The sequence below is a fragment of the Tenacibaculum amylolyticum genome (genome assembly GCF_964511145.1).
GTDB classification, from domain to species: Bacteria; Bacteroidota; Bacteroidia; order Flavobacteriales; family Flavobacteriaceae; genus Polaribacter; species Polaribacter amylolyticum.
Genome location: NZ_CAZEFZ010000005.1, coordinates 1 through 48933 on the forward strand (window position 1 = coordinate 1; position 48933 = coordinate 48933).

The window sequence follows — 48933 nt, forward strand, 5'->3', positions numbered from 1 at the left end:
ACAGTGTAAGTAACGAAATTCGATAAAAAGTTAGCGTTTATAGTTCGGGGGGGCTGTGAACTAAAATAGGAGCCAAACTAAAAGTAGGCTCCTTTTTTGTTTATATATATTTATCTCTTTTAACGTTTCTTTAAACGTAACTTATTTACATTTAAAAAACTACAAATAAGATCATTACAAATATAATAACAGCAAATATTAGTATTATTTTAACATTAATCTATATTACTATTAAAATCATCTTTTGCAAATGACCATTCATCGATAAAATATAAAATGAAAGAGAAAGTAAAGTACTTTTACAGTGTAAGTAAGCAAGTAAAGAAGTAAAACAAAAATATAGTCGGTTTATAGTTCGGGGGGATTATGAACAGAAAAAAAAGGAGCCACACAACTAAACAAGTGTAGACTCCTTTTTTTATTTCCTTAAATTTATATAACTACTATAAATCGAATTTAATTCCTTGTGCTAATGGTAACTCAGTAGTATAGTTAATCGTGTTTGTTTGACGACGCATATATACTTTCCAAGCATCTGATCCAGACTCACGTCCTCCACCAGTTTCTTTTTCACCACCAAAAGCTCCACCAATTTCTGCTCCTGAAGTTCCAATGTTTACATTTGCAATACCACAATCTGATCCTGCATGCGATAAGAATCTCTCTGCTTCACGTAAATTGTTCGTCATAATTGCAGAAGATAACCCTTGTGCTACTCCATTTTGTAAAGCAATTGCATTTTCTACATCTCCAGTATATTTTAATAAATATAATACCGGTGCAAATGTTTCATGTTGTACAATATCGTAGTAGTTTCCTGCTTCAGCAATAGCTGGCTTTACATAACATCCACTTTCATATCCTTCTCCTTCTAATACTCCACCTTCAACAATAATCTTTCCACCTTCAGCTACTACTTTTTCTAATGCTTCTTTATACATTCCTACTGCATCCGTATCAATTAATGGACCAACGTGGTTGTTTTCATCTAATGGATTTCCGATACGTAATTGCTTATAAGCATCTACTACAGCATTCTTTACTTTATCATAAATAGAATCGTGAACAATTAATCTTCTAGTAGAAGTACAACGTTGTCCAGCAGTTCCTACAGCACCAAATACAGCACCAATAACTGTCATTTTAATATCTGCATCTGGAGTAACGATAATTGCATTGTTTCCTCCTAATTCTAATAACGATTTTCCTAATCTACCAGCTACTTCTTTTGCTACAATTTTACCCATTCTTGTAGATCCTGTAGCAGAAACTAAAGGAACTCTAGTATCTTTTGAGATGTACTCTCCTACTTCGTAGTTTCCGTTTACTAAACAAGAAATACCTTCTGGTAAATTATTTTCTTTTAATACTTCAGCAATAATGTTCTGACAAGCAACTCCACATAATGGTGTTTTTTCAGATGGTTTCCAAACACATACATCACCACAAATCCAAGCTAAAGCTGTGTTCCAAGACCAAACAGCTACTGGGAAGTTAAATGCAGAAATAATTCCAACTACTCCTAATGGATGGTATTGCTCATACATTCTATGTCCTGGTCTTTCTGAATGCATTGTTAATCCGTGTAACTGACGTGATAAACCAACAGCAAAATCACAGATATCAATCATTTCTTGTACTTCACCTAAACCTTCTTGGTAGCTTTTTCCCATTTCATAAGAAACTAACTTACCTAAAGCTTCTTTCTTTTCACGAAGTTTTTCTCCAAATTGACGAACGATTTCTCCTCTTTGTGGAGCTGGTAATACTCTCCATGATTTAAAAGCTTCAGTAGCTTCTTTCATCACACTTTCGTAATCGTTTTTCGTTGAAGCTTTTACTTTTCCTATTAATTTTCCATCTACAGGAGAGTAACTTTCGATAATTTCTCCGTTTGAAAACCATTTAGAACCAGTAGAAGTTCCTTCGTTTATTTCGTTTAACCCTAAGGTTTGTAACGCTTCTTGAATACCAAAATCTGCCATTTTGTATTTACGTTTTAGTTGTTTAAATTGAAAAGTCAAATTTACAAATAAATCTAAATTAATAAATTAAACAAAACATTTGTTTTTTGTTTAAAATTAAACTTTATCATGAAAAAAATATTCTCCACGTTTTTTTTAACACTTTTACTTATAAGTTGTAGTCAAAAAAAAGAGTCTAACACTCCTGAAACACAAAAAGTAAATGATTTTGCTATTGTTATTCATGGTGGAGCTGGTACTATTTTAAAGAAAAATATGACTCCTGAAAAAGAAGCAGCGTATAAAGAAAAATTAAAAGAAGCTATTACAATAGGATATACTATTCTTAAAAATGGAGGAAAAAGTATTGATGCTGTAGAACAAACTATTCATGTACTAGAAAATTCTCCTTTATTTAATGCTGGAAAAGGAGCTGTATTTACGCATGATGAAACTAATGAATTAGATGCTTCTATAATGACAGGGAGTGATTTAAATGCTGGCGCTGTTGCTGGAGTGAAAGGAGTAAAAAACCCCATTTCTCTTGCCAGAAAAGTAATGGAAAAATCTCCTCACGTAATGTTATCTGGTAAAGGAGCTGTTGTATTTGCAAAAGAACAAGGTTTAGAATTGGCAGACTCAAGCTATTTTTATACTGATAGTAGATTCAAATCGTTACAACGTGTAAAAGAAAAAATGAAAGCTCAATTAGATCATGATGGTAAAACTGCTTTTTACGATCCTGAAATAAAAGATAGTAAGTTTGGAACTGTTGGTTGTGTTGCATTAGATACTTATGGAAATATTACTGCTGGAACTTCTACTGGTGGAATGACTAATAAACGCTGGAACAGAATTGGAGATTCTCCAATTGTTGGTTCTGGAACATATGCAAATAATGAAACCTGTGGTGTTTCTTCTACGGGTTGGGGTGAATATTTTATTAGAGTCCAGGTAGCACACGATATTTCAGCTTTAATGGATTATAAAGAAATGAGTTTACAAGATGCTGCTAAAGAAGTAATTCAAAATAAACTTACTAAGTTAGGTGGTACTGGTGGTATTATTGCGCTTGATAAAAACGGTAATATGGTTTTTGAATTTAATACAGCAGGTATGTACCGCGCTTCTATGAATCAACAAGGAGATTTAGAGGTAAAAATATATAAGGAATAGTATAAATTAAACGTTTAGTTTTTCGCTTAAAAATCAAAAATTAATCCACTATATACTCCAATTGTATATGGCTGTGCATTGGTGGTTCCTTCTAGAAAGGTATTTAATTGTGCTTTAAACATTGGGTTTACATGAAACTTCATATTATCTGAAATATTCATTCTAAATTCTAATCCTAAGTTTGCACTAAAATTTAAAGTGTTTAAGTTATTCGCTGCTCCTATATTTCTATTAAAATTAGATGAATTAGCAGAGATTGTGTTTCTATTTAAAACAAGTGTACTAAAACCTGATACGATATTCGTTTCAAATTTATCTGATGAAAAAAGATGATAAGTAGCTTCTAAAGGAAATTCTATATAACTGTATTCTTGTTGTAAATTACCTTCTTCTATATTACTATTTGATCCTGTAGAAAGATCATTTACAGATTCTATAGTATTTGCAAAAAATAGATTATCTCCTCCTGAAAACTCTATATTTGTTAAGTTGTTTGCAAAAGGTATCCCAGAAACAATAGCTACATTCTGAGTTTCTAAATTGACTTTTTGTATTTGCGCTCCTGAACGTATAGACCATTTTTCATTGATTTTATATGCTATGTTAACTCCATAAGATAACGTTTCTCTACTAGATACTTTATTCTGATTTAGAGTAGCGTCTATGGCCGAAGCTTTGGTAAAAGAATTTGAAGCTACCAATCCAAAAACAGGAGCAATGCTCCATCTAGATTTCTGTTCTTTCACTTCTGTTTCTTCTTTTGTTACTTTTTCTACTTCAGCCATAAAACGCTGTTTTTCTAATCCTTTTTCTTTTGCTTTAAATTCTGTTATGGTATCTTTTGAGGACTTCTTAGAAGACTTTTCCATAGCAATTTTTGTATCAGATGTATAACCCTTCACAGTATCATCCGATTGCTGCAAACTATCATTCTTACTGGCAATTTTATATTCAACCATTAAAAATTCCTTTTCTTTTTTCTTTGTTTGTATAGTTTGCTTTGCTGTTGTTATTGTTGTTTCTTTAGTTGTGTTTTCTTCTAGTTTTTCTATTGGTTTTATTGTTTCTTCAGTTACTATATTTTCATATTTATTTAGTGGGTTTTCTTTAGTTTTTTGTATTTCATTACTATCTAAGTTTTCATTTGGAGTTTGTATAAATAAAAACAGGCCAAGAATTACTACAGAAGCTATTCCACTAGCAAACCACCATATTGGAATAACTCTCCTTTTTTTCTTTTTAGAGAGTTTTTCTTCTATGTTACTCCAAATTCTAGGATCTGGTTGTACTTCGAAATCCTTTAATTTTTCCTGAAACAGTCTATTTATATTTTTATCTTCCATCATTATGCCTTTTCTAATTTCTTTTTACGATCTTCCAATGCTTTCTTTAATAATTGCTTAGCTCTCGATAGATTAGATTTTGAAGTTCCAATGGAGATTTTAAGCATCTCAGAAATTTCTTTATGAGAAAAATTATCTAGTACATATAAATTAAAAACCAGTCTATATCTATCAGGTAGTTTTTGAATTAATTCAAGTAACTCATTAACTTCAATAGTGCTCTCATCAAAATGTATTTCTTCATTATACATTGGTTCTTCTTGAACCAAATACAAAGAAGGCTGTGTTCTATATTTTTGTAATGCTGTGTTAATTACAATTCTTTTTAACCATCCTTCAAAAGAACCTTTAAAATTGTACTGATGTATTTTATCAAAAGCTATTAAAAAACTATCTTGTAATACATCTTCTGCATCTTCTTGATTTCTAGAATATTTTAAACTCAATGCAAAGAGTTTACCAGCAAAAAGCTGATAAACTGCAGATTGTGCTTGTAAGTTGTTCTTCTTACATTTTTGTATGAGTTGTTCTAGTTTTATTCCTTTTGTATTTTAATATTTAAAAACCGGTTTTCCATTTTCACAAACTACTTCTGTTGGTTGTGCAGGTAGTTCACATGTAGAAATTATATCCCATTTTATATTATATTCTTCTTCTTTTTGAGTATAGATTGCAACTTTTTCTAGAAATTCATTAACATTTATTGTTTTTGGATACGCAATAAAACCTTGATATCCTCCACAGGCTTTTGATCCATATGTAGTAAAAGACCAATTGTTTGCATCTTCACATGTTTTACTAGTAGCTATTGTGTAAATTTCTTCAAATAATTCCATTAATTCTTGGTAGTCTTTTTCTTGATCTGTTTGTTCGTAAGTAACTACAAGTTCTTCATTTGTAAGTGAAATTATTCTCCATAGTAAGGAATTTGGATCGTTTTCCTTTTGAAGCTTAATTAATGTTTTTGCAACTACATAAGTTCCTTCTAAATTAAAAAAAGAAAGTGGTGGTGTTCCGCAAAAACCTGATGTTCTTTCAATAAATCTTTTATCTTCAAAAAAAGAAATTCCATACGTGTTTTCCTCTAGTTGTGTAGCTCTTTGAAATATTAATTTTTCATTTTCGTATTTAGTCATCACCCAATTTCCTAGTAAAAGATTACTAGAATCAATGGCTATTCTCTCATCATTCTCTTTTGTACATGAGTTTAATACTATAAATAAAAAGGTTACTAGTACTATTTTTATAAATTTCATAATCTTAATTTTTAATAGTTGTACTCAATTTCTTGATTCCATTTTTCTATCTCTAGATCTAATTGATTTAAACCTACTACTTGTAATTCTGAAATATCAAATTGTATTTCTTTTCTTACAATAGCCAAACAAATTTCTTCGTTTTGTAATTCTAATTTTAATAACCTTTTAGGAGGGTTTGTTTCTAAAACACATTCAGAATCTACTAGTTTAGCAATCCAAGAACTTCCGCTACATCCTCCAGAAGAAACTTCTATTGTTAGTATATTTCCTGTTAATGAAACTGAGACTATTTCATAATTACTCGTTTCTACTGAATCATAATAACTTTTACTAATAACAAGACCATTTTCATTTGGCCATAACAATTGTTTTTTATTCGCAACATCAAAAAAATCTGGACAAGTATTTTGCCCTCCTAATCCTCCTATTTCACATATTTTATTTCCTGCACAGTTATATATCACTGCCATGCTATCGTTACAACCAACACAATCGTTTATTAAAAAAACGCGTTGTCCTTTGTACTCATACTCATAAATTTCTTGCCTAACCGAATTTGTAACTTGAGCAAATGTTGTTTTAATTTCCTTTAACCACATTAGCTCTTCCAGTGGATTATCTACCAAACAAATTTCTTTTATTCCATCATTATCATTATTACATCCAGTAATAATTAGCGTAATGAATACCATTTTTAGTAATCGTTTCATCTTATTTCTTTATTAACAAGATGTTCTATTTGTGAAATGGTTGCGTTGAAAAATGTTTTTTTATAAAAATTACAATTTTAAAAAGCGTTCTTTAGTCATTTTCCATAGTTTAACTTCTTGTTCGAAATTAATTGCTCCTGGTATAGTTGTATATTTTTTTACAAATTCAAAACCAACTTTTTGAAGTGTTTTATTAGGTGCTGGATTTAAAGCATAAGGCTGACAATACAATGTTTCTAATTGAAGTTTTTCAAAATAAAAGGGCAATGATTTTTTAACTAATAAAGTTCCAGAGCCTTTTTTCCTATTTTCTGTTTCCCATACATGTAAATGCATAAAAGCTTCTTTTTTAAAAACAATATTAGTTGCATTGGTATGTCCTATACTTCTCCCATTCTCTTCCCAAATTAGCACATAAGACTGTTTTTTTTCAATTTGGGCTACTATCTGATTCATTAAAGTATTATAGAACGTTTCTCTTTTAGGTAACTTTTGAATATCTGCTCCCATTTTCTTTAAATGGTTTTCATTTGCAGTATACCAATAATCTAAAAGGTTATTAACATCTTCTTCTTGAATTTCCCTTACTTTTAAATTCATTATACAATAGTTTTTGGTTTTATCTTTTTATCACAACTAAATATGCAACAGAATTCTTAAAAAGAAATAGTTATACCTATTTTTTTAGCATTAATCTTTCAAAAACTACAATAAAATAAAAAAATTAGTCAGGAATAATTAATTTTGTGCGATCAGAACAATCTAATGTAGAAAGATATAATGAATCCTAACGAAGTTTTTAATAGCTTTTGTTTGAGAGTCCCCTTATTCTCAATTACCAAGTATAAAGAATTTATAAAAAAAGGCACCCTATCCGATGCTGATTTTATAAAAATCATAGAAATTCCATTTTTTAAAGAAGCTATATTTTTAGCTTCCCCTATTTTATTAGAACAAATTGAAAAATGGGAAAACGGTTTATTAAAAGATCCTGTAAAAAAAGAAAAACTAAAAGTAACCATTCTAAAATATTATACTAGAATGTCTTCTAGATGTACTCCTTTTGGTTTATTTGCTTCTTGTTCTTTGGGTAGTTTTAATTCCTACACAGATATACAGTTAGAAACTATAAACAATTATAAAAGAGTAACACAATTTGATAACACTTTTTTAAGCAAATTATCTTTGCGAATTCTCCTAGAAGAGGAGGTAAAAAACAGTGCTATTTTTTTCCCTAATACTACGCTGTATGAAATTGACAACCATTACAGGTATATTGAATATTCAATAAAAAAAAATAATAGAGAATATTCTCTTGAAGGTGTACATAGCTCTCCTGTAATTGATAAAATTATTACAACTGCCAAACAAGGTAGAACAATAACACAATTAGCTCAGGAAATTGTAGATAACGAAGTAAACTTTGAAGAAGCTAAAGAGTTTATTCTTATACTTATTGAAAATCAAATATTAGTATCTGAATATGAAATTTCTAGTACTGGAGAAAATTATTTTTTAAAATTACTACGTAATACAACTGAAAAAAATCCGAGTTTCTCATTAAATAATCAATTACAAGCTGTAAAATCTGAGCTTGACTCATTAGATCATTCTTTTGAGAATACTATTGATAATTATAAAAAAGTCATTTCTAAAACAGAACAATTAGTTCCTGATTTAGATCTTAATTATTTGTTTCAAACAGATACTTTTTCAGCTACTCAAACTAATAATCTAGATTATAAACTTAAATATTCTTTATTAAGAGCTATAAAGTTTTTCACCAGAATTTCTTTTTACACACCTAATCATCGTTTAGAAGGTTTTAAAAGGGAATTTTTAAAACGTTACGAAACCCAACAATTACCTTTAAGCTTAGTATTAGATTCAGAAACAGGTATTGGCTATGGTAGCAAACAGGATAATCACACTCCTTATTTAGATCATATTTTAGTAAAACGAAAAGCAACGCATATTGGTAATGTAGAATGGACTGCTTTTGATGATGTTATGCAACAAAAATTATACGAAGCTACCAAAGAAAATAGTTTTTGCATAGAGTTAAAAGAAGAAGATGTAAATCATTTACCTGAAAATTGGAATCATTTAGCTACTACATTTTACTCATTAATAGAAATCTATAAAAAAGAAAATAGTCATACCATTTTTATGAAAGGTGCTGGCGGTTCTAGTGGTATAAATTTACTTTCTAGGTTTGCACATGGAGATCCTGAAATTTATGATCATATAAAAAATATTGTTACTACTGAAGAACAAATTCATTCCGATAAAATTATTGCTGAAATAGTTCATTTACCTGAGTCTAGAACAGGAAACATATTAAAAAGACCTAATGTTAGATCTTATGAAATTCCGTATTTAGCATCAGCAGGTGTAAAAAAAGAGTTTGAAATACCTATAGAAGATATTCTTATTTCTATAAAAAACAACCGTATTGTTTTACGCTCAAAAAAACATCAAAAAGAGATTATTCCTAAACTAAGTAATGCACATAATTACACTCAAAATTCATTAGCTATTTATCAATTTCTATGTGAGTTACAACTACAAAACAAACGATCTAATATTGGTTTTAGTTGGAATAGTATCTTTTTAAAATTACCATTTCTTCCTAGAGTAGTATTTAAAAACATAATTTTTTCGAAAGCAAAATGGAATATTAAAGTACATGATTTCACCAAAATTATGGAAAGTAATAACATCGTAGAAGCTATAAAAAACTGGCAACAGAAGCTTGCTTTACCAGATTATGTTGAGCTTGTTGATGGCGATAATAGATTGTTAATCTATTTACAAAATAAAACAGCACTTACAATGTTATACCAAACGGTGAAAAAGAGAACTCATTTTCTCTTAGAAGAGTTCTTATTTTCAGATGACGAAATCGTACAAAGGAACGAGGAGTCGTTTTGTAATCAATTTGTTATTTCTTACCATAAAAAGATGTATGACACACAAAACTAAAAGATATTTCCTTCCAGGAGAAGAATGGTTATACTACAAAATATATTGTGGTGTTAATACTGCTGATATAGTATTAACAGATTATGTACAACCTTTTGTTGCTTATCTTATAGAAAAAAAAATAATTACTAAGTGGTTTTTTATACGTTATAGTGAGCATGGAAATCACTTACGTATTCGTTTTTTACTAAAAAATGTTAATCAAATACATGTAGTAATGCAGCTATTTCAGCAAAAAATTGAGCCTTTAGCTGCTACTCATCAAATTTGGGATGTACAAATAAACACCTATGTTAGAGAAATTGAACGTTATGGTGCAACCACAATAGAAGAAGCAGAGTCTTTCTTTTACAAAGATAGTGATTGGGTGTTACGTTTAATTTCTGAATTTGATTCAGATACAAACCGTTTCGAAAAAACTATTTTATACGCACAAAATCTCATAGCTTCATTTAAACTATCTGTAGAAGAAGAAATAAACTTCTTACATAGAATGAGTTTATATTTTAAAAATGAATTCGATACAACAAAAAGATCTAATAAGCGTATTAACATAAAATATAATGAAATTAAATCTTCTTTATTAGTTAACAATTCAACTATAATTGATACTTCTAGTAAAGAAATTATCCAGAAACTAATTACAAAAAAATCAACTATTCCTAATGAAAATTTATTAGCCAGCCTAATTCATATGAACAGTAACAGAGTTTTTAAAACTAGCCAACGTTTATATGAAATGTTAATTTATAATTTCCTTTACAAAGCCTCTATTACAACTCTCAAAAGAAATGAACAATAAATTACTACTACTTTTTTGTACTCTTTTTATAAGTATCTCTCATGCTCAAAGTGAATCAGACATACTGTATATTACAATGCTTCAGAAAGTTGGTACAAAAGCAAATTTAAAAGAAAGAAGAATTTATTTAGATTCTATAATACAAAAAGCAAAAAATGAAAAACAATATAAATACCTTTTTGCTTCGTACCATATGCATGCTTTATTGCAAGAAAACGAAAACACTTTAAAATATTGTGATAGTATTATTAACTTATCTAAACTTTATAAGTACGAAGATGAGTTTTATCCCAAAGATGCTTATCAAATTAAAGGAGATTTCTTTTTTACTAGAAAAGATTACAATAGAGCTTTAGATAGTTATTTAGCAGTGCACGATTATGCTGAAAAATACAACGATACTAAACTATTGTTTGATTCTAATTTAAATATTGGTTTTTTAAAGAGAAAAACTGGTGATTATAAAAGTGCTTTAAAGCTTTACAAGCAAAACTTGCTCTTATTAAAAGAAAAAGAAAAACTAGATTCTGTTGCTTATTTAAATTGTATACGATCTATTGCTAATATTTATAACGATATGGCATTGCCAGATTCTTCTATGATTTATAATAAGTTAGGAATCAACACTGCAGCTGCATTCAAAAAAACGAAGTTTAGAAATCATTTTTCACTAAACTGTGGTGTTTCTTTATACCTACAAAATAAGTATTCTGAAGCTATAGATAGTATTGAAAAATATATTCCTTATTTTAAAAAAAATGATCCTAATAAAGGTAACCTTTCATTTGCTTACTATTACTGTGGTGAAGCTTATAACAAGCTAAATAATACACCTAAAGCCATTGCTTACTTTAAAAAGGTAGATACTATTTTTAGAGAAAAAGGGAATTTATTTCCGTTAATAAGAGAAACTTACGAACATCTTATTCAATATTATAAAAAACGTAAAGATTTAAACAGTCATCTTACTTATGTAAATCAACTCATAAGACTAGATAGTATACTACATAATGAAGAAATTTATTTGAATAAAGGACTTATTACAAAATACGATATACCAAAATTAAAGTCTGAAAAAGAAGATATTATAAAGCAAATGAATGCTTCAGAAACAAAATCCTTCTCTATTATCATTATAATTTCTGTATCCCTTTTAGTAATTATTATACTTCTTTGTTATCAAATAAAATTAAAAAAGGAGTATAAAAATAAATTCTTAGAAATTATTAATAAGCCTAAAAAACTTATTACTGAAAAGAAAATAGAAAATAGTGACGACAAAATAGTAGAAACCACTTCTATAAATATACCTCAAAAAATTATAGATGATGTTTTAGAAGCATTAGATAGTTTTGAAAAAAAACATCAATATATAAACAAAGATATTACACTAAGTTCTTTAGCTAAAAAAGTAGGATCTAACACAAATTACTTATCTAAAATCATTAATCACTTTAAAGAAAAAAGTTTTTCAAATTATTTAAATGATCTAAGAATTGAATATGCTATAGAAAAGTTAAAACAAGATACTATTTTTAGAAAGTATACCATTAAAGCAATTGCAGAAGAGGTTGGATTTAAAAACTCAGAATCATTTTCAAAAGCCTTTTATAAACTAAAAGGAATTAAACCTTCTTACTTTTTAAAAGAATTAATAAAGATTTCTGAATAACATAGTCGATATTTATGAATATCGACTACGTTATTTATAAATATCGACTGTATCACACTGAAAAACAACTAAAAAAAGAAAAGATTTTATTTGCTTTGTGGAAAACTACAATCAAATACTATCATGAAAAAAACAAAACTAACACTCGAAAAATTTAGAATTTCTAAACTATCAGCATATAATATTAAAGGAGGAAACCCACCTTATAGACATAATAATACTGGCCTAGGTGGTGGAGGTGGTAGTACAGAAACAGACGACGATCCAGAATCAAACGAAAAGTGTCTTTTTAATTCTATCATTAAAGTACCTAAAACAACAAACGAACAAGATGCAATCGTCTAAAAAAAGAATTATTGCAAAAAACTAATAAAGAAACTCATTAAAAGGGTTTCTTTATTTTCTTTTATTTTAGAGCAATGAAAAAATCTATACTCCTACTATTATCTATTCTTTGTATTTTTAGTTGTAAAACAACCAAAAACTATACATCAATTACACTTTCTTCTAAAGCTAGTTTGGTTACAAAAAAAACTCAGCTAAAATCCAAGAAAAATTGGCATTTAAAAGATATAGAAACAGATACATTACCTGGTATTAGTTTAAATAGAAGTTATGCTACAATACTTAAAAATAAAAGGGGAAAAGATATAATTATTGCTGTCATAGATACTGAAGTAGATATTCATCATAAAGACCTACAAAATACGATTTGGGTAAACGAATCAGAAATTCCTAATAATGGAATAGACGATGATAAAAATGGATATATAGATGATGTTTATGGATGGAACTTTCTAGGAAATAAAAAAGGAGAAAATAATCGATTTATTAATTTCGAATATACCCGAATTCTTAAACAAACTTCTAAAGATTTTAAAAATTTAACTCCAAAAGATGCTGTTTTAAAAAATGAAAAAAAACTGCAGTTACACAATAGAGCCAAAGAAGCTTATGATAAAAGAATGCAAATAGACTCGGCTGGAAAAGCTAACTATGATAAATTATATACTTTATATTTTGAAGCTAAAAATAAAATCTATCCTTATTTAAAAGAGCGTGTTTTCAATCAAAAATCTGTAGATAGTCTAAAAAAACTAAAACCTGAAGGTATTAATGATTTTCATTTCTTTATTTGGTCAGACTGTCTTAAAAACAATATTAATGATGCTCTAGTAACTAAATATCGAGACAATGCTAATGAAAGAATCAATAAGATGCTAAATTTAGCTTATAATGATAGATCTATACAAGGAGATAATGAAAATGATATATCAGATACAGATTATGGGAACAACAATGTTTCTGGAAACATAGATTTCTTAGAGCATGGAACAAAAATGGCCGGAATAATAGCGAATATTACTAAAAATACTACTATCAAAATCATGCCTATAGCTATTTCAGCTTATGGAGATGAGAATGATAAAGATATTGCTTTAGCCATTCGATATGCTGTAGATAATAATGCTAAAGTGATTAATATGAGCTTTGGTAAAGAATTTTCAACACATAAAAAATGGGTTGATGATGCTATAAAATATGCTGAAAAAAACAACGTACTAATTGTTTCTTCCGCAGGTAATTTTGGAAATAACTTAAATATTGAATCACACTATTACCCAAATGATAGAGGAGAAAAAGATTCCAATATTTCAGATAATTTTTTACTAATTGGTGCTTCTACATATACATTAAATAAAAAGTTAAAAGCAAAAAACTCTAATTATGGAAATATAGACGTAGATCTTTTTGCTCCTGGTACGAACATTTTTACTACAAATACACAAAATAGAAATACCTTTTCAGGAGGCACCTCTTCTGCCGCAGCTATTACTTCTGGAGTTGCTGCCCTTTTATATGCTTACTATCCTAGTTTAAATGCTTCTCAAATAAAAAGTATTTTAATGAATTCTGGTATAGCATATACAATTCCTGTAAGTACTCCTGAAAAAGATGATAAAAGTAAACTTACACCATTTAATCAATTATCTAAATCTGGAAAAATTTTGAATGCTTATAATGCATTTATTATGGCTGAAAAAATAACTAAATAAAAATTTACTTATACTTAAAAACATTTTTCAATTGGTTTATTCAACTGATTTTAAAACTACTATTTCAGTGTTCCACATGAAACTATAAAAACCATTTGTAAATAGCTCCTGCTTTTTATAGAATGATTGTATGAAATACCCTTACTTTTGTAGCCAAGAATGCAAAATACTGTTTTCAACATACAATCTGAGGAAGCATTTACAAAAGTAGCTTTAGAAATTTTTAAACATCAGTTTGAAAACAATCCTACATATCGTTCCTTTTGTGATTTATTATATGTGCATCCTAGCGATATTTCTAAAATTGAAGAAATCCCTTTTTTACCTATTCAGTTTTTTAAATCTAAGAATGTACTCTCTTCAAAAGCAGAAGTAGTAGAAACATTTACAAGTTCTGGTACTACAGGAAGTACAACTAGTAAACATTTAATTACAGATATTTCTTGGTATGAACAGAGTTATCGTAAAGGATTTGAGCATTTTTATGGAGATATAGCATCTTATACTGTTTTAGCTTTATTACCTAATTATTTAGAGAGAAAAGGATCTTCTCTAGTATATATGGCCAATGACTTTATAAAACGCTCTAAAAGTCCTCATAGTGGTTTTTATTTGCATAATATTGACGACTTAGCTAATAAACTTATTGAACTTGATAAAAAAGAAGAAAAAATTCTTTTAATTGGAGTTTCTTTTGCTTTGTTAGATCTTATTGAAAAATATCAATTTAAACTCAACAATACTATTGTAATGGAAACTGGAGGAATGAAAGGAAGAAGAAAAGAATTAATTCGAACAGAACTTCACCAATTGTTAGCTAATGGTTTTGGTGTTGAAAAAATTCATTCTGAATATGGAATGACAGAATTACTAAGTCAAGGATATTCTAAAGGCAATGGAATTTTTAATTCTCCTCCATGGATGAAAATACTTACTAGAGATACAGAAGACCCCTTGTCTATTCAAAAAACTGGTAAAACAGGAGGAATTAATGTTATTGATTTAGCAAACTACAACTCTTGTTCTTTTATTGCTACTCAAGATTTAGGAAAAACCTATACAGACCAAAGTTTTGAGATTATTGGTCGTTTTGATAATTCAGATATCAGAGGTTGTAATTTAATGGTTTTGTAAGTTCTTTATAAGATTATCGTACTTATTATAAAACACACAAAACAATGAGGCGTTTACTTATTCTATTAGTATCTATATGTACTATTTCAGCTTTTTCACAAACACACGATTATAATATTAAAAAAGGAGCCGTTGCTAATGGTTATGATGTAGTTGCTTATTTTTCTAATAAAGCAGTAAAAGGAAAAAAGAAATTTGAAGCAAAACACGATGGAGTTACCTTCCGTTTTTCAGATGAAAAAAATTTAGAAACATTCAAAAAGAATCCTGATAAATATGTTCCTCAATATGGTGGATATTGCGCTTATGCTATTGGAGCAAAGGGAGAAAAAGTAGGAATTAATCCTAAAACTTTTGAAATTAGAAATGGCAAATTATTTCTTTTCTATAACTCTTGGGGAACGAATACTTTAGATTTATGGATTAAGGAAGGACCTGAAAAATTAGAGAAAAAAGCTAATGAAAATTGGCGTAAAATAAATAGCTAACTTAGCTACTATCAATCCCCTTTAAAACTCTAAACCTATCTTTACAGATAGGTTTTTTTATGGTGTAGCCTCATGTGCTTCCATATCTTTAGTTAAGTCTAATTTTCTTAATGTTGGATTTTTTATTGCTGTAATTAATACGGTAATAAGTGTCATTGATCCTCCAAATACAACAGCTGTAACGGTTCCCATTAATTTTGCTGTAATTCCACTTTCTAAAGCTCCTAATTCATTAGAAGATCCTACAAACATCGAATTAACAGAAGCAACTCTACCTCTCATATGATCTGGTGTTTTAAGTTGTAAAATAGTTTGTCTTATTACCATAGAAACACCATCTGTAACTCCACTAAAGAACAATGCAACTAAAGAAATCCAAAAGATTTTAGACAAACCAAAAACAATAATACATACTCCGAAGCCAAAAATTGCCGATAATAACTTTATTCCAGCATTTTTACTAATAGGAATATACGCAGTTATTAACATAGTTAAAAAAGCGCCAATAGCTGGTGCAGCTCTCAAGACTCCAAATCCTTTTGACCCAACTTCTAATATATCTTGTGCAAAAACAGGCAATAAAGCAATTGCTCCTCCAAACAATACAGAAATCATATCTAATGTAATAGCTCCTAAAATTTCCTTTGTTTTAAAAACATAATCAACACCTTCTCTTAAACTTTTTATAATTGGTTCACCTTTTTTAGGATTCATAATAGGTTTTCTTTTAATTAAGAATACCATTAAAAATGAAAGCATTACTAAGCCAAAAACAATACATAATGAAAGATTTACTCCCATTAAATAAATTGTATATCCTGCAAAAGCCGGACCTAAAACACTTGCTATTTGCCAAGTTGTACTACTCCATGTAGCTGCATTTGGGTATAATTTTTTAGGTACAATTAAGGCTATTAAAGAAAAGATAGTTGGCCCAAAAAAGGAACGTAAAAAACCACCAAAGAATACCAAACTATAAATTAAATACAATACAGTTTTTTCGTTCCAATCAGCTACAAAACTAGGAATTGTTAAAAAGTATAATCCTAAACTAATGAGTGAAAAAGCACCAATACATAAAGCTAGTAAATTCCGCTTCTCTTTTTGATCTACAATATGACCTGCAAATAAAGCCATAGTAAATGCTGGTAAAAATTCAAAAGCTCCTATTAATCCTAAACTCCAAGGGTCTTTTGTTAAACTATATACTTGCCATTCTATGATAATAAACTGCATAGACCAAGCAAATACTAATAGAAATCTTACTAAGAGAAAAATATTAAATTCTTTTATTCTTAGTGATGCATAGGGATCTTTTTTCTCCATTAAATTTAGTTCAACTTTAAATCCATTAAAATGGAAAAAGTTTCGTTTACATCTGCTTCTTTAACTACTATTGTCATTTCGTGAGTTGTAGATATTACTTCTTGAACTGCAATATTTGCCCATGCAAATTGCTTTAAAATGAAATAATAAATACCCGACTGTTCTAAATTTTCTTTTGGTAATTTTATAGTAATAGATGCTAAATCATTTACATGATTTATTACAGTTTCTCGTTCGAAGATTTCTTCTATAAAAGGTTTTAAGCTCTTACTTGCTACAATATTAGTTTCAAAAATTCCTTGAGAAATTGTTAAGAATAAGTCATTATTTTCAGAAGCTTTATCTAAAATAGCCGCTATTCTTTTAAATAATGTAGGCGTATTTTTAAAAGTAAAATCGCATAAATCAGATCGAACAATAACGTCTCCTAGATTTAAAGCAAGCTTCTTTATGTTTTTTCGAATTCTAAGTTCATTTACAGGAGATAGCCTGTTTATAGCCATCATTACGGCACCTACTTTTACTTCTTTTTTTAATTGTTGTGCTACTTCAGGTAATATAACCCTGGCTAAAGATGAAACATTAATTAATTTTTCGTTAAGGGCTTCTTCAATAAAAGGGGTTTTTCTGATAGTAATTTCAACAGCTTCTTGAATTGTTTTCATGTGTTTAAAAATATACTAACTGTTGTAAAAGTATAAAAACTTGTTAATTTTTATTTAACTTTTATAAAAAAATTTAATAACGTTTATGTATTGTTAGTTTTCCATTTTAACTTACATTTGCGCTACAATTTTACACTAAAGATTTTTGGGCGTCAGACATTATTTGAAGTTCCGTATAAAGTATTATTTGAAGGGTTTTTATACTTTTAACATGAACAATTTAATCTAACATATTTGTTAGTTTTTCAAATACGTCTTTCGCCTCTTTTTTTTCGTAAAGTACTTCATATACTGCATCTATAATAGGAGTTTTAGCTCCGTTTTCTTGATTAATTTTATAAGCACTTTTAGTAGCGTAATAACCTTCTGCAACCATATTCATTTCTAACATAGCCGATTTTACTGTATATCCCTTCCCAATCATGTTTCCAAACATCCTATTTCTACTAAAAACGGAATAGCCTGTTACCAGTAAATCACCTAAATACGCAGAATTGTTAATATTACGTTTCATTCGATGTACTTTCTTAATATATCGCTTCATTTCTCGAATTGCATTACTCATTAATACCGATTGAAAGTTATCTCCATAACCTAAACCATGTGCAATTCCAGCTGCAATAGCGTAAATATTTTTAAGCATTGCAGAATATTCTGTTCCAAAAATATCGTCAGAAACTTTTGTTTTAATATATCTTCCTTTAATTTTTTTGCTTAAGGCTTTCGCTTTTTTCTCATCTTGACATGCAATTGTTAAATAAGAAAGACGTTCCATAGCCACTTCTTCTGCATGACAAGGTCCGGCAATTACACCAATATTTTCATAAGATATATTATACAATTGATGAAAATGTTCTCCTACAATTAATCCTGTTTCAGGAACAATTCCTTTAATAGCTGAAAAAATAACTTTATTCTCTAAAGATTCGTTTAGTTTTTCTAATTCAGAATTTAAAAAAGCTGATGGAACAGCAAAAATAAGTACATCGTACTTTCCTACGATTTCGTTTATATCATTTGATAAGTCTAATTGTTCTGGATGTAACTCAGCAGAACTTAAATAATTAGGGTTGTGTTTGTTGCGTTTTATATGTTCTACTGCATAAATACTTCGCATGTACCAACCTATAGTACTATTATTTTCGCAAAGCATTTTAACGATAGCTGTAGCCCAACTTCCACCACCAATTACTGCTATTTTATCAAAATTATCCATTATTGTTGTTTGTTTTGTAATGCTAAATTAATAAATCTAGATACTAGTGTGTAATAGTTGCGATTATTTATCTTTGATTTTGAAAAAATGAACAGATGAACGTACAAATAATTAATAAGTCTAAACATCAAATTCCTGCCTATGAAACTGAAGGTTCTGCAGGAATGGATTTACGTGCAAATATTGATGAAGCTATTGTTTTAAAGCCTTTAGAAAGAGCTATTGTTAAAACAGGTTTATTTATTGCTTTACCACAAGGATATGAAGCACAAGTGCGTCCACGTAGTGGATTGGCTGCTAAAAAAGGAATTACTGTATTAAATTCTCCTGGAACAGTAGATGCTGATTATAGAGGTGAAATTGGAGTAATTTTAGTAAATCTTTCTAATGAAGACTTTACTATTAATGATGGAGAACGTGTAGCTCAATTAGTAATAGCTAAGCATGAACGTGTAACTTGGCAAGAAGTATCTGTGCTAAGTGAAACAGAACGTGGTACTGGCGGATTTGGTAGTACTGGTGTTTAATTGAGTTTTTTATATAATTGACTCATTTGTCTATACTTATCGTATAACAATTCAAAGTTTAAAAAGCAATGTGAATGATATTGGTATCCTAGTTTTTTATAAAACTCAAACGCTTGTGTTTTTTCATTCATAGCATCTAACCAAATCAATTCATATTGCTTTTCTTTCGCAGTTGTTTCTAACCACAGTAATAATTGCTTTCCTACCCCTTTTCCTTGTACTTTATTGTGTAAATAAATTCTATGCAGTTTTACAGTTTTAACTGTTTCTAAATCTGGTAATTCTTCATTCCATATAATTCGGAAATTTCCTATCCTTTTTCCTTGGTACAAAACAAAAAAATAGGATGCATTATCCTCTAACAACTCTTTTAAGACATTTTCTTTGTTATATTGAGCATTGATATACCAATCACCTGAATCTTTCCAAAAATAATTGTATGCTTGCGGATATATTTCTTTCATTAATCCATACAATACATCACTTGTATAAATGGTAATAGGTTCTAAAGTTATATTTTGGCTGAGTTGAATCATAATATGATCAAAAATAACAAACAGCTGTAATATATATTACAACTGTTTGTGTTTTATACAAGAAGCTTTTTATTGTTTATTTTTTATAAATCTCTTTGCCATTAAAAACCGTAAGTACAATCTTTGCTGTTTTTATTTGATTCGTAGGAATGGTAAAAATATCTTTATCTACAACTATAAAATCTGCCAATTTTCCTACTTCTAAAGAACCTACTTTTTCTTCTTGTCTCATTACATATGCTCCATTAATAGTATAAGCTTTTATAGCTTCATTTAAAGATATATTTTGAGGTGCTCTAGTTATTGCATTTTGAATTCCTACAAAAGGATTTAACGTACTTACATTCCAATCACTACTTAAAGTCAGTCGTACGCCTGCATCTGTAAAAGATTTTATAGGAATTAAATTATTCGCTAAAGTAGTTCCTACCAGTGCAGCATTCTCCTGCCAAAATTCTGGTTTGGTAAAATCTCCAGCTACTTGCGCATCTGCAATTACATGTAATTGCTTAAATCGTTGTATGTCTTCATTGTTTACCATTTCTACGTGTGTTAAACGATGTCTGTTCTTTAAATTACTTCCGTTTTCAATAGCATTTAAAGCTTCGGAAATTCCTCTATTTCCAATTGCATGGATATGAAAATCGAAACCTATTCCTTCCAATTCTTGAATATATCTTGCTATCCTATCTTCAGTAAAATAATTTAACCCGTTGTTTGTAGATTGATTGAAATAATCAATATGATAATCTGAATGTAATGCAGCCGTTGTATTATGTGTAATTCCGTCTGAATACAACTTTATTTGGTTAATTTTTAAAAGACTATTTTCAGAATTACTATACAATGCTTTTAAACTTGCTATTTGTGCATTATCATCTGCTTCTGGATAAGCCCAAAGTCCTAAATTAAAACGTGCAGTTAATCTTCCATCTTTTTCTAAATTTTGCCATACTTTATGTTGCTCTCTTTTCCAGTAAGTTCTAGCATCAGATACCGATGTAATTCCATATTTAGCTAATTCTGGTAATACATAATTTATCATTCCATCGTACTCACTATTATTATTTTCTGAAGATTTTTGTGCTAGTTGAAAAACAATATCTCCTGCATTATCTATCAAAATCCCATTCAATTCACCATTATCTTTCATGATAATTCCTCCTGTAGGATTTCGACTTTCACTTGTTATTCCTGCTAATTCCAATGCTTTAGAATTTACCCACATAGAATGTGAAGTATGTTCCATAATAATTACTGGTCTGTTTGGTACAGTTTCATCTAAAAGCTCTAAAGGACTTTCTGTGGCTTCTAATAAAGTAGTAATAGCATGTCCAAATCCTATTAACCATCCATTTCCAGAAGTATTTTCAGATGCTTGTTTAATTACCGGTAGATAATTATAAATATTTTCTTCATTTTCATCTAAAGTAAATGTTGTATTGGTTGCTCCTACTTCCATAGGATGCATATGTACATCGTGAAACCCTGGTAATACTAATTGACCTTTTAAGTCAATTTTTTCTACATTTTCTTTTACGAAATCAGAAGCGTTACCGTTAGATCCTATAAATACAATTTTATTATTTTCAATAACTATAGCTTCTGCCCAAGGTTGATTTTCATTTACTGTATAAATTTTACCATTGAAATACAATTTTTGCGTACTATCTATCTCATTTATTGATTCTTTTTTAGAACATGATTGTGAGCTTATTACCAAACTTAGTACTAGTAACATAATTTTCATTTTCTTCATATTTTAAAACCGATTTTTGATCAGCCTTTTATTGGAATATAAATTTCTGTTTTATAGTCTTCTTCATGAGTTGTATTTCCTTCATGTAACGTATAAAATTCTAAAAATGGTTTTTCTAAAATTTCATATGATGTTGTGAATAACCATTTAGAAAATATTTTATCATAGGTATCACCAATACTTTTATAAGATCCTAAATGTGTAAATACTGCATAAGTTTCTTCTGTTATTATCTTTACATTAAACTTAGCATTGGTTATTTCAACATCATCGATTACTAAACAAGCATCGTAATGATAACTTAACTTTTCTGAAATAATAGGTTCATCCCATATAATTCCAAAAGATTCTGTAGTATCAACATGTACTCCTAATCTTTCTGCCTGTATAATAAATTCATCCCAAACGCTATCTAAATCAGTACTATAATAATCTCCTTTAAAAGTGGTATACAACACTCTTTTCTCTAGTAAAACAGTAATTTTTTCTTCAAAAAAAGGCATAATTTCTTTGTTTATTTCTGTGTTTTTCTGAAATAATTCTTCCTTTTTATCTCTATATTTTGAAGGTGAAATACCAAAATGTTTTTTAAATGCTTTACTAAATGAAAATACATCTGCATATCCTACTTCTTCTGCTATTAATTTTATTTCTTTTGGTGTATACATTAATATTTTAGCTGCATTTTCTACCTTCAATCTTGTTACATAAGCTCCTATAGTTTCATTATAAAAAGCTTTAAATACTCTCTGTAAATTTCTATACGAGAAACTAGATAAACTTTCTAGTGTTACAATAGAAATTTTCTCATTGTAATGTGTTCTTAAATAGGAAACTACTTGTTGCAACCGGTGTTTATAGAATTCTTTTGTTTCCATACAGCAAATGTATTATTGAAATGCTTGGGAGTTTTTGTCTTAAATTGACAACTTAATGTTATTAGCTTTTAAAATACAAAAAAAAGCAATTGAATGATTCAATTGCTTTTTTATATTCATTATGTTAAAAATGTACTATTCTTGATTTTCAATAGCTTCTTTAATCTTTGTTTCTAACTCTTCCATTAGCTCAGGGTTGTCTTTTATTAAGCCTTTTACAGCATCTCTACCCTGCCCTAATTTTGTATCTCCATAGCTAAACCAAGAACCACTTTTCTTAACAATTCCAAGTTCTACACCAATATCTAGAATTTCACCTACTTTAGAAACTCCAACTCCATACATAATATCAAATTCTGCAGTTTGGAATGGTGGTGCTACTTTATTTTTAACAATCTTAACTTTAGTACTGTTTCCTATAACACGATCGCCATCTTTAATTTGTGTTCTTCTACGAATATCTAAACGTACAGAAGCATAGAATTTTAAAGCATTACCACCCGTTGTTGTTTCTGGATTACCAAACATTACTCCAATTTTTTCACGTAATTGGTTAATGAAGATTACTGTACAGTTTGTTTTACTAATTGTTGCTGTTAATTTACGAAGTGCTTGAGACATTAAACGAGCATGTAATCCCATTTTAGAATCTCCCATTTCTCCTTCAATTTCCGACTTTGGAGTTAATGCTGCTACCGAATCGACTACTACAATATCAATAGCTCCAGAACGGATTAAGTTATCAGCAATTTCTAATGCTTGTTCACCATGATCTGGTTGTGAAATGATTAAGTTATCTACATCAATTCCTAAGCTTTCAGCATAAAAACGATCAAATGCATGCTCAGCATCGATAAAAGCAGCAATTCCTCCTGCTTTTTGTGCCTCTGCAATTGCATGTAATGTTAATGTTGTTTTACCTGATGATTCTGGACCATAAATTTCTATAATTCTTCCTCTAGGATATCCTCCAACTCCTAAAGCTAAATCTAATCCTAAAGAACCTGATGAAATTGCATCTACTTCATCAACCACTTTATCACCAAGCTTCATAACTGTCCCTTTACCATAGGACTTATCTAATTTATCTAGAGTAAGTTGAAGCGCTTTTAGTTTCGCTTCTTTTTCTTTATCTGCTGCCATAAGTTATGCTAAATATTAATCAAAATAAGAACTGCTAAGTTATGAAAAATGTATATGATTTTTTAAACAAATGTTTTAAAATGAAAAGAATTAATTAACAATTTAATATTAGTATAAAAACAAAATACAATATTTGAGTGTAATGAATGACTATAATTGGAGACTAAGCTCTTAATAGGCAATTATTAAATGCTTATCTTAAATCATTTAATCTTTTAAGGTGAAAAGAATTTTTATCATAACATGCTTATTCCTTGTTTCAAATATTTTAGCTCAGAATACATTTATTCCTGATGACAATTTTGAACAAGTGTTAATTAATCAAGGTTTAGATACGCCTCCTTTAGATGATTTCGTTCCTACGGCTAATATTGTAAACATATTAGAATTATTTATTTTAAATGCTAATATTTCTGATTTAACAGGAATTGAAGATTTTAGATCGTTAGAACATTTACAAGTAAATAATAACAATCTTACAACTATAAATGTTTCAACATTAAGAAGATTAAAAACATTATCTTGTGAAAATAATCAACTCACAACATTAGATATTTCTGCTAATATATTCTTAGAAAATTTATTTATTGATAACAATAACATTTCTGTTTTAAATATTTCAAATAATAATCGTTTATCTGTCATAACTACTGTTAATAATCCTATTGAAAGTTTAGATTTAAGTAATAAAGAAAATTTAAGATTAATAGAATTAGATAACAATAACTTATCTTTTTTAGATATTAGAAATAATAACAATAACTTAATAGAAGTATTTAGTGTTTTAAACAACCCTAATTTGCAATGTATTTTTGTAGATAACACTACATACAGTACTAACAATTGGTTAAACAAAGACAGCACTACATTTTTTGTTGAAACTGAAAAAGAGTGCTTTAATATTACGTGCATGATACAAGTAGATACCTTAGAAAATATTGATACTTGTATACCTTATAGTTTACCAAATCTTACTAATGGAAATTACTTTACCGCTTCAGGAGGAAATGGAACGCAACTATTTGCAGGTGATATTATTTCCACTTCACAAACTATTTACATATATAATCAAGATATTGGCGACGCGAATTGCTTTAGAGAAAGTAACTTTACCATAACTATTTGTGCTGATACTAGCAATGATACTTTTCCTTCTTATTTTACTCCTAATGAAGATGGTATAAATGATTATTGGAAAGTTACTTCTGAACTTACTATAAAAAACATCTACATTTTTAACAGATATGGAACTTTACTTTCAACACCCACTCCCGAAAATGGCTGGGATGGTTTAATTAATGGTCAAAAAGCTCCATCTAACACCTATTGGTATAAAATTGTTTTTGAAAATGATTCTTTTAAAATAGGTAGCTTTTCATTATTGAGAAAGTAGTTTTATAATTGCACAGTAATTTGTAGTTATTAACAATACTTTTTTAATGATTAGTCATCGACATTTTATAATTTATAAACCTTTTGGATTCCTTTCTCAATTCATTAATAATCAAACAAAAAGAAAGAAAAAATTACTAGGAGAATTGTATGATTTTCCTAAAGGAACTATGGCTATTGGACGTTTAGATGTAAAGTCTGAAGGGTTATTATTGTTAACAACAGATGGTAAAGTAAGTGATTATATTACCACAAGAGGTAAAGTTGAAAAAGAATATTATGTTCAACTAGATGGCGCTATTACAACTCGTGAAATTGAGCAATTAAAAAATGGTATTGAAATTGGAATTCATGGTGAAAAATACATGACCAAACCTTGTAAAGTAAGAGCAATTGACATTCCTGATTTTCCTAAAAGATCTATGAAAATTAGAGATGATCGTCATGGACCAACTTCCTGGATTTCTATTACGTTACAAGAAGGTAAATTTAGACAAGTAAGAAAAATGACTTCGGCAGTAGGTTTTCCTACACTTCGTTTGGTAAGAATAAGAATTGGAAATGTTCTATTAAATGATTTACAACCAGGTGATGTAATTGAAATTGAAGACTTAATGACAATTATTTAATTATCATCTAATCATATATATATGTGGAATTCCATCTTCTATATATTCTTCTCCAACTTGTTTAAAACCATGTGATTCGTAAAACTTTTTTAAATAAGTTTGTGCACCTATTTTAATTTCTTTTGTAGAAAAAGTATTATGAACCGTCTGAATAGAAAACTTTATCAAGTCGTGTCCATACCCATATTTTCGTTCTGATGCTACTACTAACACTCTACCAATACTAGCTTCTTCAAAATAATAATTAGGTTTAAATAAACGTGTATATGCTACTAAAGCACCTTCTTTTATTCCTAAAATATGTAATGCTTTCTGATCTTTACCATCAATATCTTGATAAATACACTTTTGTTCAACTACAAATACTTCAGATCGTAATTGTAAAATATCATACAATTCTATAGTTGTTAATTCTTCAAAAGATTTCGCTAAAAACTCCATTCACATAATTTAATCTACGCTACATGCTATTTTAGAAACTCTATTCGCATGGCGACCTCCTTCAAAATCAGTTGATAAGAAAATTTTCACAAAACCTAATGCTTGTTGTAAAGAAACAAAACGAGCAGGAATCGTTAATATATTAGCATTATTATGTTGTCTTGCTAATGATACTAATTCATTATTCCAACATAACGCAGCACGTATTCCTTGGTGTTTATTAGCTGTCATTTGCGCCCCATTACCACTACCACATAAAATAATACCTAATGTTGCTTTTTCAGTTTCTACAGCTGTAGCAGTTGGATGAATTGTATCTGGATAATCCATACTATTTGCATCATCAGTTCCAAAATTGATTACTTCATGACCTAATTCTTCTAAAAGTTTAACAATTTCAAACTTGTATTCGGTACCTGCATGGTCATTTCCAATGGCAATAGTCATAATTAGCTGATTTAAGTTGTGTTATTGACAACAAAAATACAGTTATTAACGGTTATCAACAGTAATTAACAATGCTTTTTTTCATATATTGAATAAGTACTTAAAAACAAACGTCTTAACATATATTACCTAATTGTTAAGAACTCATCATAAGATTCGTAAAAGATTTTTTGCCTTTTTCAGTTTTTTTTACAATACAGCGGAGTAGATGAATTATGCAACTTTTTTTTTGAGTTTTTAATGAACATTTATCAACATAAAATTTACAGTTTATTTACATAGTTTTAGAAACTAACTATTCATAAAAATTAGTGGAAACCTGTTTATAAAAATTGTTAATAACTCTATTCAAGCTTTGATTTTCAGTATTTTTATATGCGTACAAATTGTTCATTTGTTTTAATAAGTCAAAAATCAAAATTTAAAAGTAGAATTTAATGCTAGAAATTAACACGCTATTATAACAACTATATTTTTTTTTAATTTTAAATAAAGAAGAATATAATAATATAAAGTGTTGATAACTGAATTTAAAAAGTGATTATTGGTTACTGTTATTTTTAAAATTGATATTTCTCTTTTGTGTAAACTCATAATTTATCTGCTTCTAGTTTCTTTTAAGTTTAGTTTGAATAGGGAAAAAGGTCTTGTTTAACGCAAAATGCGCTACAACTTGTTTGAATTGTTAATAAGTATGAATTGAAGTTGTAAAAGTCAGTTTAAACCGCTTTTTTGTTGCTTTTGATAAGATATACGGTATCCTTTTTGGTTTTGTGTACCTGAGAAGGTACCTTTTTGTTTAAAGTAGTGTTAATACTAACCACGGTAACTACAATTCCTGTTAGGAATATAAATAAAAAGAGAATGATTATTTTTCTTAAGTTTTTCACTTTTAGTCGCCGTGTTTTATATAAAGACGAGCATTTTTAAGAAATGTTACATTTTTCTTAAGTTTTTTTTAACGTTATAAAAGAGTATACCCTAGTTATTAACAATAAATTTGATAGCTTTTGGTTGAATACTCGCTTTTACATACCCGGTACCAATGAGTTCTCCATCTGCTTGTATATACACTAATTCTTCTTTTGATTTTGGTGTAACAGTAATATTATCAGTTAGGTAAGTAGATACTTTTTTATGATGTATAATACTTCCGCTATACAAAGATTTTAAATTTAAAATTAAATCTTTGAAAGATAGGTTTTTAGCAATTGTGATGTCAAATAGACCATTTGTAGAGTCTTTATAATCAGTTAATTGCATTCCTCCTCCAGAATATTTACAAATACCAAATAAAGTCATTAAGCATTTGGTTGTAGTGAGTTCATTGTTAATAACGATATCAAAAGTGGTTTTTTTATAGAGTAATAACCCTGAAATTCCACTTAATAAATATGCCATAGGCCCAAAACGCTTCAATTTATTAAGTTTATTAACAACATAACCATCGTAACCGATACCAGCAACATTATTAAAATAAGCACTAGTATTTTCTAATTCTAAATACCCAATATCTTGATAAATAGTTTTCTGTTGTTTAATAAGTGTTATATTAGATGTAATATTCTTGGTAATATTATATGTTTTAATCCAATCATTACCAGTTCCTAATGGAATAACGGCTACAGTAATTTTATTTGTAGGAATATGTTTTTGAGTCATAATTCCATTTACAATATGATGCAAAGTTCCATCGCCACCTACAGAAATAAACTGTGTATATCCTTTTGCAATTGCGTCATGAACTAATACAATTTCATGTTTTTGATGTGTGGTTAGAGCATAGGTATAACTAATATTTTGAGTTGTTAATTCCTTTTTAATTTTGCTCCATAACTTATTAAAACTACCATTTCCTGCTGTAGGATTTGCAATAACAAACCAAGATTCGATCATGTAAAAATTTTATATAAATAAAGGCGTAAAGTACAAAAATGAATTCATAACAATTATTTAATGAGTTCGCACATTAAATTTATTTGTACTTTGCTAAAAATTAATCAGAAGAAAGACTAATGACAAGAAAGAAGAAAATTTATAAAAAAAAAGGAAAAGTAATTAGAGATCTTACACGTAAGATTTTTAGAGTTTTAAATGAAGATGCATCTAGAGGTTATTCTTATAAAGAAATAGCTGATAAATATGATATTAACGATACTCATGGTAAAAATCAGATTATTAAAAAACTAGGTGAACTTACTACTAATAATAAGATTGTACAGATAGAAAAAGGAAAGTTTAAGATTAATGAAGATAGAAAATATCATATTGGTACTGTAGATTTAACCAGTAATGGTAATGGATATTTCATGTCTGAAGATTTTGAAGATGACATTTTTATACCTTCTGTAAATCTTAACAAAGCATTACAAGATGATATTGTTAGAGTGTATGTTTATAATAAACGTAAAACTGAAAAATTAGAAGCAGATGTCGTAGAAATCATTGAAAGAGCCAAACAAGAATTTGTTGGAACGCTTCAAATGAGTAAGAATTTTGGTTTTGTAATACCAGACAACTCTAAAATGTATGCAGATATTTTTATCTCTAGAGGAAAGATAAATGGAGCACAAGATGGAGATAAAGTGCTAGCTAAAATAACAGATTGGCCAGATAACTCTAAAAATCCATTTGGAAAAATAGTAGAAAGTTTAGGTAAACCAGGAGATCATGATACAGAAATCCATTCTATTTTATTAGAATATGGACTTCCGTATGAGTTTCCTAAGGAAGTAGAAGAAGAAGCAAAAAACTTACCTATAGAAATTACTGCAGAAGAAATTGCGAAACGTAGGGATATGAGAAATGATTTAACATTTACTATAGATCCAAAAGACGCAAAAGATTTTGATGATGCATTATCGTTTACTGTATTAGAAAATGGTAATTATGAAATAGGAATTCATATTGCAGATGTGTCTCATTATGTACAGCCAAAAACTATTTTAGATGATGAAGCTTATGATAGAGCTACCTCTGTTTACTTAGTTGATAGAGTGGTTCCTATGTTGCCAGAAATGTTATCTAATGGAGTATGCTCTTTACGTCCAAATGAAGAGAAATTAACATTTTCTGCGATTTTTGAAATAGATGATAAAGCAGTAATTAAGAATCAATGGTTTGGAAGAACAGTAACTTATTCAGATAAACGTTTTGCTTATGAAGAAGCACAAGCAATTATAGAAAATAAGAACAATATTGTTCCTGAAGAAGTTTCGTTAACAGGAGAAGCTTACGAAGTAGATGAAGCTATTGTAACTGCTATTTTAAAGTTAGATGAATTGGCAAAGAAAATGCGATCTAAACGCATGAAATCTGGTGCTATTTCTTTTGATAAAGTTGAAGTAAAATTCAATTTAGATGAGAATGCTAACCCAATTGGAGTATTTTTTAAAGAAGCAAAAGATGCTAATAAATTAATTGAAGAATTCATGTTGTTAGCTAATAAAAAAGTTGCAGAATTTATAGGTAAAGGCAAAGGAAACAAGCCAACAAATAAAACTTATATCTATCGTGTTCACGACGAACCAGATATTGAAAAGCTAGCTTCACTTCAAAATATTATAAGCAAGTTCGGTTACAAGTTAGATACCCAAACAAGACAATCTACTTCAGAGTCTCTTAATAAATTATTAAAAGATGTACACGGAAAAGGAGAATCTAATTTAGTAGAAACTTTAGCTATTCGTTCTATGAGTAAAGCTGCTTATACTACACAAAATATAGGACATTATGGTTTAGCTTTTGAGTATTATAGCCACTTTACATCACCTATTAGACGTTATCCAGATGTAATGACACATCGTTTACTTCAACATTATTTAGATGGAGGAAATTCGCCAAAAGTTGAATTATATGAAGAGAAGTGTAAGCATTCGTCTAAAATGGAAGAATTAGCTGCAAAAGCAGAACGTGAGTCTATTAAATATATGCAGGTTAAATACATGCAAGATCATAAAGATCAAGTATTTGATGGAGTGGTATCTGGTGTTACCGAATGGGGAATTTATGTAGAAATTCTAACGAATAAGTGTGAAGGAATGGTGCGTATTAGAGATATTAAAGATGATTATTACATCTTTGATGAAAAACAATATGCAGTAGTTGGACAAGTTACACAAGCTATCATTCAATTGGGAGATCCTGTAAAAGTGAAAGTAAAACATACAGATCTTGAACGTAAGCATTTAGATTTTGATTTGATAGAGCATTAAATAATAAACTATGAAAAAATGGAAAATCTCTCAATCTGAGGGAAAAACGAAGTATTTAATTACCGAAGAGAAGTTAATCTGGCTACTAGAAGTAAATTCAGAAGAAAATGTAGATAAATTGGTTGCTGATAGAGAATTTAGTAAGGCAGATATAATTCGTTACGAAGACTTAGAAGAATTAATTTTTATTGATACAGATTCAGCTCTACAATTTGAATTTAAAGACACTAAAGCAGATGAAATAACGCTAGATTTAGATATAGATAACTATGAAGAGATTAAAAAATTCTTTTTATCGAACCTCAAAGGAGTAGAAATAAAAGATTATTCATTACTTAAACAAGCGCAACCTTTAGGTTTTGGAGTTTTAGTTTCTGGTTTTTTAACAACAGTTTTATATTTAGCTGCTGTACGATTAGCTAGTGGTGAAGCTGTTAATTCTTCTGGTAGAAGAAACCTTTTCAAAAAGATACTAGTTATTGTAGCAGATTTTTTAGGTCCTATAGGAAGTTTAGTTGTTGGAGGTTTAATAACTTTACTTTTTATATATGGATTATTTAGAGTGATCAAAAATCCTAAAAAAGGAAAACTAGTAAAGACAAAAGGCTTTACAGAAATGAAATTTTAACTTCTCATTTATACTATAAACCAATATTTTTAGTTAATTCAATTAACTACCAAATCCCTTGAAAATGAAAAAAATACTATTATTATTTTTCTTAGGTACAACTATGCTGTTTGCCCAAGACAATATTACAATGAGTTTAAATGATTTCGAGACCTTAAAAGTGTACAATGGTATCGATATAGAATTAATTCAATCAGATAAACAGGAGCTGATTATTTCAGGTAAAAAAGCTGAAAAAGTAAAAGTTAAACTTAAAAATAAAACACTTAAGTTAACACTAAGGTTTCCAGAAACAATGGCAGAAGGAGATGTAAAAATAACGTTATATTTTAATAAGGACATTTCTGTTATAGATGTAAATGAAGGTGTTACACTTACAAGTAAAGCTATAGAACAAGGACATATAGAAGTAAAAGCACAAGAAGGAGCTTTTGTAAATATGGTTGTTAACACAAAGCATTTAACTGTTAAAGGTTCTTCTGGAGGAGTTTTAAAACTATCTGGAACAACAAAAAATGAAACTGTTAAATTAGACTTAGCAGCAACTTATCATGGGTATAACCTTGAAACAACTAATATGTCTGTAGTAAAAGTTGGATCTGGAGCTAAAGCAGAGATAAATGCAGGCGAAAGTTTAGATGCTAAAGTTACTTTTGGAGGTACAATATTTTATAGAGGAACTCCAGAATTTTTAACGGAAAAAAAGGTTATTGGCGGTACAATTGAGCAACAAGACTAATAGTTTTTTAATATCTTTGTATCATATAAATTTTGAAAGATGAATGCACTAACAATATTTTTAGGAATTCCAGGAGGTTATCAAATAGTAATAGTTCTTGTTGTAATATTATTATTATTTGGTGGTAAGAAAATACCAGAATTAATGAAAGGATTAGGTTCAGGTATTAAGGAGTTTAAAGATGCAACCAAAGAGGAAAATAAAGAAGAAACTAAAGAGTAAATAAAACTCTATTTATATTTTATAGCATAAAAAAATCCCGAGAATTAATCTCGGGATTTTTGTTTTTTATTATTCTTCTGAATCTGGCTTCTTTTTGTTTTTAGCCTTTTTCATTGCTTCACCAATTTGATTACTTGCAGTAAAAGAAGCTACCATATTGTTTAACATATCGCTACCAGCTTGTGGAGAATTAGGTAATAATATTAAGTTACTATTCGTTTCTTCACCAATAGACTGTAATGTATCATAATGTTGTGTTACAACGATTAAAGCAGATGCTTCTTGACTGTTAATACCAACTTTGTTTAAAACTTCTACAGACTCTTCTAAACCTCTCGCAATCTCTCTACGTTGGTCTGCAATACCTTGTCCTTGTAAACGCTTACTTTCTGCTTCAGCTTTCGCTTTTTCTACAATTAAGATACGTTGAGCATCTCCTTCGTATTGTGCAGCGATTTTCTCGCGTTCTGAGGCATTAATTCTGTTCATTGCTGCCTTTACCTGCGCATCAGGATCAATGTCTGTTACAAGCGTTTTAATGATGTCATAACCGTATTCTGTCATAGCATCGTTTAATTCAGATTTAACAGCAATTGCAATATCATCTTTTTTAACAAAGACATCATCTAGTTTCATTTTTGGTACTTCGGCACGAACTACATCAAAAACATAACTTGTAATTTGATCATGTGGATAATCTAGTTTATAAAAAGCATCGTATACTTTGTCTTTAATTACCTTATACTGCACAGAAATCTTTAAACGAACAAATACATCGTCTAATGTTTTAGTTTCTACAATAACATCTAATTGCTGAATTTTTAAGCTTAATTTCCCTGCTATTCTATCTACCAAAGGAATTTTTAAGTGTAAACCAGACTGTCGAATGCTGTGAAATCTACCAAAACGCTCTACAATAGCAGCGGTTTGTTGTTTCACAATAAAGAATGCAGATATTAATAATATAAAACCAATAAATGCAATAGGAGCTAAAATTACCATAGTTTATTTTTTTAAGTTGATTTATGTTTAAATATACCATTTAAACCATTTATAGATACTTATACGACGCAAATTTTTTAATTTGTTACAAATTGTGTTAATTTTACTCAAAACAAACGAAACTTTATGGATTTATTACAAAAGCACGCTACAGAAATTTTATTACTTCTTTTTTTAATAGTTACCTTCTTACAATCTGGTTTTGACAAAGTAACAGATTGGAAGGGAAATTTATCTTTTATTAAAGAACACTTTAAAAACTCACCACTTAAAAATTTTGTTGCACCATTGTTAGCAATAATTTTAGTAATTGAAATTTTAGCAGGGGCATTAATGTTTGTAGGAGTTTTTCATTTAATAACAACAGGTCAAAAAGATTTTGCTTTATTAGGAGCAGAATTAGCTGCAGTAAGTTTAATTTTATTATTAGTTGGTCAACGTTTAGCAAAAGATTATGAAGGAGCAAAAACGTTAGCAATTTATTTTATGGTTGCGATTTTTGGAGTCTTTTTACTTAATAGTTAAAAATTATAATAAATAAAAAATAAATAATTTATATTTATTAATAAACCCTTTAAAACAGACGTTTTAAAGGGTTTTAATTTTTTACTAAGGTATTTCTATATCTTAGTATGAGTAATATCCTTAAAGTGTTTTAATTTAATTTTTTTATGATATAAATCAAAGATGAGTACTCATTTGTTTGTTTCGCTTTAAAGTTTGACCATAAACCAACAAAAAATGAAAAAAATGGATTCATATAGCCTCTTTTGTATTTTTCTGAAAGAAGAGAAACATAATAGGAATCAAATTTCATTGGAAGTGTTTTTATGACTTCCATATTTACGCTACTAAATAATTTCGAAATACTTTTTTGTGAGAAATGCCAAAGGTGTCTTGGTACATCAAAAGCAGCCCAATAATTTTTATAATGTTTAGCATCGTAACTTTTAAAATTAGGAACAGCAATTATTAACCTTCCCTCCTCTTTTAATAATTTTTCTAAAGTGTGAATATACTCAATTAAATTTGGCACATGTTCTAAAACATGCCATAGTGTTATTACATCATATTTTTCATTGGATAATTCTTCTATGGTTTCTTTAATAACTAAGTTTTTAGTTTTAGAAATATCTTGCGCTTTTTTATTAGGTTCTATACCTAAAGTTTTCCACCCATCTTTTTTGCAGGTAAGTAAAAAATCACCAGTACCACATCCAATATCTAAAATTGATTTTTCTTTGGTTTGTAATGAATTTATAAGCTTTAGTTTTTTTTGTAATGTGTAATTTCTTACAGTTTGATATACTTTATCGAGTAAGGATTTTTTACTATCAGTGTGAGAAATATATTCATCAAATTGATAATACTTACCTAAATTTTTAGGAATAGGATTGGTTACTAAAAGATCGAATTCTTTATTATACTCTAGTTTAAATTTCTCTTTAGTTAACGAATAGTCTTTAGTGGTAATATATTCTTGTAAACCTTTTGTTAAGTTTTCTTGGGTGATCAATACTTAAATTTTATAAATGTTCCATGTGGAACAAGATGATTAAAATACTTAGTGTTCCATGTGGAACAATTTTAAAATTGGTGTAAAAATAAAAAAACGTTCCACATGGAACGTTTTTTTATTTAGGTTTTTTATCTACCCATATATACGAGTAAAACGGAGACATCGCTTGGAGAAACTCCACTAATTCGACTTGCTTGCGAAATACTCGTTGGTTTTATTTTTGTAAGTTTTTCTCTGGCTTCGTAAGAAAGAGATTTTACTTTTGTGTAATCAAAATTAGAAGGGATTGGAACATTTTCTAATCTGTTTAATTTATCTGCGTTGCTTTTTTCTTTTGCGATATATCCAGAATATTTTAAATGAATTTCTACTTGTTCTATTATCTCTTTATCGATGTTGTTTGTGTAGATGTAATCATTTACTTTTTCTATAGTAAGTAAATCTTCGAATGCTAATTGTGGTCTTGCTGCAATCTTATAAAGTTTCATAGATTGATTAATAGGTGCAAGGTTTTTTGCTTCTAAAATTGGATTTACTTCTTCTTTCTTAACGCTCAATTCTTTTAAGAATTCAATTACATCTGCTGTTTTTTGTTCTTTAGCTTCTACTCTATCCATTCGTTCTTTTGAAGCTAAACCTATTTTATAAGCTTTAGGTGTAAGTCTTAAATCTGCATTATCCTGTCTTAATAAGGTTCTGTATTCAGCTCTTGAAGTAAACATTCTGTATGGTTCTTCTGTTCCTTTTGTTATTAAATCATCTATTAAAACTCCAATATATGCTTCACTTCTTTTAAGTATAAATGGTTCTTTGTTTTGTGTTTTTAATGCTGCATTTACACCTGCCATTAAACCTTGTGCTGCTGCTTCTTCGTATCCTGTTGTTCCGTTTATTTGTCCAGCAAAAAATAAATTCTCAATTAATTTAGTTTCTAAAGAATGTTTTAATTGAGTTGGAGGGAAATAATCATATTCAATAGCATAACCATATCTGAAGAATTTTACGTTTTCAAAACCTGGGATAGAACGAATAGCTTTGTCTTGAATATCTTCTGGAAGCGATGTTGAGAAACCGTTTACATAGATTTCTACAGTATTCCATCCTTCAGGTTCAACAAAAATTTGATGTCTATCTTTTTCTGCGAAACGGTTTATTTTATCTTCTACAGAAGGACAATATCTAGGTCCAGTTGATTTAATTCTACCATTAAACATTGGAGATCTATCGAATCCTTCACGTAATAAATCGTGTGTTTTTTGATTGGTATAAGTTAAATAACAAGAGCGTTGTTCTGTTAGTGCTTTTGTTGTTGGAAGGTATGAGAATTTTTCTGGTGAATTATCTCCAGGTTGTTCTGTCATTTTAGAGTAGTCTAAAGAACGTCCATCTACTCTTGGAGGTGTTCCTGTTTTCATTCTACCCGACTCAAAACCTTTCGTAACTAAATCTTCTGTAATTCCAGTTGAAGCTCCTTCTCCTGCTCTTCCACCACCAAAAGTTTTCTCTCCAATATGGATTAATCCGTTTAAAAAAGTACCTGCGGTAACAATTACAGTCTTAGCTTTTATTTCTAAACCTAAGTTTGTTTTTACTCCAACGATGGTGTTTTCTTCGAATATTAAACCATTAACAGAGTCTTGATAGAAGTCTAAATTCTCTGTTTGTTCTAATAAATTTCTCCAACATTCAGCGAATTGCATACGATCAGATTGTGCTCTTGGACTCCACATAGCAGGTCCTTTTGACTTATTAAGCATCTTAAATTGTATTGCAGTTTTGTCTGTTACAATACCGCTATAACCACCTAGCGCGTCAATTTCTCTTACAATTTGACCTTTAGCAATACCACCCATAGCAGGGTTACAACTCATTTGAGCAATGTTTTGTAGGTTCATTGTAATGAGTAAAGTTTTAGCTCCCATATTTGCACTAGCTGCTGCTGCTTCACTTCCGGCGTGTCCTCCTCCTACTACAATAACGTCGTAAGTTGTTGTGAATAAACTCATATATATAATAGAATATTTTGTTTTTTAGTAAAAATAAAAAAGTCGGTTCCACGTGGAACCGACTACAAATTTAAGGTTTTTAAACAACTATTTTCTTTGTCTCGCATCAATAGTTTTTCTTCGTCTGTTTTATCTTTGAATCCCATATAGTGTAGAATTCCGTGAATAATGACTCTGTGTAATTCCTCTTCAAAAGATACTTTGAACTCTGCTGCATTTTCTTTTACTCTTTGAATAGAAATAAAAATGTCTCCTCCTACTAGTTTTCCTAATGTATAATCAAAACTAATAATATCGGTTAAAGTATCGTGTTGTAAAAACTCTACATTTATTTTGTGTAAATAAGTATCGTCACAGAAAATATAGTTGACTTCACCAACTTCAAAAGTTTCTTTTTCTATGCAATCTATTATCCAATTCGATGTTTTTTCTTCGTCTAAAAGTTGGAAATCTGTCTCGTAATTAAATGCAATCATTACTTGTTTTTGTCTGAATTCTGATTAAAATATTCTTGAACTTTCTTCTTGTAATTCTGGCGTAAAGGTAAGGATTGTCTGTTTAAGATTTCTGTTTGATTATAGAAAAGCTTTTTAAAGTTTAGCTCTTTTGCTTTGTTTTTATTGTATTGAATCAAGTTCGTATTCGATTTTCTTTTTTGCTCTCTCCCTTGTTCAAAAGTTGCTTTATCTAATTTTAATAATTCATAGTTTAATTGTTGCATTCTTTGAATAGTTCCTTGGTTAAAACCTTTTTCTAAAATCTCATTCTCCAACTGTTCCATTTCTTTTAAAGCTTTTTTAGCTTTTCCATTGTTACCAGATTTACCAATTGCGTCTTGTAACTGTTGTCTTAATTGGTTTTGTTCTTTATAAATTTGATATAATTCACCATTTAAATCATCACTTTCACTTTGTCTGCTTTCTCCCTGTTGCCCAGGTTTACCATCTTTATCTCCTTTTTTACCGTCTTTTCCATCTTTAGGTTTACCATCTTTTCCTTTTTGTTGCATACCTTGTTTCATTTTTTCAGATAAACCTTTTTGTTTTTGAATAATATCTGGTAGACTAAATGATTCTCCACCTTTACCTTTTCCAGTACCACTTCCTGGTTTAGGGTTTTGCATAGCGTCTAAAGTATTACTTAACATATCTACCATTTCATTTGTAGAAGTCATTACATAACGTTGGTTTGAAGTACCATTTCTGAATCTACTTTCAGTAAAGTTTTCTAAAGATTGATCTAAGTTGTAATGTACATTCGCTAAATGATCTTGAATTTCTGAGCTGATATCAGGAACACGCATTGATAAAACAAATAAACTATCATCTATATGTTCAAAGTATCCTTTTAATTGATATTGTTTTTTTAATTTATTTCCAAAATCTGGATGTGATGAACTAGAACCAGTGTACCACTCCATTAATTTTTCTTGATCAAATGAGAAAGTAATTAAGTTTTCTACAATTTTACGCAAGTCTTCCATATTCTCTTCTTCCATTTCACTACTCATCATTTGCATAGATTGTTGCATTTTCTGACTCATTTGTTGCATTTTTTTAGAAGCTTTTTTCTGATTTTGCTTTGCTTTACTGTCTTGTTGTTGATCTAAATTCTCTTGTGCTTTGTTTAATTCTTCTTCTGTTTGTTTTTCTAAATCATCCATTTTAGGAATATCCATAGGGTCTTTTAGCTTTTGGTTTTCCTTTTTTAAGTTTTCTAAATCCTTTTTTATGTCATTAAACTGCTCTTTAATTTCTTTTTGAGCTTCCTTAGCGTCTTTCTTTTGAGAATCTTTTTTATCACTTTCTTTATCTGTTTCGTTTTCTTGAGTGTTCTGATCTTCTTTTTTAGGAGTTTCTTCTTTGCTTAATTCTTCTTGTTTTTTAGAAAGCTCGTCTAATTTATCAGATATTTGATTCATTTTTTGCTCTACATAATAACGTTTAGCTAACTCTAATACACGTTCTAAACTTTTTTCTTGTTGTTTATTTTGCTGTGCTAATTCTTTAGTCTTTTTAAGAAGGTCTTCTTTATTTAGCTTTTCAGCCATCTTTTTAAGCTCATCTAATAGTTTTTGTTGTTTTTCAAGCTTTTTTAATTCTTCTATTCGCTTTTGTAAACTCTCTTTTTTCTTTTGAAGACTTTCATTTTCTTCCTTCTTTTCAGAAAAATTCTCTTGTAATTTATCTGTTTGACGCTGCATCATCTGCTTGTATTGCTCCTGGCGCTTTATTAAATCTTCAATTTTCTTTTGATCATTCCAATTCATATTCTTTTTATTCTGTAAATCGAATTGAATCTTTTCTAAATCTTGCTTACTCTTTTGTTGTTTATCTAAAGAGTTTTGAATGTTTTCTAAGTAATTTTGTTGCTCTTGTAGTAGTTCTGTCTCTACTTCTTCCTCTGTTTTTTGTCTATATGAAAACTTTTTACTGAGCGCTTTTTTGCTTCCATTAATACCATCGTTATCAAATACTCTAAAAAAGAACTCATAGTTTACTCCTTCTTTTAGATCTAAATTATCTGGAAATTGAGCAAAGAAGCTTTGAATAGATTCTTTTGTAATTGAAATTGGCTTGATATTTTGTTGTTGAGGATTCTGAATATCATAATACACCATTTCTAGTTTTTTGAATCCATAATCATCTGCTATTTGACCAGCAAAATATACAGGACCACGAGAAACACTGTCTATATTAGATTTTACATTAATAGTTGGAAATTCATCATTAACTACATTGATAGAAAATTGAAGTTTTTCATAATCTTTTAATTTCGTATTAGAAGTGCTGATTTGATAATCTGTGGGTTTTAAAATTTTCTTTGTGTAGCTAAATTCATCTTTTTTATCTTTTTCGAAATCATTATTATTAGTTTTGTCTGTGTAATTAACAGATTCTGTTTCAGTAGTTAAAACTAACCATTTTACAGATGTTCCTTGTGGAACAGTCACAGTTGTAGCATTTGGTAAAACTTCATTTTTCTTCTTTAAATATGAAGGATATGACATTTGCATACTAATATTTTGTATGCTTGGAACTTTAATAATATGTACTTGATAATTAAGAGACTTAACACCATTTGCTTCAATGAAAAATTGAATAGGATTATTAACAGCATCAAACGTATATGAGAATAAACCACCTCCATTATTTTCTAAATAATATTCTTGATCGTTAAAATGAATTTTAGCTTCGTTCGGAATAACTTCTCCTTTTGCTTCAATATAAACAGTCAAAGGCTTTCCTTGAATTACTTCTAAATTGTTAGTGGTTAAATTAAAACTGAACGGAGCAGGTGGCAAATAAGCTAAATTATGGTTCACTACTCTATCTAAGCTTTCATTTAATTTATGAGTAGTACCAGATATAAAAGCAATACACCATATAACAAGAGGAATGAGTAAATATTTTGTATACTTTACATTCACTGAAAAATTAATAGCTTTTGAAAAAGGAACAGGAACTAATTCATTTGCTTTTTGCTCAATACTTGCTAATAAAAGCTCAGAAGATTGATTGGTTTGTTTTAGCTGTAATATATTTAGCAACTTATCTTTTACTTCAGGAAAATGAGATCCAATAATTTTTGAAGCATTTTCTTGTGAAATACCTTTTCTTAAACCAAATAATTTAAATAATGGGAAAAAGATAAAACGAGCTAACAATCCAACTTCAACGATAATAAAAAGCCAGAAAAGTGCTGTTCTATACGCTGGCGAAAGCCAAAGAAAATATTCTATAAAAAGTGTGATAAAAAGATATATAAGTCCTAATGAAAAAAATAAAATACTTCCTTTAATAAGTTCATTGGTATAATATTTTTTACTGAATTGCTGTAGCTTCTGCTCTATTTGATTAAAATTACTCATAACGTATGCTTGTTATGTAAAGTTAAATAATTTATGCTAGCAAATAGATTTGAAAATTCCTTAAAAGAAGTGTCTTTTGTTAAAAATAAGCTAAAAAAGAAGCTCAAAGTCAAACAAAACTGATTAATGGTTAACTTTAACCGAACCCCGTAATCACATAATCTTTAAAATTCATAAATTATGAAAACCAAATTATCAAAAATCGCAAATGCAACAATTTTATCAAGAAAAGATCAAAAGAAAATTAAAGGTGGCTTTTTTGGTGGATCTACAGAATGTATGGTAACAGGATGTGACCATGGAAGAGGCTTTGTAGGCTTTGAAGGCGGACCTTGTGGTTTAGAAAGCCCAGCAGATGAAGTTTGTATAGGAATTGTTAGAAATGGAAAGTGCTGTATAGGTTCTTTTAACTAACAATTATTTTTTTGATGTTGAGAAAAAATTGAGCTGCTCTAATGAGCAGCTTTTTTTATTAAGATAAATGCAATAATTATTTAACCTAAAATTGATAATTTATTTAGTATTTTAGAATGCTTTAAATACTTTGTTAAAAGTATTTTCTAGAAAAGATCTGTATTTTATGTATCCTCATTGAAAATACAACTATACAAAGTTCTCCTACATAGTAAATATTAAAGTAATACTTTAACTTAAAACATTTCAATCTCTATAAAACTATTTGAATTTTGGATGTTTTTAACCACATAATCTATTAATTTTTAATTTATTCATTTAACGATTCTTTAAAAAATAAAATATTGATTTATATTTTTTTAAAATCATTATAAAAAAGTAAAACTTTAAATAATTTAATTAAAAAAATAATAAAAACTCTAAACTACAGTTGATTGACTTAGAGTGCTTGAAATAAAATCATAAAATTTTATAAATAATTCCTGTAAGGATTACTTAAAAAGACAAACTAAGACCTTAAATATTTAAAACATGAAAAAACTAGTTTATTTTTTACTTTTTACACTCTCGTTAAGTACATATGCACAAAGTCCTTGGACACAAAAAAAAGGAGAAGCATATTTGCAATTAACTTTTACTACCATTCCTAAGTATTCTGAATTATATGGAAATCCAGATTATAGTTCAGAAAGAGAAATCAGTGATAATACATTGCAATTGTATGCAGAATATGGTTTATCTGATAAAACCACTTTAATAGCGAATTTACCTTTAAAACTTGTAGCATCTAACGATTTGGTAACTGCAACAGCTACACCAATTACAACAGAAGAATCGTTAACATCTTTAGGAAACGTTCAATTAGGAATTAAGCATAACTTTTTAAATAAAAAATGGTTAGTATCTGGTCAATTAACAGTAGAAGCAAATACAGGAACTTTTAATGCAGCATCAGGTTTAAGAACAGGTTATGATGCATGGACATTCACTCCAATTGTTTCTATTGGTAGAGGATTTAATAGTTGGTATATCCAAGCATTTACTGGAGTAGATATTAGAACAAATGAATACAGTTCTGCCTATAAATTAGGAGGAGAATTAGGATACAAAGCAGCAGATTGGTTATGGGTTGCAGGATTTTTAGACGGAGTAGCATCATTCCAAAATGGAGAAGCTGTAATTCCTGTTACAAATACATTAACTGGATTATATGTTAATAATCAGAGTTATGCAGCTTTCGGATTAAAATTTATAGGAGAAATAAATAAAAACTTTGGAGCTAATTTAGGTCTGGGAGGAGCCTTGGGAGGAAGGAGAGTTCCTAAATCTCCAGCATTGTCTGTAGGTGTGTATTACAAGTTATAATACACTCTTGTTCAGATAGTCATAAAAAGGGTTCCACATGGAACCTTTTTTTGTATACTAATTTCTCTTTTTTGCTTTCCCTTTAAGAGCTATCTTTGCGCTTTAAAAAAATAAAAAATGTCTGAAAACGTTCGTGTGCGTTTCGCACCAAGTCCTACCGGACCTTTACACATGGGAGGTGTAAGAACTGCCTTGTATAATTATTTATTTGCAAAAAAACATAACGGAACTTTTGTTTTACGTATAGAAGATACAGATCAAACACGTTATGTTGCTAATGCAGAACAGTACATTATAGATGCACTAGAATGGTGTAATATTCCTTTTGATGAAGGACCAGGAAAAAACGAAAAATTTGGTCCATACAGACAATCTGAAAGAAAGGATTTATACAAACAATATGCGGAAGAATTATTAGCAAAAGGTTGGGCATATTATGCTTTTGATACTCCAGAAGGATTAGATGCACTTAGAAAAGAACATGAAGCAGAAGGAAAAACATTTATCTACAACTGGCATAATAGAGCAAAAGGAAAATTAGTAAACTCATTAGTACTATCTGAAGAAGAAGTACAAGAAAAAATTAATGCAGGAGAAAAATATGTGGTTCGTTTTAAAACACCACAAGATGAAACATTGATTTTGCAAGATGAAGTAAGAGGAACTATAAAGATTGATACAAATACGTTAGATGATAAAGTGCTATTCAAATCAGATGGAATGCCAACGTATCATTTAGCAAATATTGTAGATGATCATTTAATGCAAATTTCGCATGTTATTCGAGGTGAAGAATGGTTACCTTCTCTCCCACTACATACATTGCTATACCAAGCTTTTGGATGGGAAGCACCAAAATTTGCACACTTATCATTAATTCTAAAACCAGTAGGAAAAGGAAAATTAAGCAAGCGTGATGGAGATAAATTAGGATTCCCAGTTTTCCCTTTAGAATACACAAATGAAAAGACAGGAGATGTTTCACGTGGATATAAAGAAGATGGTTATTTTTCAGATGCTTTTATCAACATGTTAGCCTTATTAGGTTGGAACCCTGGAACAGAACAAGAATTATTTTCTTTAGAAGAGTTAATCGAAGCATTCGATTTAGCAAGAGTAAGTAAGTCTGGAGCAAAGTTTAGTCCAGATAAAACAAAATGGTTCAACCAACAGTATTTGCAACAAAAATCTGAAGAAGAATTAACAGATTTATTTTTACCAATTTTAGAAAGTAATGGAGTTACTTCAAATACAGACTTTGTTCAAAAAGTAGTTTCATTAATTAAAGAAAGAGCTGTTTTTGTACAAGACTTTTGGGAATTATCAAACTTCTTCTTCCAAGATCCAACAGAATACGATGCAAAAGCTTCTAAAAAGCAATGGAAAGAAACCACGCCAGCTTTAATGGAAGAATTAGTTACTATTATTGAAGGAATTGAAGACTTTTCTGTAGAAAATGCTCAGAATGATATAAAAGGATGGATTACTTCTAAAGAAATTGGTTTCGGAAAAGTAATGCAACCTTTACGTTTAAGTTTAGTTGGTAAATTAGCGGGGCCAGATTTGTTTGAAATTATGAATATGATTGGTAAAGAAGCTACTATTACTAGAATAAAAAATGCTATAGCTAACTTAGGTTAACAACCTAAAATAAATATATAACGTCATTACGAACGAAACAAAGTGCAGTGAAGTAATCTGTAAATAAGCAGATTGCTTCTTTTGTACTCTTTACTAAGGCTTAGGAATCTCAATCACAATGACAAGATTTTAGTTAATGACTTATAAAATAGCGTAATTAAGAAACCTAAAACTTCTTAATTACGCTTTGTTTTTTCAAGAAAACTAAGATTTTGTTTCTTTGTGTTATAAAAATAATTTTTGTGAACCTTGATTTTTGAAAAACTGCAAGGAAACATAAAGAAAAAGAACATGAAAAAAGCAAGCTTACTATTTGTATTACTATTCCCTTTCCTATTACAATCTCAAATCATTAACATAGAAAATTTAAGAAGAGTAACCGATACTACAGGTTGGTCTGGATTTGCACGATTGGATTTACATTTGATAAAAAACAAAAACACCATTTTTGGAATTTCTAACAGAATACGTCTTCAATACAAAAAGAAAAAGCATTTATGGCTTTTTATAAACGATTTCAATTTTAGAGAAGCCAATTCTAAGAAGTTTGTAAGCAGATCTTCACAACATCTAAGGTATAACTATAGATTTCACCCAAAAATCGCTGTAGAGTCGTTTTTACAGTCTCAGAGAGACGAAATTTCAGCGATACGACTCAGAGGTTTAGTTGGAGCAGGTTTTCGCTTTAAACTGTCTAAATTGGAGAATTATAAGTTTTATTTAGGAACTTTAGCAATGTATGAGTACGAAGAATTGAATTCAGATACAGAGCCACTAAATAAAGACTGGAGAAGTAGCTCATATTTTTCTATGAGTTTATTTCCTAAAAAAAAGATCACAATTGTAAGTACTACCTATTTTCAACCTAGATTTGATATGTTTTCAGATTTTAGAATATCTAGTCAAACTACCATTGCTTTAGGAATCTTTAAAAATTTCTCTTTTACAACCAATTTTACCTATCAGTATGATGAATTTCCTGTACTAGGAGTTCCTAAAGAACAATACAGATTAACAAACGGTTTGTTATATACTTTTTAGGAAGTCTATTTAAGTACATGACAAAAATCTTAAAAATAATTTTTCGCTGTCAAGTCGAGCGCAGTCGAAACCTTGTTATTATTAGTGATTTTAATGAAAACCTCTCGACTCCGATCGAGGTGACACGATAAATATATGTCTAAGTAAAGTGTTGTATTTTAGTTATGTAGATTGAAAAGATGTTTTTTTCATGTACTAAGGAAGTCTATATAAAAAGTAGATAGATTATTGGAAATCTTAGCTACCGAAAGTTATTACCAATTAAAAATGTCATTGCGAAAAAACGAAATACAATGAAGTTTTTGCGGCAATCTATTTTCTAAAAGTAAGATTACTTCAGCTTTCCTTCGATCATCCTCAGGGAACGCTTTGTAATGACGTAGTATAATGAAATCATTATAGTTTTTATAAAACTACTTATTTGGATTATGAAAGCAAGCACCGCCTACAGAAGAGGAACTTCTTCCACCAGAAAACAAACTACCGCCATCAAAAGAAAAGACAATGCCACCAGTAATTTGAATGTGCGAACGCATACTTTCAAACGATTCTAGTGAATATTTATAGTAAAGTTGAGAATTGATTCCAAAGTTTTTAGTAATCCAATAAGTAGCTCCTGCTCCAAGATTAAATGTAGGAGTCATTTTTAATTCAGAATCTACCAAGCTAGCACCAGCAAATACATAAGGAACAATTTGTTCAGACAAACTTCTAAAATTATAACGCAAAGAAGCGTCCATAGAAAAATACTTCGCCGAATTTTCTATGAAACCAACACCAAAAGTGTTGAAAGACATAGCACCATCTACTGTTAAGCTTTCTGAAATAGGAACAGTTAAATTCAATCTAGGAATTTGTACAAGATGTTTATCGCCAATAAAAGCAGCATTTTCATCAGAAAATTTTACAATCCCCACACCTACTCCAATTTCCCATTTATTTTGCTCTTGAATTTGAGCAAATAAACTAACCGAAAGTAGTATACAAACTACTAAAGAAACTTTTTTTAAAACCATATTTTTAAGGGATTAGTCTAAAATGATAAACTAGTAAAATAGGTTTTTAGTATGCATTACACAGCATTTACATTTTTAATAGCAGCTGTAAAATCATCTAAATCGTTGTTGTTCATAACCAGATGAATAGCTTCATCTGCTACTTTTTCCACATTATCTAAAGGAATACTTAATGCAATGGCAGTTTTACGTAGTAAAATCACTTGATTCTTATCTACATGACCATCTGCAAAAATCATTTTAGTTACTCTATACAAGCGTTCTATACTTTCATCATAACTAATTGGTGGATTTAACGGATATTTTTCAGGATGTTTAAGAATTGCTTTGTACTCTTCTTCGCTGATATTTAATTTTTTAGCGGTTCTGTCTAATAACTGTTGTTCCCCATCAGTAATAATTCCATCTACTATAGCCACTTTTACAATACTTGCAAAATGCCCCATTTCTTGTTTGTGCTTTCCACTAGTGTATAAATCTGATATTGACATAATAAGCTGTTTTTGAATACATATAAATTTACGAAATCTTCTATTTCTTTAGATTAGGAAATGATTAAAAAGTCACATAAAAGCTAGGAAAACCATCGATATCTTAAAAAAAACTTAAAAAAGAATTAAACCATAGGAATAAATAAAAGTCTAAAGATTAAATATTTACCATGAAAAAACTCTTTTTTACAGTAAGCATATTGTTTTTTATAGCAAGTTGTAGTAACGATAATACTATAGAAATTCCAGAAGAAACAGGAACACCTGTAGTAACTGAAAATGAAACGTATACAGTAACGGTTACTAGAAATATAGTATACGCTCAAGGATTGAGTCATGAAACATTAAATAGTTCAAACGCAACAACAATGAATCTTGTGTTAGATGCATATGTTCCAGACAATACTTCTAATAACAGACCCGCAATGTTGCTAATTCATGGAGGAGGATTTACTTCTGGTTCTAAAGAAGCACCTCAAATAGTTAATCTAGCAAATTACTTTGCTTCCAGAGGTTGGGTAACATTTTCTATCGATTACAGAATACAGGGAAATTTAGGAACAGTTCCACAAAACTGGGTAACTTTTGCTGAAAACAACTTAGACCCAACAATGGTAAATGTCAATCAATTTTTAGCATTATATCCTGCAAGTAGAGATGCAAAAGCAGCATTACGTTGGGTATTTGCTAATGCTGCTAATTATAATATCAATACTGATTATATGACTGTAGGTGGCGGATCGGCAGGAGCAGTAACAGCAACTATGTTAGGAGTTACAGATGCAGAAGATTACAGAGATGAAATTTCTACAACAATAGATCCAACATTAGCAACAACAAACTTAAACCAAGCTACAAAAGTGCATAGCATTTTAGATTTCTGGGGAAGCGGCGTAACTGTAGAAGTATTGAATGATTTATACGGAAGAGAACGATTTGATACTAACGATGCACCAATTATCATTATTCACGGAACAGAAGACCCTACAGTATTGTTTGAAGAAGCAGAAAAACTAAGAGATACGTATAACAATACAGGAGTTGCTTATGAATTTTATCCGTTAGAAGGCGCAGGACATGGAGTATGGGACGCAACGGTTAATGGGAATAGATTAGAAAAATTATGTTTCGATTTTCTGGTAGCACAACAACAACTAGAAGTTCAGTAAATAGAAAAATGTTTATCGTGGAACATTTTTAATGAATTATATGCTGCATTTTAATTCCCGTTAGTTATGTGAAACTTATTTTTAAATAACAGCGGGAATTTTTTATACTGTTTTAAAAAGCAGTTTGATCAAATTTTTTAAAGTGCGATTTTTTACAAAAAACAACCTGTTTTTTCAAATAGAAAACCAAAATTTTCGCTAAAAAAAGAGTATTTTATTTTCTTATGATAAATCAAGAGTACTATAGAGAATTTTAATAAAAACGACTTTTTAAAACAATGTTTTTATCCGTTGTTTTAAAATGGTAGATAAATTATACCACTATCCTATTTAAAAAGCTTTAAAACCTCCTTAAAATGCATTTTGTTATAAAAAGAACTCTCCTACTTAAAAAATGATTGCAACTCATAAGATTTTACCAGTTTGAGCACATTTTAGGTTTAACAAAGATGAAACTACGTTTTAGTTATCACTCAAAAATAACTTCCATAGTATCGAATAAGATTTACAACACTACGAAGTTTTCCCTGAGTATGATTTAAGGAAAGCTGAAGTAATATTTCTCTTTAGAAAAACAGATTGTCACAAAAACTCCATTACATTCCATTTTTTTCGCAATGACCTATAAATACAATAACGTTATTACGAACGAAATGAAATGTAGTGAAGTAATCTTTTTTTCGATGAAAAATAGCTTTTTTATACCTCAATCGATCTAATATTTTTCTCAGTGAAATACTAAGAACAGTAATTTTAAAGAAACACTAACGCTTATAAATTCAATCCTTACAGATTTGAAAACACTCTTATAAACAACTTTTCTTTCCACTACTTTAGAATAAATCATAAAAACGTGGAACAATGAAAAAAACACTTTTTAGCTTAGGAAAAGTATTAGACAAATCAACTCAACAAACAATTAATGGAGGTTTTGGTAAATGCCCAGGAATGTGCGTTAGATACGCTTCTGGAGTTTTTACTTGCGATTTCCATGATAAAAACAAGTAAAAAGCAATAAAATTTAAGCTATAGTTTTGACATAAGGT

At 29.2% G+C, this 48933-nt stretch carries 45 protein-coding genes; 22 read left to right on the plus strand and 23 right to left on the minus strand.

Features of this window, described 5'->3' with window-relative positions:
* Positions 1-443: 443 nt before the first annotated feature.
* On the minus strand, positions 444-1985 hold the full coding sequence (gene amaB, locus ACKTTC_RS03105; protein ID WP_408038171.1) for an L-piperidine-6-carboxylate dehydrogenase: 1542 nt from the start codon (positions 1983-1985) through the stop codon (positions 444-446).
* Positions 1986-2093: 108 nt separating this feature from the next.
* On the opposite strand from amaB, the gene ACKTTC_RS03110 reads away from it, so the two are divergent.
* Entirely contained in the window at positions 2094-3140 is a 1047-nt protein-coding gene (locus ACKTTC_RS03110; RefSeq protein ID WP_408038173.1) for an isoaspartyl peptidase/L-asparaginase family protein, read from the plus strand.
* 26 nt (positions 3141-3166) lie between these two features.
* Here the strand turns inward: ACKTTC_RS03110 and ACKTTC_RS03115 are convergent, their stop codons facing one another.
* From ACKTTC_RS03115 to ACKTTC_RS03135, 5 genes are all read right to left on the minus strand, one after another.
* Positions 3167-4486: a hypothetical protein gene (locus ACKTTC_RS03115; RefSeq protein ID WP_408038175.1), complete on the minus strand. Its 1320-nt coding sequence runs from the start codon at positions 4484-4486 to the stop codon at positions 3167-3169.
* Positions 4486-5022 (minus strand): RNA polymerase sigma factor, encoded by a 537-nt coding sequence (locus ACKTTC_RS03120; protein ID WP_408038257.1) that lies wholly within the window; start codon positions 5020-5022, stop codon positions 4486-4488. The genes ACKTTC_RS03115 and ACKTTC_RS03120 overlap by 1 nt, the downstream gene beginning before the upstream one ends.
* Before the next feature lie 12 nt (positions 5023-5034).
* Complete coding sequence (locus ACKTTC_RS03125; RefSeq protein ID WP_408038177.1) at positions 5035-5739, minus strand: hypothetical protein; 705 nt, start codon at positions 5737-5739, stop codon at positions 5035-5037.
* 11 nt (positions 5740-5750) lie between these two features.
* Positions 5751-6452 carry a DUF6970 domain-containing protein gene (locus tag ACKTTC_RS03130; RefSeq protein WP_408038179.1) on the minus strand — a complete coding sequence of 234 codons (702 nt, stop codon included), beginning with the start codon at positions 6450-6452 and terminating at the stop codon, positions 5751-5753.
* A gap of 69 nt (positions 6453-6521) precedes the next feature.
* Positions 6522-7052, minus strand: coding sequence for a GNAT family N-acetyltransferase (locus ACKTTC_RS03135; RefSeq protein WP_408038181.1), 531 nt, complete (start codon positions 7050-7052; stop codon positions 6522-6524).
* A gap of 213 nt (positions 7053-7265) precedes the next feature.
* On the opposite strand from ACKTTC_RS03135, the gene ACKTTC_RS03140 reads away from it, so the two are divergent.
* The 7 genes from ACKTTC_RS03140 to ACKTTC_RS03170 all read left to right on the plus strand — a co-directional run bounded on the left by ACKTTC_RS03140 (position 7266) and on the right by ACKTTC_RS03170 (position 15590).
* Positions 7266-9437: a lantibiotic dehydratase family protein gene (locus ACKTTC_RS03140; protein ID WP_408038183.1), complete on the plus strand. Its 2172-nt coding sequence runs from the start codon at positions 7266-7268 to the stop codon at positions 9435-9437.
* Positions 9421-10239 (plus strand): thiopeptide-type bacteriocin biosynthesis protein, encoded by an 819-nt coding sequence (locus ACKTTC_RS03145; protein WP_408038185.1) that lies wholly within the window; start codon positions 9421-9423, stop codon positions 10237-10239. The genes ACKTTC_RS03140 and ACKTTC_RS03145 overlap by 17 nt, the downstream gene beginning before the upstream one ends.
* Positions 10229-11911, plus strand: a complete 1683-nt coding sequence (locus ACKTTC_RS03150) for a helix-turn-helix domain-containing protein (protein WP_408038187.1) — start codon at positions 10229-10231, stop codon at positions 11909-11911. The genes ACKTTC_RS03145 and ACKTTC_RS03150 overlap by 11 nt, the downstream gene beginning before the upstream one ends.
* A 123-nt stretch (positions 11912-12034) precedes the next feature.
* Positions 12035-12256: a hypothetical protein gene (locus tag ACKTTC_RS03155; RefSeq protein WP_408038190.1), complete on the plus strand. Its 222-nt coding sequence runs from the start codon at positions 12035-12037 to the stop codon at positions 12254-12256.
* Between the two features lie 74 nt (positions 12257-12330).
* The gene (locus ACKTTC_RS03160; protein ID WP_408038192.1) at positions 12331-13968 is read left to right on the plus strand and encodes a S8 family serine peptidase; all 1638 of its coding nucleotides are present in this window, start codon (positions 12331-12333) and stop codon (positions 13966-13968) included.
* A gap of 159 nt (positions 13969-14127) precedes the next feature.
* Positions 14128-15102: a LuxE/PaaK family acyltransferase gene (locus tag ACKTTC_RS03165; protein ID WP_408038194.1), complete on the plus strand. Its 975-nt coding sequence runs from the start codon at positions 14128-14130 to the stop codon at positions 15100-15102.
* A 44-nt stretch (positions 15103-15146) separates the two neighbouring features.
* Entirely contained in the window at positions 15147-15590 is a 444-nt protein-coding gene (locus ACKTTC_RS03170; RefSeq protein WP_408038196.1) for a YHS domain-containing (seleno)protein, read from the plus strand.
* A 57-nt stretch (positions 15591-15647) separates the two neighbouring features.
* On the opposite strand, the gene ACKTTC_RS03175 is transcribed toward ACKTTC_RS03170, so the two are convergent.
* The 3 genes from ACKTTC_RS03175 to ACKTTC_RS03185 form a co-directional block, all read right to left on the minus strand.
* The gene (locus tag ACKTTC_RS03175) at positions 15648-16916 is read right to left on the minus strand and encodes an MFS transporter (RefSeq protein ID WP_408038198.1); all 1269 of its coding nucleotides are present in this window, start codon (positions 16914-16916) and stop codon (positions 15648-15650) included.
* Between the two features lie 5 nt (positions 16917-16921).
* Entirely contained in the window at positions 16922-17581 is a 660-nt protein-coding gene (locus ACKTTC_RS03180) for a hypothetical protein (RefSeq protein WP_408038200.1), read from the minus strand.
* A 220-nt stretch (positions 17582-17801) separates the two neighbouring features.
* On the minus strand, positions 17802-18797 hold the full coding sequence (locus ACKTTC_RS03185) for an NAD(P)H-dependent glycerol-3-phosphate dehydrogenase (RefSeq protein ID WP_408038202.1): 996 nt from the start codon (positions 18795-18797) through the stop codon (positions 17802-17804).
* A gap of 95 nt (positions 18798-18892) precedes the next feature.
* Here ACKTTC_RS03185 and dut point away from each other — a divergent pair, with 95 nt between their 5' ends.
* On the plus strand, positions 18893-19324 hold the full coding sequence (dut, locus tag ACKTTC_RS03190) for a dUTP diphosphatase (protein WP_408038204.1): 432 nt from the start codon (positions 18893-18895) through the stop codon (positions 19322-19324).
* Here the strand turns inward: dut and ACKTTC_RS03195 are convergent.
* The 4 genes from ACKTTC_RS03195 to recA form a co-directional block, all read right to left on the minus strand.
* On the minus strand, positions 19321-19860 hold the full coding sequence (locus ACKTTC_RS03195; protein WP_408038206.1) for a GNAT family N-acetyltransferase: 540 nt from the start codon (positions 19858-19860) through the stop codon (positions 19321-19323). The two genes, dut and ACKTTC_RS03195, sit on opposite strands and share 4 nt — an antisense overlap.
* Positions 19861-19936: 76 nt before the next feature.
* Positions 19937-21619: an amidohydrolase gene (locus tag ACKTTC_RS03200; protein WP_408038208.1), complete on the minus strand. Its 1683-nt coding sequence runs from the start codon at positions 21617-21619 to the stop codon at positions 19937-19939.
* Positions 21620-21639: 20 nt separating this feature from the next.
* Positions 21640-22497 carry an AraC family transcriptional regulator gene (locus ACKTTC_RS03205; protein ID WP_408038210.1) on the minus strand — a complete coding sequence of 286 codons (858 nt, stop codon included), beginning with the start codon at positions 22495-22497 and terminating at the stop codon, positions 21640-21642.
* Between the two features lie 135 nt (positions 22498-22632).
* Entirely contained in the window at positions 22633-23640 is a 1008-nt protein-coding gene (gene recA / locus ACKTTC_RS03210) for a recombinase RecA (RefSeq protein WP_408038212.1), read from the minus strand.
* Between the two features lie 220 nt (positions 23641-23860).
* On the opposite strand from recA, the gene ACKTTC_RS03215 reads away from it, so the two are divergent.
* Positions 23861-25033, plus strand: coding sequence for a T9SS type B sorting domain-containing protein (locus tag ACKTTC_RS03215; RefSeq protein ID WP_408038214.1), 1173 nt, complete (start codon positions 23861-23863; stop codon positions 25031-25033).
* A 46-nt stretch (positions 25034-25079) separates the two neighbouring features.
* Positions 25080-25661, plus strand: a complete 582-nt coding sequence (locus ACKTTC_RS03220) for a pseudouridine synthase (RefSeq protein ID WP_408038216.1) — start codon at positions 25080-25082, stop codon at positions 25659-25661.
* A gap of 3 nt (positions 25662-25664) precedes the next feature.
* Here ACKTTC_RS03220 and ACKTTC_RS03225 read toward each other — a convergent pair whose 3' ends face one another.
* The 3 genes from ACKTTC_RS03225 to ACKTTC_RS03235 form a co-directional block, all read right to left on the minus strand.
* Positions 25665-26102, minus strand: coding sequence for a GNAT family N-acetyltransferase (locus ACKTTC_RS03225; protein ID WP_408038218.1), 438 nt, complete (start codon positions 26100-26102; stop codon positions 25665-25667).
* Between the two features lie 9 nt (positions 26103-26111).
* Positions 26112-26549, minus strand: a complete 438-nt coding sequence (gene rpiB / locus ACKTTC_RS03230) for a ribose 5-phosphate isomerase B (protein WP_408038220.1) — start codon at positions 26547-26549, stop codon at positions 26112-26114.
* A 981-nt stretch (positions 26550-27530) separates the two neighbouring features.
* Complete coding sequence (locus ACKTTC_RS03235) at positions 27531-28445, minus strand: diacylglycerol/lipid kinase family protein (RefSeq protein WP_408038222.1); 915 nt, start codon at positions 28443-28445, stop codon at positions 27531-27533.
* A 119-nt stretch (positions 28446-28564) separates the two neighbouring features.
* On the opposite strand from ACKTTC_RS03235, the gene rnr reads away from it, so the two are divergent.
* The 4 genes from rnr to ACKTTC_RS03255 all read left to right on the plus strand — a co-directional run bounded on the left by rnr (position 28565) and on the right by ACKTTC_RS03255 (position 32352).
* Positions 28565-30763 carry a ribonuclease R gene (gene rnr, locus ACKTTC_RS03240; RefSeq protein WP_408038224.1) on the plus strand — a complete coding sequence of 733 codons (2199 nt, stop codon included), beginning with the start codon at positions 28565-28567 and terminating at the stop codon, positions 30761-30763.
* Positions 30764-30773: 10 nt separating this feature from the next.
* Positions 30774-31391: a hypothetical protein gene (locus ACKTTC_RS03245; RefSeq protein ID WP_408038225.1), complete on the plus strand. Its 618-nt coding sequence runs from the start codon at positions 30774-30776 to the stop codon at positions 31389-31391.
* Between the two features lie 64 nt (positions 31392-31455).
* Entirely contained in the window at positions 31456-32130 is a 675-nt protein-coding gene (locus ACKTTC_RS03250; protein WP_408038227.1) for a head GIN domain-containing protein, read from the plus strand.
* Positions 32131-32169: 39 nt separating this feature from the next.
* The gene (locus tag ACKTTC_RS03255; RefSeq protein ID WP_408038228.1) at positions 32170-32352 is read left to right on the plus strand and encodes a Sec-independent protein translocase subunit TatA/TatB; all 183 of its coding nucleotides are present in this window, start codon (positions 32170-32172) and stop codon (positions 32350-32352) included.
* A gap of 69 nt (positions 32353-32421) precedes the next feature.
* On the opposite strand, the gene ACKTTC_RS03260 is transcribed toward ACKTTC_RS03255, so the two are convergent.
* Positions 32422-33354, minus strand: a complete 933-nt coding sequence (locus tag ACKTTC_RS03260) for an SPFH domain-containing protein (RefSeq protein WP_408038230.1) — start codon at positions 33352-33354, stop codon at positions 32422-32424.
* A gap of 126 nt (positions 33355-33480) precedes the next feature.
* Between ACKTTC_RS03260 and ACKTTC_RS03265 the strand changes: the two genes are divergently transcribed.
* Positions 33481-33879, plus strand: coding sequence for a DoxX family protein (locus ACKTTC_RS03265; RefSeq protein WP_408038232.1), 399 nt, complete (start codon positions 33481-33483; stop codon positions 33877-33879).
* Between the two features lie 130 nt (positions 33880-34009).
* On the opposite strand, the gene ACKTTC_RS03270 is transcribed toward ACKTTC_RS03265, so the two are convergent.
* From ACKTTC_RS03270 to ACKTTC_RS03285, 4 genes are all read right to left on the minus strand, one after another.
* Entirely contained in the window at positions 34010-34870 is an 861-nt protein-coding gene (locus ACKTTC_RS03270; RefSeq protein ID WP_408038234.1) for a class I SAM-dependent methyltransferase, read from the minus strand.
* Between the two features lie 131 nt (positions 34871-35001).
* Positions 35002-36879 carry a tRNA uridine-5-carboxymethylaminomethyl(34) synthesis enzyme MnmG gene (gene mnmG, locus ACKTTC_RS03275; protein WP_408038236.1) on the minus strand — a complete coding sequence of 626 codons (1878 nt, stop codon included), beginning with the start codon at positions 36877-36879 and terminating at the stop codon, positions 35002-35004.
* A gap of 62 nt (positions 36880-36941) precedes the next feature.
* On the minus strand, positions 36942-37355 hold the full coding sequence (ybeY, locus tag ACKTTC_RS03280) for an rRNA maturation RNase YbeY (RefSeq protein WP_408038238.1): 414 nt from the start codon (positions 37353-37355) through the stop codon (positions 36942-36944).
* Positions 37355-40750, minus strand: a complete 3396-nt coding sequence (locus tag ACKTTC_RS03285) for a DUF4175 family protein (protein WP_408038240.1) — start codon at positions 40748-40750, stop codon at positions 37355-37357. Before ACKTTC_RS03285 ends, ybeY begins: the two co-directional genes overlap by 1 nt.
* A 180-nt stretch (positions 40751-40930) precedes the next feature.
* On the opposite strand from ACKTTC_RS03285, the gene ACKTTC_RS03290 reads away from it, so the two are divergent.
* The 4 genes from ACKTTC_RS03290 (at position 40931) to ACKTTC_RS03305 (ending at position 45211) form a co-directional block, all read left to right on the plus strand.
* Positions 40931-41164 (plus strand): hypothetical protein, encoded by a 234-nt coding sequence (locus ACKTTC_RS03290; protein ID WP_408038242.1) that lies wholly within the window; start codon positions 40931-40933, stop codon positions 41162-41164.
* Positions 41165-41695: 531 nt separating this feature from the next.
* Complete coding sequence (locus ACKTTC_RS03295; RefSeq protein ID WP_408038244.1) at positions 41696-42529, plus strand: transporter; 834 nt, start codon at positions 41696-41698, stop codon at positions 42527-42529.
* Positions 42530-42646: 117 nt separating this feature from the next.
* Entirely contained in the window at positions 42647-44170 is a 1524-nt protein-coding gene (gene gltX, locus ACKTTC_RS03300; protein WP_408038246.1) for a glutamate--tRNA ligase, read from the plus strand.
* Positions 44171-44461: 291 nt separating this feature from the next.
* Entirely contained in the window at positions 44462-45211 is a 750-nt protein-coding gene (locus tag ACKTTC_RS03305) for a DUF481 domain-containing protein (protein ID WP_408038248.1), read from the plus strand.
* A 413-nt stretch (positions 45212-45624) separates the two neighbouring features.
* Here ACKTTC_RS03305 and ACKTTC_RS03310 read toward each other — a convergent pair whose 3' ends face one another.
* Positions 45625-46227: an outer membrane beta-barrel protein gene (locus ACKTTC_RS03310; RefSeq protein ID WP_408038250.1), complete on the minus strand. Its 603-nt coding sequence runs from the start codon at positions 46225-46227 to the stop codon at positions 45625-45627.
* A 56-nt stretch (positions 46228-46283) separates the two neighbouring features.
* Entirely contained in the window at positions 46284-46718 is a 435-nt protein-coding gene (locus ACKTTC_RS03315; RefSeq protein ID WP_408038252.1) for a tellurite resistance TerB family protein, read from the minus strand.
* Positions 46719-46888: 170 nt separating this feature from the next.
* Here ACKTTC_RS03315 and ACKTTC_RS03320 point away from each other — a divergent pair, with 170 nt between their 5' ends.
* Positions 46889-47887: an alpha/beta hydrolase gene (locus ACKTTC_RS03320; RefSeq protein WP_408038254.1), complete on the plus strand. Its 999-nt coding sequence runs from the start codon at positions 46889-46891 to the stop codon at positions 47885-47887.
* 861 nt (positions 47888-48748) lie between these two features.
* A complete protein-coding gene (locus tag ACKTTC_RS03325; RefSeq protein WP_408038256.1) occupies positions 48749-48895 on the plus strand; it encodes a hypothetical protein in 147 nt (48 codons plus the stop codon).
* Positions 48896-48933: the final 38 nt, after the last annotated feature.

What these genes read in the sequence shown, in the direction of transcription:
- ACKTTC_RS03110 (WP_408038173.1), top strand. Translation starts at nt 2,094, where the DNA reads ATGAAAAAAATATTCTCCACGTTTTTTTTAACACTTTTACTTATAAGT.
- ACKTTC_RS03220 (WP_408038216.1), top strand. Translation starts at nt 25,080, where the DNA reads ATGATTAGTCATCGACATTTTATAATTTATAAACCTTTTGGATTCCTT.
- ACKTTC_RS03175 (WP_408038198.1), bottom strand. Translation starts at nt 16,916, where the DNA reads ATGGAGAAAAAAGATCCCTATGCATCACTAAGAATAAAAGAATTTAAT.
- ACKTTC_RS03310 (WP_408038250.1), bottom strand. Translation starts at nt 46,227, where the DNA reads ATGGTTTTAAAAAAAGTTTCTTTAGTAGTTTGTATACTACTTTCGGTT.
- amaB (WP_408038171.1), bottom strand. Translation starts at nt 1,985, where the DNA reads ATGGCAGATTTTGGTATTCAAGAAGCGTTACAAACCTTAGGGTTAAAC.
- dut (WP_408038204.1), top strand. Translation starts at nt 18,893, where the DNA reads ATGAACGTACAAATAATTAATAAGTCTAAACATCAAATTCCTGCCTAT.
- ACKTTC_RS03285 (WP_408038240.1), bottom strand. Translation starts at nt 40,750, where the DNA reads ATGAGTAATTTTAATCAAATAGAGCAGAAGCTACAGCAATTCAGTAAA.
- ACKTTC_RS03295 (WP_408038244.1), top strand. Translation starts at nt 41,696, where the DNA reads ATGAAAAAACTAGTTTATTTTTTACTTTTTACACTCTCGTTAAGTACA.
- ACKTTC_RS03225 (WP_408038218.1), bottom strand. Translation starts at nt 26,102, where the DNA reads ATGGAGTTTTTAGCGAAATCTTTTGAAGAATTAACAACTATAGAATTG.
- ACKTTC_RS03160 (WP_408038192.1), top strand. Translation starts at nt 12,331, where the DNA reads ATGAAAAAATCTATACTCCTACTATTATCTATTCTTTGTATTTTTAGT.
- ACKTTC_RS03305 (WP_408038248.1), top strand. Translation starts at nt 44,462, where the DNA reads ATGAAAAAAGCAAGCTTACTATTTGTATTACTATTCCCTTTCCTATTA.
- ACKTTC_RS03260 (WP_408038230.1), bottom strand. Translation starts at nt 33,354, where the DNA reads ATGGTAATTTTAGCTCCTATTGCATTTATTGGTTTTATATTATTAATA.
- ACKTTC_RS03125 (WP_408038177.1), bottom strand. Translation starts at nt 5,739, where the DNA reads ATGAAATTTATAAAAATAGTACTAGTAACCTTTTTATTTATAGTATTA.
- ACKTTC_RS03325 (WP_408038256.1), top strand. Translation starts at nt 48,749, where the DNA reads ATGAAAAAAACACTTTTTAGCTTAGGAAAAGTATTAGACAAATCAACT.
- ACKTTC_RS03150 (WP_408038187.1), top strand. Translation starts at nt 10,229, where the DNA reads ATGAACAATAAATTACTACTACTTTTTTGTACTCTTTTTATAAGTATC.
- ACKTTC_RS03145 (WP_408038185.1), top strand. Translation starts at nt 9,421, where the DNA reads ATGACACACAAAACTAAAAGATATTTCCTTCCAGGAGAAGAATGGTTA.
- ACKTTC_RS03320 (WP_408038254.1), top strand. Translation starts at nt 46,889, where the DNA reads ATGAAAAAACTCTTTTTTACAGTAAGCATATTGTTTTTTATAGCAAGT.
- ACKTTC_RS03195 (WP_408038206.1), bottom strand. Translation starts at nt 19,860, where the DNA reads ATGATTCAACTCAGCCAAAATATAACTTTAGAACCTATTACCATTTAT.
- ACKTTC_RS03165 (WP_408038194.1), top strand. Translation starts at nt 14,128, where the DNA reads ATGCAAAATACTGTTTTCAACATACAATCTGAGGAAGCATTTACAAAA.
- ACKTTC_RS03170 (WP_408038196.1), top strand. Translation starts at nt 15,147, where the DNA reads ATGAGGCGTTTACTTATTCTATTAGTATCTATATGTACTATTTCAGCT.
- ACKTTC_RS03265 (WP_408038232.1), top strand. Translation starts at nt 33,481, where the DNA reads ATGGATTTATTACAAAAGCACGCTACAGAAATTTTATTACTTCTTTTT.
- ACKTTC_RS03250 (WP_408038227.1), top strand. Translation starts at nt 31,456, where the DNA reads ATGAAAAAAATACTATTATTATTTTTCTTAGGTACAACTATGCTGTTT.
- ACKTTC_RS03135 (WP_408038181.1), bottom strand. Translation starts at nt 7,052, where the DNA reads ATGAATTTAAAAGTAAGGGAAATTCAAGAAGAAGATGTTAATAACCTT.
- ACKTTC_RS03245 (WP_408038225.1), top strand. Translation starts at nt 30,774, where the DNA reads ATGAAAAAATGGAAAATCTCTCAATCTGAGGGAAAAACGAAGTATTTA.
- ACKTTC_RS03290 (WP_408038242.1), top strand. Translation starts at nt 40,931, where the DNA reads ATGAAAACCAAATTATCAAAAATCGCAAATGCAACAATTTTATCAAGA.
- ACKTTC_RS03130 (WP_408038179.1), bottom strand. Translation starts at nt 6,452, where the DNA reads ATGAAACGATTACTAAAAATGGTATTCATTACGCTAATTATTACTGGA.
- ACKTTC_RS03200 (WP_408038208.1), bottom strand. Translation starts at nt 21,619, where the DNA reads ATGAAGAAAATGAAAATTATGTTACTAGTACTAAGTTTGGTAATAAGC.
- gltX (WP_408038246.1), top strand. Translation starts at nt 42,647, where the DNA reads ATGTCTGAAAACGTTCGTGTGCGTTTCGCACCAAGTCCTACCGGACCT.
- ACKTTC_RS03180 (WP_408038200.1), bottom strand. Translation starts at nt 17,581, where the DNA reads ATGAAAACAATTCAAGAAGCTGTTGAAATTACTATCAGAAAAACCCCT.
- ACKTTC_RS03155 (WP_408038190.1), top strand. Translation starts at nt 12,035, where the DNA reads ATGAAAAAAACAAAACTAACACTCGAAAAATTTAGAATTTCTAAACTA.
- rpiB (WP_408038220.1), bottom strand. Translation starts at nt 26,549, where the DNA reads ATGACTATTGCCATTGGAAATGACCATGCAGGTACCGAATACAAGTTT.
- ACKTTC_RS03185 (WP_408038202.1), bottom strand. Translation starts at nt 18,797, where the DNA reads ATGGATAATTTTGATAAAATAGCAGTAATTGGTGGTGGAAGTTGGGCT.
- recA (WP_408038212.1), bottom strand. Translation starts at nt 23,640, where the DNA reads ATGGCAGCAGATAAAGAAAAAGAAGCGAAACTAAAAGCGCTTCAACTT.
- ACKTTC_RS03255 (WP_408038228.1), top strand. Translation starts at nt 32,170, where the DNA reads ATGAATGCACTAACAATATTTTTAGGAATTCCAGGAGGTTATCAAATA.
- ACKTTC_RS03235 (WP_408038222.1), bottom strand. Translation starts at nt 28,445, where the DNA reads ATGATCGAATCTTGGTTTGTTATTGCAAATCCTACAGCAGGAAATGGT.
- ybeY (WP_408038238.1), bottom strand. Translation starts at nt 37,355, where the DNA reads ATGATTGCATTTAATTACGAGACAGATTTCCAACTTTTAGACGAAGAA.
- rnr (WP_408038224.1), top strand. Translation starts at nt 28,565, where the DNA reads ATGACAAGAAAGAAGAAAATTTATAAAAAAAAAGGAAAAGTAATTAGA.
- ACKTTC_RS03205 (WP_408038210.1), bottom strand. Translation starts at nt 22,497, where the DNA reads ATGGAAACAAAAGAATTCTATAAACACCGGTTGCAACAAGTAGTTTCC.
- mnmG (WP_408038236.1), bottom strand. Translation starts at nt 36,879, where the DNA reads ATGAGTTTATTCACAACAACTTACGACGTTATTGTAGTAGGAGGAGGA.
- ACKTTC_RS03115 (WP_408038175.1), bottom strand. Translation starts at nt 4,486, where the DNA reads ATGATGGAAGATAAAAATATAAATAGACTGTTTCAGGAAAAATTAAAG.
- ACKTTC_RS03315 (WP_408038252.1), bottom strand. Translation starts at nt 46,718, where the DNA reads ATGTCAATATCAGATTTATACACTAGTGGAAAGCACAAACAAGAAATG.